General features: G+C 46.9%; 48 protein-coding genes (2 of these 48 cut by a window edge). 5 read left to right on the forward strand and 43 right to left on the reverse strand.

The features are described from left to right. The 10 genes from L6I86_RS22450 to L6I86_RS22495 all read right to left on the reverse strand — a co-directional run. On the reverse strand, positions 1-2664 hold the beginning of the coding sequence (locus L6I86_RS22450; protein WP_236290672.1) for a fibronectin type III domain-containing protein. It extends 3597 nt beyond the left edge of the window; 2664 of the gene's 6261 nt are visible here — the first part of the coding sequence; the start codon lies at positions 2662-2664; the stop codon falls past the left edge of the window. Positions 2665-2782: 118 nt separating this feature from the next. Then, positions 2783-4348 carry an extracellular solute-binding protein gene (locus L6I86_RS22455; RefSeq protein WP_236290673.1) on the reverse strand — a complete coding sequence of 522 codons (1566 nt, stop codon included), beginning with the start codon at positions 4346-4348 and terminating at the stop codon, positions 2783-2785. 124 nt (positions 4349-4472) lie between these two features. Beyond that, positions 4473-5354 (reverse strand): carbohydrate ABC transporter permease, encoded by an 882-nt coding sequence (locus L6I86_RS22460; protein WP_236290674.1) that lies wholly within the window; start codon positions 5352-5354, stop codon positions 4473-4475. An 18-nt stretch (positions 5355-5372) separates the two neighbouring features. After that, on the reverse strand, positions 5373-6332 hold the full coding sequence (locus L6I86_RS22465; RefSeq protein WP_236290675.1) for an ABC transporter permease: 960 nt from the start codon (positions 6330-6332) through the stop codon (positions 5373-5375). 719 nt (positions 6333-7051) lie between these two features. Next, on the reverse strand, positions 7052-8182 hold the full coding sequence (locus tag L6I86_RS22470) for a glycoside hydrolase family 88 protein (protein WP_236290676.1): 1131 nt from the start codon (positions 8180-8182) through the stop codon (positions 7052-7054). A 98-nt stretch (positions 8183-8280) separates the two neighbouring features. Continuing rightward, positions 8281-9780, reverse strand: coding sequence for a glycoside hydrolase family 32 protein (locus tag L6I86_RS22475; protein WP_236290677.1), 1500 nt, complete (start codon positions 9778-9780; stop codon positions 8281-8283). Beyond that, complete coding sequence (locus tag L6I86_RS22480; protein ID WP_236290678.1) at positions 9777-10760, reverse strand: PfkB family carbohydrate kinase; 984 nt, start codon at positions 10758-10760, stop codon at positions 9777-9779. The genes L6I86_RS22475 and L6I86_RS22480 overlap by 4 nt, the downstream gene beginning before the upstream one ends. Before the next feature lie 33 nt (positions 10761-10793). Further along, positions 10794-11630, reverse strand: a complete 837-nt coding sequence (locus tag L6I86_RS22485; protein WP_236290679.1) for a carbohydrate ABC transporter permease — start codon at positions 11628-11630, stop codon at positions 10794-10796. A 19-nt stretch (positions 11631-11649) separates the two neighbouring features. Further along, on the reverse strand, positions 11650-12582 hold the full coding sequence (locus L6I86_RS22490; protein ID WP_236290680.1) for a carbohydrate ABC transporter permease: 933 nt from the start codon (positions 12580-12582) through the stop codon (positions 11650-11652). Between the two features lie 24 nt (positions 12583-12606). Further along, entirely contained in the window at positions 12607-14454 is a 1848-nt protein-coding gene (locus L6I86_RS22495; RefSeq protein ID WP_236290681.1) for a GH32 C-terminal domain-containing protein, read from the reverse strand. A 262-nt stretch (positions 14455-14716) separates the two neighbouring features. Here L6I86_RS22495 and L6I86_RS22500 point away from each other — a divergent pair, with 262 nt between their 5' ends. Both L6I86_RS22500 and L6I86_RS22505 read left to right on the forward strand, forming a co-directional pair. Further along, the gene (locus L6I86_RS22500) at positions 14717-14983 is read left to right on the forward strand and encodes a type II toxin-antitoxin system Phd/YefM family antitoxin (RefSeq protein ID WP_171634570.1); all 267 of its coding nucleotides are present in this window, start codon (positions 14717-14719) and stop codon (positions 14981-14983) included. Continuing rightward, a complete protein-coding gene (locus L6I86_RS22505; RefSeq protein WP_236290682.1) occupies positions 14970-15290 on the forward strand; it encodes a type II toxin-antitoxin system RelE/ParE family toxin in 321 nt (106 codons plus the stop codon). The genes L6I86_RS22500 and L6I86_RS22505 overlap by 14 nt, the downstream gene beginning before the upstream one ends. Here L6I86_RS22505 and L6I86_RS22510 read toward each other — a convergent pair. The 16 genes from L6I86_RS22510 to L6I86_RS22585 all read right to left on the reverse strand — a co-directional run bounded on the left by L6I86_RS22510 (position 15272) and on the right by L6I86_RS22585 (position 33989). Next, positions 15272-16888 (reverse strand): response regulator transcription factor, encoded by a 1617-nt coding sequence (locus L6I86_RS22510; RefSeq protein ID WP_236290683.1) that lies wholly within the window; start codon positions 16886-16888, stop codon positions 15272-15274. The genes L6I86_RS22505 and L6I86_RS22510 overlap by 19 nt on opposite strands. 8 nt (positions 16889-16896) lie before the next feature. Continuing rightward, a complete protein-coding gene (locus tag L6I86_RS22515) occupies positions 16897-18651 on the reverse strand; it encodes a cache domain-containing sensor histidine kinase (protein WP_236290684.1) in 1755 nt (584 codons plus the stop codon). 137 nt (positions 18652-18788) lie between these two features. Then, positions 18789-20153: an ABC transporter substrate-binding protein gene (locus L6I86_RS22520; RefSeq protein WP_236290685.1), complete on the reverse strand. Its 1365-nt coding sequence runs from the start codon at positions 20151-20153 to the stop codon at positions 18789-18791. A gap of 547 nt (positions 20154-20700) precedes the next feature. Then, complete coding sequence (locus tag L6I86_RS22525; RefSeq protein ID WP_236290686.1) at positions 20701-21954, reverse strand: MFS transporter; 1254 nt, start codon at positions 21952-21954, stop codon at positions 20701-20703. A 4-nt stretch (positions 21955-21958) separates the two neighbouring features. Then, positions 21959-22573 carry a nitroreductase family protein gene (locus tag L6I86_RS22530; protein ID WP_236290687.1) on the reverse strand — a complete coding sequence of 205 codons (615 nt, stop codon included), beginning with the start codon at positions 22571-22573 and terminating at the stop codon, positions 21959-21961. Positions 22574-22607: 34 nt separating this feature from the next. Continuing rightward, positions 22608-23660 carry an ABC transporter substrate-binding protein gene (locus tag L6I86_RS22535; RefSeq protein ID WP_236290688.1) on the reverse strand — a complete coding sequence of 351 codons (1053 nt, stop codon included), beginning with the start codon at positions 23658-23660 and terminating at the stop codon, positions 22608-22610. A gap of 45 nt (positions 23661-23705) precedes the next feature. Further along, positions 23706-24041, reverse strand: a complete 336-nt coding sequence (locus L6I86_RS22540) for a 4Fe-4S dicluster domain-containing protein (RefSeq protein ID WP_171634581.1) — start codon at positions 24039-24041, stop codon at positions 23706-23708. Further along, positions 24038-25642: an FAD-dependent oxidoreductase gene (locus tag L6I86_RS22545; RefSeq protein WP_056623326.1), complete on the reverse strand. Its 1605-nt coding sequence runs from the start codon at positions 25640-25642 to the stop codon at positions 24038-24040. The genes L6I86_RS22540 and L6I86_RS22545 overlap by 4 nt, the downstream gene beginning before the upstream one ends. A 178-nt stretch (positions 25643-25820) precedes the next feature. Next, positions 25821-26162, reverse strand: a complete 342-nt coding sequence (locus L6I86_RS22550) for a 4Fe-4S dicluster domain-containing protein (RefSeq protein ID WP_236290689.1) — start codon at positions 26160-26162, stop codon at positions 25821-25823. Next, entirely contained in the window at positions 26159-27754 is a 1596-nt protein-coding gene (locus L6I86_RS22555; protein ID WP_236290690.1) for an FAD-dependent oxidoreductase, read from the reverse strand. The genes L6I86_RS22550 and L6I86_RS22555 overlap by 4 nt, the downstream gene beginning before the upstream one ends. A gap of 22 nt (positions 27755-27776) precedes the next feature. Next, positions 27777-28634, reverse strand: a complete 858-nt coding sequence (locus tag L6I86_RS22560) for an ABC transporter permease (protein WP_056623317.1) — start codon at positions 28632-28634, stop codon at positions 27777-27779. 41 nt (positions 28635-28675) lie between these two features. Further along, positions 28676-29488, reverse strand: coding sequence for an ABC transporter permease (locus tag L6I86_RS22565; protein WP_236290691.1), 813 nt, complete (start codon positions 29486-29488; stop codon positions 28676-28678). A gap of 22 nt (positions 29489-29510) precedes the next feature. Then, complete coding sequence (locus tag L6I86_RS22570; protein WP_056623312.1) at positions 29511-30287, reverse strand: ABC transporter ATP-binding protein; 777 nt, start codon at positions 30285-30287, stop codon at positions 29511-29513. Positions 30288-30591: 304 nt separating this feature from the next. Then, a complete protein-coding gene (locus tag L6I86_RS22575) occupies positions 30592-31260 on the reverse strand; it encodes a hypothetical protein (RefSeq protein WP_056623309.1) in 669 nt (222 codons plus the stop codon). Between the two features lie 152 nt (positions 31261-31412). After that, positions 31413-32756, reverse strand: coding sequence for an ArsB/NhaD family transporter (locus L6I86_RS22580; RefSeq protein ID WP_236290692.1), 1344 nt, complete (start codon positions 32754-32756; stop codon positions 31413-31415). 384 nt (positions 32757-33140) lie between these two features. Further along, the gene (locus L6I86_RS22585) at positions 33141-33989 is read right to left on the reverse strand and encodes a DUF2935 domain-containing protein (RefSeq protein WP_420851915.1); all 849 of its coding nucleotides are present in this window, start codon (positions 33987-33989) and stop codon (positions 33141-33143) included. Positions 33990-34416: 427 nt separating this feature from the next. Between L6I86_RS22585 and L6I86_RS22590 the strand changes: the two genes are divergently transcribed. From L6I86_RS22590 to L6I86_RS22600, 3 genes are all read left to right on the forward strand, one after another. Further along, a complete protein-coding gene (locus tag L6I86_RS22590) occupies positions 34417-34749 on the forward strand; it encodes a PadR family transcriptional regulator (RefSeq protein WP_236290693.1) in 333 nt (110 codons plus the stop codon). Then, on the forward strand, positions 34746-36077 hold the full coding sequence (locus L6I86_RS22595) for an FtsW/RodA/SpoVE family cell cycle protein (protein ID WP_236290694.1): 1332 nt from the start codon (positions 34746-34748) through the stop codon (positions 36075-36077). Before L6I86_RS22590 ends, L6I86_RS22595 begins: the two co-directional genes overlap by 4 nt. Before the next feature lie 108 nt (positions 36078-36185). Next, entirely contained in the window at positions 36186-36716 is a 531-nt protein-coding gene (locus L6I86_RS22600) for a hypothetical protein (RefSeq protein ID WP_236290726.1), read from the forward strand. 260 nt (positions 36717-36976) lie between these two features. On the opposite strand, the gene L6I86_RS22605 is transcribed toward L6I86_RS22600, so the two are convergent. The 17 genes from L6I86_RS22605 to L6I86_RS22685 form a co-directional block, all read right to left on the reverse strand. Further along, positions 36977-38437, reverse strand: a complete 1461-nt coding sequence (locus L6I86_RS22605; protein WP_236290695.1) for a sulfatase family protein — start codon at positions 38435-38437, stop codon at positions 36977-36979. Positions 38438-38456: 19 nt separating this feature from the next. Continuing rightward, positions 38457-39824 carry a glycoside hydrolase family 27 protein gene (locus tag L6I86_RS22610; protein ID WP_236290696.1) on the reverse strand — a complete coding sequence of 456 codons (1368 nt, stop codon included), beginning with the start codon at positions 39822-39824 and terminating at the stop codon, positions 38457-38459. A gap of 78 nt (positions 39825-39902) precedes the next feature. Beyond that, positions 39903-41084 carry a hypothetical protein gene (locus L6I86_RS22615; protein ID WP_236290697.1) on the reverse strand — a complete coding sequence of 394 codons (1182 nt, stop codon included), beginning with the start codon at positions 41082-41084 and terminating at the stop codon, positions 39903-39905. Between the two features lie 152 nt (positions 41085-41236). Next, entirely contained in the window at positions 41237-42106 is an 870-nt protein-coding gene (locus L6I86_RS22620; RefSeq protein ID WP_236290698.1) for a carbohydrate ABC transporter permease, read from the reverse strand. After that, positions 42103-42990, reverse strand: a complete 888-nt coding sequence (locus tag L6I86_RS22625; protein WP_236290699.1) for an ABC transporter permease — start codon at positions 42988-42990, stop codon at positions 42103-42105. The genes L6I86_RS22620 and L6I86_RS22625 overlap by 4 nt, the downstream gene beginning before the upstream one ends. Positions 42991-43024: 34 nt before the next feature. Then, positions 43025-44560, reverse strand: coding sequence for a type 2 periplasmic-binding domain-containing protein (locus tag L6I86_RS22630; RefSeq protein ID WP_236290700.1), 1536 nt, complete (start codon positions 44558-44560; stop codon positions 43025-43027). Positions 44561-44615: 55 nt separating this feature from the next. After that, positions 44616-46082: a sulfatase family protein gene (locus tag L6I86_RS22635; protein ID WP_236290701.1), complete on the reverse strand. Its 1467-nt coding sequence runs from the start codon at positions 46080-46082 to the stop codon at positions 44616-44618. A 44-nt stretch (positions 46083-46126) separates the two neighbouring features. Then, positions 46127-46888, reverse strand: a complete 762-nt coding sequence (locus L6I86_RS22640) for a sugar phosphate isomerase/epimerase family protein (protein ID WP_236290702.1) — start codon at positions 46886-46888, stop codon at positions 46127-46129. 4 nt (positions 46889-46892) lie between these two features. Further along, positions 46893-47972, reverse strand: coding sequence for a Gfo/Idh/MocA family protein (locus tag L6I86_RS22645; protein WP_236290703.1), 1080 nt, complete (start codon positions 47970-47972; stop codon positions 46893-46895). Positions 47973-48101: 129 nt separating this feature from the next. After that, on the reverse strand, positions 48102-48962 hold the full coding sequence (locus L6I86_RS22650) for an AraC family transcriptional regulator (protein ID WP_236290704.1): 861 nt from the start codon (positions 48960-48962) through the stop codon (positions 48102-48104). Positions 48963-48991: 29 nt separating this feature from the next. Further along, complete coding sequence (locus tag L6I86_RS22655; RefSeq protein ID WP_236290705.1) at positions 48992-50344, reverse strand: sulfatase family protein; 1353 nt, start codon at positions 50342-50344, stop codon at positions 48992-48994. A gap of 16 nt (positions 50345-50360) precedes the next feature. Next, positions 50361-51716, reverse strand: a complete 1356-nt coding sequence (locus tag L6I86_RS22660) for a sulfatase family protein (protein WP_236290706.1) — start codon at positions 51714-51716, stop codon at positions 50361-50363. A gap of 49 nt (positions 51717-51765) precedes the next feature. After that, positions 51766-53292 carry a sulfatase family protein gene (locus L6I86_RS22665; protein ID WP_236290707.1) on the reverse strand — a complete coding sequence of 509 codons (1527 nt, stop codon included), beginning with the start codon at positions 53290-53292 and terminating at the stop codon, positions 51766-51768. A 7-nt stretch (positions 53293-53299) separates the two neighbouring features. After that, positions 53300-54817: an ABC transporter substrate-binding protein gene (locus tag L6I86_RS22670; RefSeq protein WP_236290708.1), complete on the reverse strand. Its 1518-nt coding sequence runs from the start codon at positions 54815-54817 to the stop codon at positions 53300-53302. 42 nt (positions 54818-54859) lie between these two features. Continuing rightward, a complete protein-coding gene (locus L6I86_RS22675) occupies positions 54860-55696 on the reverse strand; it encodes a carbohydrate ABC transporter permease (RefSeq protein WP_236290709.1) in 837 nt (278 codons plus the stop codon). Between the two features lie 12 nt (positions 55697-55708). Then, the gene (locus tag L6I86_RS22680) at positions 55709-56665 is read right to left on the reverse strand and encodes a carbohydrate ABC transporter permease (RefSeq protein WP_236290710.1); all 957 of its coding nucleotides are present in this window, start codon (positions 56663-56665) and stop codon (positions 55709-55711) included. A 35-nt stretch (positions 56666-56700) separates the two neighbouring features. After that, positions 56701-57671, reverse strand: the 3' portion of a protein-coding gene (locus L6I86_RS22685) for a formylglycine-generating enzyme family protein (protein ID WP_420851916.1). The gene runs 22 nt beyond the window's last position; only the last 971 of its 993 coding nucleotides appear in the window; its start codon lies off the right edge, out of view — the gene reads right to left on this strand; the stop codon is at positions 56701-56703.

Genomic DNA, 57671 nt, shown 5'->3' on the forward strand with positions numbered 1-57671 from the left:
CCTAAATACATGCGTGGAATTCGGGGTCAAACCGGTGATGGTAAAGTTTTTCACCAAAGCTGGCAGCGTCACAACCTGCTTACCGTCTTGGAACACACGGTATGCGGTCACTCCTCCGCTGTCTTGCGCAGAGTTCCAAGTCAATTGCATGCCCGTCGTCGTCACATCCGAAGCGGTCACGCTCGAAGCAAGGTCCCACGTCGGTGCTGTTGTGTCTTCTACACCCAGCGTACGGAAAGTGACGATCGGCCCGCCGACCGACAAATTACCGTCGCTGTCTTTCGACTCCACGCGAATCGTATACAGCTTGTTCGGGTCTAATCCTACGAGGGCATAGCTCGTTCCGCTCACATCTGCCCAGATTTGTCCGTTCACATAAATACGATAGCCATCCGCCCCGTCATTATCCACGCCATTTGGCCATGAAAGCTGTGCACCGGTTTGACCGAGATCTGCAACCTCAACCGCGGAGCCTTTAGTCCAACCTGGCAGCTCACTGTCTACACCAGAAGTTGTGGTCGTCTCGATGGGCTGACTAAGCACGGACGTGTTGCCCTGTGCGTCCAACGCTTGCACCGTGAACGAGTAGCTGTGACCCGGCGTTAAACCTGTGATGTCATAGCTCGTTACGTTTGCTAGTACCTGTTTGACCAACTCGCCATCCTTGTAAACCCGATACCCACTAACTCCTAAATTGTCATGCGCTCTTGGCCATGTTACGCTGACCGATGTTGGTGATGTATTGGAAGTACCAAAGGTACTGCCATACGGCCACACTGGCGCTGTGATTTCCGCATTTTGAGCAGGTAAGGATAGAGGTACGAAAGTTTCCGTCGTTCCACCTTGCGATGGTGTTCCCCATACGATTGAAACTTTGTTATCTTGCCCCTGTAGTAAGGAAGCTTTTACTGTCTGACTTACGCCACCTTTGGTGACGATAATGTCATAGTCACCATAAAATCCACGCGTTTGATACTGACCATTCGCATTCGTTGTTCCCGTTACGTCCGTCCACCATGTTCCGTAGATCAGATTGCGCCATTGTTCACCTGAGGGCTTCAACGTCCAGTTGCTGCGGAACAGCGGAGCGTTATTCTGCCAGTGAGCACCATCCCAGAACCCCCACATCGTAAACGATTTCACGTTGGGATGGCTAAATGAAGCAAGCAGGATATCTCTTGTAAACTTCCCTTGGATATCTTCTTTAGGTGAGTTTACATCAAATTCCGTTATCGCAATCTCAGTCGCATACTGTGTGAAATGAGTAAGCTGATTGTAGAAAGCCATCGGACTCACCGGCGTACTGCCGAAATGCGCCTGAATTCCGATACCATCTATAGGAGCGCCATTATCTTTCATTGATTGCAAAATACCTGAGAAGTTCGCAATCACCGGCGCATCTACGCCAAGAATTTGCGTCTCATTGACATAAAGTTTAGCCGCAGGGTCAGCTTCTTTGGCCATTTTGAACCAATTCGCCATCAGTGCACCTTGGTCTGCGTACGTGCTGCGAATCATGCTGTTTAGAACAGGCTCGTTCAACACATCCCAGTTATACAATCTCCCCCTGAACAAGCCCGCCAGCTCATGGAAGTGATCTTGGATACGTTTCTCAAGCGCTGTCTTATTGCTCACAAGGCCTGGAATATCTGCTGGTAAACGAGTAGCTCCATCCCATAGCAAGGCATGTCCACGAATGTCAAAACCGTTGGAGCCCAACCAATTGTAGAGATTAACGGTACGGCTTCGATCCTGTTCCCACCATTGCCACTTCATCTCATTTTCCATAACAACAGAATTAAAATTCTCTTTCAGCTTGGTTCGATACGTTTCTGCGTTCGCATCTGTACCATTAATCATCGTGCTGTTGACAGCCGTACCAAACTTGAAGTCATGCTTCGTCATCTTCACTTGAACAGCTGCGTCCTGGATAGGAAGGCCAGAAGCGTCCTTCACTTCAACTTGCAGATCCCCTTTGCGGATCTGCTCAATCCGCTGATTCGCTTCTGCACGCCATGGCGCGTCCTCTTCCATTCCTTCGTAAATAACAGGAGTGCTAGGCAAGCTTTCCAATGTAACCGTTTTCTTATAATTCACTACTTTAAGATTGGCGATTTCGATCTCCTGTGGCTTAAAGCCAAGTCGAAAAGCGATCTGTGGTGTGTTTGCTTCCATCAACAAAGCAGCTTTAATTGGCACAAGGAATTTCTTCCACTGTGAAGGCACGGTTAGCGTCTCCGTTATCGACTTTTCGAAATTGCCTCTTTTCTCCATGACCAATGCCACTGTACCCTCAGCCGTTTCAACCGTAGATTTCAGCGTCCTCGCATAGAACGTTGCCAACATGACATCATCTTTCTCTATACTTGCTTGAATCGGCAGTACATATTGTAAAAGATACGTACTTGCTGGCTGCACATTCGTCGTAAAATGCAATGCTTCCGTAAAAGCTTGCCCATCAACAGTTGAGTTAGCAACCGTTCCGTAAGCTGGAGCCTCTGGATTCAATGCCGCTCCCTGCATTTTAATATCAGAAATAAGAACTTCACTACCAGAGAGTTGACCCAATTCTTCTTCCGTCAATACCTGCGCCAAGGAAATCTTGGGTTGGAACGGTACAACAAGCATCGTGCCAATTAACAGGAGAGAGAGTAATCTGCCCATTTTACCCCTTCTTATCATCACCTATCTCATCCTTCCATCAGTAGCCTACAAACAATAAAAGAGGACCCACCTGAGCAAGTGTCTTACCAGCTTCAGATGGGCGTGTCTAGCAACTACCTTATTTCTTGCGGTTTGCGTTATACCAATCGGTCAATTCCTTGATCGCTTTGTCTCCACCTTGTTTCTTCCAATTAGCCACGTACTCATCGAAGTAATCCACTGGCTTCTCGCCGAGAATAATTTTCGCTGCTGCTTCTTGGAAAGAACCTCTGTACTGCAAATCAGCATTCTTCGTCAACGTATCAATTGGCGGCATACCTGCAGTTGGGTTGGCAATACCTTCTTTACGGGACGTATCGATCGTTTGAAGAAGCTTGTTATAAGCCTCATCGTTGTTAATCAACAACTTCTGAGCTTGCTCATTAAATCCATGCATTTGGAACACAGCAGAACGCCATTTCAAATCTGTATCTTTATCTGCCAAATATTTAATTGTGCTGCCTTCTTTGGTGTAAGATTGCCCCTCAATACCTAGCTCTGAGAACATTTGACCTTCATCTGAGACGAGCCAATCAAACATTTTTACAACCGCTTCTGGATTTTTCGTATCTTTGTGTACAATGAAAGTTTTAAGTACTGGTTTCTCAACACGTCCTAGTTGACCTGTATAGCCATCACCTCTTGGAGTAGCGATGCCGATGACATTAGGCTTCTTGTCTGGCAATAATTTGGTTAGATCCTTTTGCCATGAATCCCAAATACCTAATACAACGTGGTCCCATGAGCCAACAAGGTCGGACTTAATTTTTTGATCCCAAATTGCCCGTGTGTTCGTCAGGAATTCCGTATCAATCAATTTTTCTTTATACATCGTGTTGAGCAGGCCTAATGCTTTTTTCATATTCGGGTTCACATAGCCAGGCATAACTTCACCATTGTAAAGGCTGTTGGAATCCAAGTTAACGCCGTACATACCGAAGACATTATCCGCCCACTCAAATTTCTCACGGGAGGAGAAAGGAATTTCATCTTTTTTGCCATTACCGTTCGGGTCCTTATCTCGAAAGGCTCTTAGCATATCAAGGAATTCTGCCGACGTTTTCGGCTCCTTGATGCCCAATTTATCCATCCAATCCTTACGTACATAAATCACACGTTCAGCTGGCGCATTTCCTGCCGCAGGCTGTGGAATGGCTAGGATTTTACCATTGATCGTCACAGCGTCCCAAGCAGATTGCGGGATATTTTTCTTCAAATTAGGGCCATATTTATCAATTAACGGCTTCAAATCCAGTGCTAATCCATTGGTAACAATATCCGAAGTTTCGATGCCCCAGACCATATGTACATTCGGGATATCACCAGAAGCGAATTTCAGCTTCAGCTGATCTGCGTAGTTTTCATGAGGCAAGAAAGTAATATCCAAATCTGTATTTGTTTTTTGTGCCAAATATTTCACAGTAGCCAGGTCCATCGATTTACCAGAAGGAATTTGCTGTGCGTTATTGGATACGAACATCGTGATTTTCTCAGGCGCAGCAGGCTTTGTACTTGCCGTTGCACTCACTGCTGGTGCTGTTGAAGCTGTCGTCGTGGAACCTTTATCGGATGAACATGCGGCCACCGCCGTGGATAAACATACAACACATGCAAGCGTAACTATTTGTTTAAAATTAACTTTCATTGATTAGACCCTCCCTAGTAAGCTACTTCATTATAATTTAGATCGTTCGTCAACATCATCTGGATATTACTGTCTGGACCTATCCCACCTCCTGATCAGAGTATGAAGCTACCTCGGCAATACCTTATTCTTTAACCGATCCCAGCAAGGCACCTTTGATAAAATGTTTCTGCAGGAACGGATAGACAATAATAATCGGGATGGTCGCGATCACAATCGTCGCCATTTGCAACCCTTGTGGCGTTATCGCACTGGATAACTCCATTACCGACTGACCGCCGGCAGAATCCATATCAAATTGCGAGATCAATTTATACAAATACAACTGCAAGGGCTGTAATTCCCGGTCTGTAATATAGAGCAATGGACCAAGGTAATTATTCCAATGTCCCACGGCATAGAAGAGAATCAGCGTCACATTGATTGGCATCGATAACGGAGCCACAATGCGCCATACAATTCTGTACTCCGACATGCCATCCACCCTCGCCGCTTCAAACATTTCTTCCGGAAGCGACCTCATAAAGGTGATGCACAGCATCATATTGAAAGCGCTAAGCGCACCTGGAATGATTAATGACCAGATTGTGTTGAGCATGCCAAAGCTTTTGACTAAGATATACATTGGAACCAATGGTGCCTGGAAGATCATCGTGAAGATGATAAAAAGGAGAATTACTTTACGGCCGCCTAACCACCCTTTTGAAAGTGGATAGGACGTTAGAATGGTCAGCAGCATATTGATCGCTGTGCCTATCAATACAATTTGGACCGTAACACCGAACGACCTCCAAAAAACGGCATTTTTGATAACAAATTCATAGTTGTGCAGATTGAAACCTACAGGCCAGAGCGCGACTTCGGAATGAATAATGGCTTCATTTGAGCTTAACGAGCCTGCAATGACGTTTAATAACGGAACTGCTACAGCCGCACAAAAGAGCAACAATAACAGAGTATTTGCAGAATCAAAAATTACTTCTCCAATAGATCGTTTAATTTTCATCGTGTATATTTCACCCCTTTAGTAAAGCCCTTCTCCTGTTGTCCATTTGCTCACGCGATTGGCGATGACAAGCAATAGAAAACCTATGACTGATTTAAACAACCCAACAGCTGTCGTTATACTGTATTGTCCTTGTAGAATCCCTGCCCGATACGTGTAAGTATCCAAGACATCCCCCGTCTCCTGCGTCGCTGGATTGAGGAACTGATAAATTTGCTCAAAACCTGAATCCAGAATATGTCCCGTTTTCAACATTAACAGAATCATGATCGCAGGCAGCATGCCTGGCACCGATATATGTAGAAACTGTTTCCAACGATTGGCTCCATCCATTTTGGCCGCTTCATACAAGGAAGGATTAATTCCCGCTAGCGCTGCGATGAAAATGATGGCATTCCAGCCCATTTCCTTCCAGATACCCGAAATAATAATGATGGATCGGAAGTACTCCGACTTCTGGAGATACGCGATGGTATCACCACCGAAGGCAGTGATCAAATGATTCACAAGACCCTGCGTTGGCGAAAGCAACATATACGTAAGTCCGAAAACAATCGTCCATGATAAAAAGTGTGGTAAATACAGCACCGTTTGCGTAATTCGCTTGAAAGCCATCGTGCGCACTTCATTGAGCATAATCGCTAGTAAAATCGGCAACGGGAAGGCGAACACAATTTGATACAAGCTGATTAGCAGCGTATTTCGGAGCAGTCGTCCGAACTTGTCGTACGTGAATAGTTGATGGAACCACTTGAACCCAACCCATTCACTTCCTGTGAAGCCTTTGAAAATGTTGTAATCCTGAAAGGCAATGAAGCTCGCCATAAGGGGTACATACTTGAACACGAGGAAATACAGCAGTCCAGGAATCAGCATGATATAAAATGCCCGATGCTGTAGGACGTATTTCCACCAACCTTTTTTCTTTTTTGCTTGGGTTGACCGCTGAACAACCTCATTCACAGTAGCGGATTTCATCTGCTCTCACCTACACTATCTATTTGTCTTATGTGTTAATTATAGGTTTCAAGGCATGAGACCAACAATGAGGGCGGATGTCGATTTACTGTAGTAAAAGTCTTTTTGTGGGGGATGGGGGAGCAACACCTAAACTTAAATTTCACCAGTACAACATCCACCCACAACACACTGCCATCACATCTTAACTACACATCCTAACTACACAACCTAATTACACAACCTAAACACACACCCTAACTACACAACCTAACTACACACCCTAACTACACAACCTAACTACACAACCTAACTACACAACCTAAACACACACCCTAATTACACAACCTAACTGCACATTTTAACTACACATCCTAAACACACACCCTAAACACACTCCTCCGCTACCAACATGCCACTTTCCCCCATCTCCCCGTCGCCCGTGGAAATTAAATGGAAATTATGCAGCTAATTCTGGCTGATTCATCTGTTTATTGCATATAGATGGAAATTATGTAGCTAATTTCGCTCAAATCGATTATTTCGGACGAATTGGCTCGAATTAACTGGAGGAAATACAGTTATTCGCTTCAGCAACGTGTTTGGCGCGAAATTAGATGTAGGAAATCCAGTTATTGTTACTGGAGTGCTGGAGCGACGCGTGGAAACAACGCAAAAAAGAGTTGTCCTCCAGCAGCTATAGCTGCTGAAAGACAACTCTCTTATCAAATTAACCTAACCTACCAGAACAACTCGCCATGCCCGAGCAATCGGGAAAGACCCTCCACGAAGTAATAGTCGCCATAAATGAGCGGCACGTCGATGTTTTTCCCCTCTGGATAATGGCTTGTACCGTGGGTGACTAACCCTTCTTCGGTTTCGGAATCCCACGCACCGTAGTTCGTGTACAGCGAGTGCAAGATGCGCTCCCCCGCTTCGCGGTAGAGGGATGCCTCTTGGCCGTTCACTTGCTCCGCGATCAGGAGCAAGCCGCAAGCCGCACACGCGCCTGCTGAGGAGTCGCGGTACGCTGGAATGCCATCTGGCAAGCGGAAATCCCAATGCGGCACATGATCTTCCGGCAGGTTCGCCAGGAAGAAATGTGCAGCACGCTTGGCCGCATGCAAATACTTCTCATCGCCAGTGTACTTATAGCTGAGGCTCATACCGTAAATCGCCCACGCGGTTCCCCGCGACCAGGCCGATTCAGGCGCAAAGCCTTGCCCACCGTTTACGGAAAGCTTCTCGCCAGTGGCAGGATCAAAAATCACGATATGATTCACCGATCCATCGGGACGAATAAAGTGCTCGACCGCCATGTCGGCATGCCTTACGGCGATTTCTTTGAAGCGCGGGTCGCCTGTAGTCAGCGTAGCCCAGTGCAGCAACGGCAGATTCATCATGCAGTCGATAATCGCCCAGCCTGCATTATCCTCGCCTTCGCGCCAAGGGTTCCAAGCGCGAATGTAACTGCCCTTCACGTTGAAACGTGCTGCAAGCAGATTCGCCGCGAGCAAAGCGCGGCGCTTGGAATCATCTGCACCAGTTAACTTGTAGCGAGCAACACTCGTCAGCGTCCACATGAAGCCGATATCATGATCCAGACGATAGTAGTCGGTAACAACTTGATCGAGTTGCTGTTCACAGGACTCGGCTAACTGCTTCAGACCCTCATCCTTGGTATCACGATATAATAACCACAACAACCCAGGCCAGAAACCCGCTGTCCACCAATATGCAGGCTCCAGCTTATACTCTCCGCCTACACTTGCATGTGGGAAACCATCACCAATGCGCTTACTTGTTTTGTCTACTTTCGCTACGGTTTGTGCCCATGCTTCTTGAGCCCAAGCCTTCTGAATTGTCGTCATCTATTACACTCCTCGCCAGGTTTATTGAAACGTTTAACCTATTATACCACCTGGCTTCGCGGAATGCTCGCTTGTTTAAAATTGGTTATTTGTTGTATCTACAATGACACTTTCCATGCGTCCAAACTTTCTAAACAAGCTTCACCATGCCTTGCAAAAAGCTTAACACCTAGACTGTCACCATTCGGATAAATCCGATTCGTTATCGTTTTCACACCGTTATTCGCGAACAGCTCTAACGAAGAACGATCCACGAACAGATGAAGCTTGATGCTCCCATCCTCCATCGGTTCCACCTGAGCTTCGCTCACACCGGCTTCACCTGCACCGGCGCGTGTACGATCAACGCGGAGTGTATGCTCCGCTACGGAGTACGAAACTTCCGTGTACTCAGATCCATCCTCTGAGCAACGAATGAGAAGTCCAAACACCGCCTCCTCGCTAGATCCCTTCGTGTTAAACACGGCGATCAGTTCCAGCTGGTCGCCTTGAATAGCGGCCAATGAAACAATCGATTCCGCAGGTATCACCTGTCGATCGACGAACTCCCTGCCCTTCCGCAGCGCCGCCAGTTCCGCCACAGGCTGCATCCGCAACGTGCCATCCTCTGCCAGCGTCAACTCGCGCGGCAAAGTAAACGCCCCCATCCAGCCATCTACTTGCTCCGGCATCTGAGCGCCCCATATGTTCATCCAGCCTAGCAGGATGCGTCGTCCCAGTCCATCCACCAACGTTTGCGGCGCATAGAAATCGAACCCATCATCCAACCGTTCGGCATAACGGTAATCAAATTTGCCTGTCTCATAGTTTAATTTCCCGGTGAGGTACATCGTCTTTGTAGCCCCCATGTTCATCGGGGAAATAACAAGCACATGATCATCCCCATCACCGAGTGGAAATAAATCAGGACACTCCCACATATCTCCCATAGTGCCGTCACTCTCTGCTGCAACACCCAAATAGCGCCATGTGAGCAAATCAGAAGACGTGTACATCAGCACTTTGCCCAAGCCATCCTTTCCATAACCGACGACCATGTACCACTGACCGTCATGCTGCCAAACCTTCGGATCGCGGAAGCCGAACCCACCCTCCTCCGGTGCGGCACCAATAATAGGATTAGCCACTGATTTGTTAAAAGCAACCCCATCCGTGCTGGTCGCGAGACACTGCACCTCCATCGGCGTACGTCCATCTACATGCCCCGTATAGACCAATGTCAGAACGCCGTTATAATCGACTGCACTGCCTGACCAACAGCCATAACCACCTGTTTCCCCGCTATCATAATCTTCCGAAGGAGCCAACGCGATAGGCAAGTGCTCCCAGTGCACCAAATCCTTACTTTTGGCATGCCCCCAATGCATCGGGCCCCATTTCGACTCATAGGGAAAATGCTGATAAAACACATGATACTCTCCATTCCAATAAATAAGCCCATTTGGATCATTCATCCAGCCCGCTGGAGGCATAAGGTGATAACCAAGCCTATATCCATCCTCCGCGATTGACTTGACGGCTTGCTCCAATGCTTGATTCGCTTGTTCCACGCGTTCCATGTGGAGCTGACTCTTTTCACTATCTGTCCGCTGACTCATCCTAGAACATCCTCCCTAGCTCCATCTCGTATCAACGCTTGAATTTCCTCCATTGTTCCAAGCGACGGAATCGCACCTTTCCGAGTGGTCGCCAAAGCTCCCGCCGCATTCGCAAAGCACAATGCCAGCTGAAGCTCCTCTTCTTCCCACAACTGCAACGCCTTTCCCTTCTCCAACACTTCATATAACAATGCACCGAAAAACGCATCCCCAGCACCAGTAGTATCAAGGGTAAGAACAGGGAAACTCTCCACCTTGCCCCACCAATCCTTCATCTGATAAAAAGAACCCGCTCCTCCTGCTGTAGCCAAAAGCAAGGTAATTCCATACTGTTCAACTAGTTTTCTCGCTGCCTTTTCTAAATCCTGCTCAGCCGTCAAGAAGACAAGCTCCTCTTCGGAAACCTTTACCACATCTGCGAGGCTTAGGCCAACGCGAATTACTTCTAGTGCGTGCTCCTCATCTCGCCACAAGGAAGGACGCCAATTCGGGTCATAGGAAATCAGCGCCCCATTATCCTTCGCAAGCTGAACAGCTTTTAGAGTAGCTGTATAAGCAGGCTCCGCCGTCATTGAAATCGAGCCAAAATGAAAAATCCGTGTCTCCCCCAGCATGGCATGATTCAACTCATCTGCTCTCAACAGCTGATCAGCGCCAGGATGCCTTGCAAAATGAAACGATCTATCTCCATCTGCATCCAGCTGGACGAAAGCCATCGTCGTATGCGCCTCACATGTCTCTACCAAACCACAATCTGACACGCCGACCTCGAGTAAAGCTTCGCGTAAATAAGCCCCGAATGGATCGCTGCCCACTTTCCCGATGAACCCCGTTTTCCTGCCGAGCTTCGCCATCGCAGCTGCCACATTTACTGGCGCTCCGCCTGGGTTGCGCTCAAACAACGGCTGTCCCGCTTCGGATCGACCATTTGGTGTAAAATCAATTAAGTACTCCCCAAGCGCAACTACATCGTAGTTCATGCCATCTGCTCCTTTCTTTTTACCCTAAACCATTTAACCCTTAATGCCCGACATCGTAATCCCCTGAATATAGTAACGCTGCAAAAATAGAAAAAGTAGGAGAATTGGCACGGTAGATAGCGTATTCGCCGCCAAAACCTTCGACCAATCTGTCCCCTCATTCGAGGAAAACGTGGAGATCCCGACTTGAATCATCTGCATTTTCTGATCATTGATCACAATAAGCGGCCACAGATAGGAGTCCCAGTTTCCTAGGAAAGTCATCAGTCCGAGCGTAATTAGCGCAGGCACTGCGGCTGGCAGCACGATCGCTACAAAAGTGCGAGGCAATGTCGCTCCGTCAATCCGTGCAGCTTCCATCATTTCGTTCGGAACTTCCGCGAAAAATTGCCGCAGCATAAAGATGCCGAACACGGACAACATCGAAGGGATAATAAGTGCTTTATAAGAATTAAGCCAGCCCAAATCATGCATCAACAAATAGTTAGGTACGAGTGTTACTTCGCCTGGGATGATCATCGCAGACATAAATAAGGCAAATACAACCGTTTTAAATGGAAATCTTAGCTTCGCAAACGCAAATGCCGCCATCGAATTAATGATCAGCACCAGTATCGTTACGATGGAAGCCACGAGCAATGTATTCCAGATATAGCGTAAGAACGGATTTCGCGTATTAAAAATGACATTATGGAAGTTCTTCCATGTCCATTCTACGGGAACTATTAAGTGAATATTCAATGATGTATATTTGAAAAGCTCCTGATAGGGTCGAAAAGCGCCAGTAACCATCCATAGGATAGGAGCGATAGAAATCAGAGCAATTACGATCATGACAATCATCGTTACGACGTTTGTTAGCCTCTTCACAGCGAATCCCTCCTCGTTGTTAGTCTGTGTCTTTGTTAAAAAGCTTCATTTGGATCAGTGAAATGGTCAATACAATCGCGAAAAGCACAAAAGCCGCCGCCGTCGCGTACCCCATCCTCATTTGCGTGAAAGCTTGTTTATAAATATAGAAAACAACCGTTTCCGTTGAGCTATTGGGACCGCCATTGGTCAGTACGAAAACTAAGCCCGAGAGCTTGATCGCATCGATTGTCGTCATGATGACCACGAAGGACATCGTCCGATTCAATAATGGAAGTGTGATTTTGAAAAACTGCCCAATCCGTGATGCCCCATCCACTCTGGCTGCTTCATAGAGATCGGGCGAGATATTGTTCAAGCCGGCTAGAAAAATAATCATGAAAAACCCGGCGCCCTTCCAAATTCCGAGCACAATAATGCCGTTCATCGCTGTTTTCGGATCAGATAGGAAGCTCGTAACCGGCATATGCAGCGCTTTGAGCACACTGTTCAGGAGGCCGAACTCTTTGTTATAAATGAGCTTAAAAACCGTAGCCGCCACCGCTGTCGAGATAATAACCGGGATAAAATAAAGCGTTCGGAACAGCCCGGCTGTCGCGGTTTTCTTCTGAATTAATAGGGCAAGGCCAAGTGCGATGCTCGTCTGAATCGGAATCACAATCAGTGCGAAATAAAACGAATGCTTCAAACTATTAAAGAAGGCTCGATCCTTCATTAGATGCACATAATTGTCCATGCCGACGAACACGTCACCGGCGCCGACTAAGGAATAGTTTTTGAAACTGATTAGAAAAGCTTGCAACATAGGATAGAATACGAACACAAGCAGTAAGGCTATCGCCGGGAAAATAAACCAGAAGGCCGTAGCCTGCTCATGCTTGCGAAAGCTTTGCGATTTTTTATTGCTTGAACTAACCGATTTCACTGTTTTCATCGTTTCAACAGTAGCCATAACTCACCTCTCCATTCACATCTGTCATTTGCCATCGTAAACATACACTTGGACACTCGACATGACAGTCCCATCTTGGCTAGTCGCCTTGATTTCAGCCTGCCCCGTCTTAACACCACGCACCGTTGCCCCTCCGTTATCCGCTGTAACGGACGCGATTCCTTCATCGCTAGATGTCCACTTCAGCTCCTGTGGTGCGCTCAGTGGAATAACGGATGCTGCGATAAGTTGGCTGCTGTTCACTGCTACATCAAACGTAGTATTGTTCAACACTACTCTCTGTGGCGTTGTCCCGTTCACATCTTCCTTACGCCAAACCGTCCCCATCGGATAAAACTGCGCTTTTTCCAGCGTGACATCGCCCTCTGACGCAGTCAGTTCCAGTCGATTGCTCGTGGGATCAGGGAAGATCAGGCTAGAGACAACAGCCTCGCCATCATTCGCGAATACCTCCAAACTAGCCTCATCCACGAAAAATTGAAGTTTGAGCTTGCCGTTCTTCAGCCTCAGTGGTGCCGACACTTGTTCGGCGAAGCCTTTCTCGAATGAGGTGATACCCGAGTGGGTTCTGTCAATGGTCAGCTTTTCCGTATCCGCATCGTAGGTGACTTTCGTTGCTTGATCTGCTCCTTTGCGCAGCTGGAATTCGGCCTTGCTTTTCGGCAGAACTGTAAGCTCCGAGAGTAGCTCATACGATGTTCCTTTTAAATGATCAAACGGATTAACTCCTGCCGCTAACTGTTGCTGCTTCACCATTACTTCTGTGCCCCGCAGCGTCTGCAATTCTTTGATCGGTTCCTGAATTAGGCGTATGCCTTGATCAGGGATATTTCTCAACCGCAGCTCACGCGGGATCGACATATTCCCCTTCCAGGCCCCAGTCGGCATCGCAAACGGATAACGCCAGTTGGACATCCAGCCTAGCCAAATGCGACGTCCATCTTTTGCTGGAATATCCGAATAAGATACTGCTGCATAGAAATCCTTCCCATAATCCGTCCACAAAACATCGGAAGCTGGATTATCGTTCTTGAACGTGCGACCGTCGAACGTGCCAACGAAGTATTGAGCCGTGGAGCCTTTGGTCGTGTTGTTGCTGCCGATGCTGAGGGCTAACACCCATTTTTTCGTTTTGGTACCCTCTATAGGTAGCTCAAACAAATCTGGACATTCCCAAACCGCCGCATGCGAGCCCTGATCGCTTCCAAACTCACTTGCGAGCTTCCATGCTTTCAGGTCAGGTGATGTGTAGAATTGAACGCGATTATCCACAGACACTACCATCACCCAGGATTTCGTCGGCTCGTGCCAGATCACTTTGGGATCTCGGAAATCCTTTAAACCTGGATTCGGAATCACTGGATTACCTTCATATTTGGTCCAGGTACGGCCTTTATCTGTGCTAAATGCAATACTTTGCGATTGCAGGCCGCCTTTGAAATGCGTAAAAATCGCGACTAGACCCGCCTTGCCGCCAAAAAAGCCACTCGTATCCTTCGCATCCACAACCGCGCTGCCTGACCAAATTTCACCGAGCGAATCCCTAGCTAGCGCGACCGGCAAATGCTCCCAATGGATTAAATCGCGACTAACCGCGTGACCCCATTGGCCGCTATTTTGATAGAATTGATGATACTCTCCTTCCAAATAGACCATGCCATTCGGGTCACTTAGATTGCCTGATTCCGGTGATAAGTGATACTGTGGGCGAAACTTTTCCGTATAATAAGTCGGATCCTTCGCATAAGAGAAAGCCGATTCCTCCGCTGAGTCCGTCGATTTGTTATCACCTGCTACCAATGCCGTTGCCCCCCAACCCAGAAGTATGATCACAGCGCTACCCGCTACCCATAATCCAAATTTCTTCCGCATGGTTCCTCCCTCTACTAGCTGTCTATTATGATGTATCGTTATTGTACCGAGTCAGCGAATAGAAAGATTTCAATATCATTGGGAGTTGTGTTTTAAAATGATTTGCAGGTGCGTGCCAGGATTAGCCTCGTCAGCAGATAAAAAAAATACCCTCATCTGTTAGATGAGAGTATTTAAGCCCATTCATGGTAATCGGAATTGAATATTGTACATTATAATGCTACAATAATGTCAGATTGATCATGAGAAGGAAGGTCAGATTATGCCGCATATTAGACCGATAACGGATTTAAGAAATACAACTGAAATCTCTGAGCTTTGTCATAAACAAGACGAACCTATTTTTATTACTAAGAACGGATATGGTGACTTAGTCGTAATGAGTATTGAAACCTATGAACGTCAACTTGCGCTAGTTGAAGTTTATAAAAAGTTAGCTGAAGCTGAAAAGCAAATTGCTGAGGGTCAACCTTTATTAGAAGGTGAGGCAGTTTTTAAAAGGCTGCGAGACAAATATGCAAACAAATGATTATGGTTTGAAATTCACACCATTAGCAAGTGATGATCTTGAGCAGATTTACAGTTATGTATCGCATAAATTATTTGCTCAAGCTGCGGCAGACAACCTTCTAGCAAAGATTGAATCCAGTATTACGAGCCTCACTAGAGTCCCGTATTCAGGAAGTATTTTGTTAGATGAGTCTCTAAAAAGCAGAGGATATCGTAAGTTGATCGTTGATAACTATCTTGTTTTTTATTTGGTCAATGAGTTAGATAAATATGTTGTTATTATGCGTATCATGTATGGTGCACAAAACTATACAGATTTGCTTTGACTCTCCTCCCGATACTCCTTCGGTCCCTTCCCGTAGAACTTCTTGAAAGCCGTGCTAAAATAGCTCGAACTAGAGTACCCCACCAACGTAGCAATATCCGTTAGCTTAAGCTCACTTTCTTGGAGCAAATCCGCAGCCCTCCCCAAACGCAACCTCGTGACATAGTCACTAAAAGTCACACCCACACTCATCTTAAACAACCCAGATAAGTACGTTTCGTTAATATGAAACATCTCGGCCAAGGAGGCCAGCGTAAGCTCATAGGAAAAGTTCTCATTCACATAATTGCGAATGGCTTCCATCATTTGCTGACCACTGGAGAACCTGGTTTTCCTCACCTCTTCCATGACGAGCCGGGCCATGTCGTGCAGCTGGTCGAGCACTTGCTCCCGAGAGGAGTAATCTCTCACGCTCATCTGGCAGTTCCAGAGATAGCTCTGCAGGGACGCGTCCCCTAGCTCAAACTTCTTGGCAATGGCGTTAAACAAGAGAATAATACGCAGCGTTAAAAAGGTGAACACAAACATTGGCGTATCTCGATCTGTGGTGAAAATGGCTTGTAACTGCTTGGTAAAAGCAGGCATATCGAGATTTTCGATGGTTTGCATCAGCTTTCTCTCCACCTCCGGTGAAAAGCTATGCGTCATGGCGAGCACATTTCGATCCGGCTCAGCTTTATCGGAATGAATCGTGCCTTGACTCCAGGCGAGCATACTTGATGCGTAGCCGTCCTTGAGCTGCCTCAAACCATGGATAGGCTCGCCAATACCGAGCACACTGTCTACTTTGAGGTAGCTTTGGATATCCCGCTTCAGCTTGCGTACGAAGTCAGCCAAGAAGCGGTCATGCTCGGCATTTTGAATCCGAATGACAAAATGTATCATCGCAGGGTGACTCATCGCGTAGAACGGATAGATGTGCTCCCATTTCTCGGCGGACTCCCGGCACAACATCTGAAAAGCTAAGTACAGCAAGTCTTTCCGCTCACTCCAATCGTCCAAGCGTCCTGGTGGAATACGCATCTCTACCGTTACAAATTGAGCATGAACATTGTCACCTGCTAACGCTGATAACTGTAACTGCTCCATTCGCTCCTTCATGGTGGACACGCTGAACCATTCATCCTTCACCAGTTGCCAAAGAAGCTGCTCTTGCATCAGCACAAGCTGTTGATGGTTTTTGATTTCCTCTTGATCTTGCTCCCGCAAGCGATTGCGATCCTCTTCCAACTCCGCGGCAAGCTTGCCAAGAAGTGCGGTTAGCTCACTGCGAACCACGGGTTTGAGCAGATAATCCTTCACCCCAAGCTGAATAGCAGCCTTCATATATTCAAAATCCGAGTAGCCGGAGAGCACAATAATACGAAGCGCAGGGTACTTTTCCTTGCATGCGCTAACGAAGGAAATCCCATCCATTTGCGGCATGCGAACATCTGTAATAACAACATCCGGCATCGGATGTGCCTCCAGAAGCTGCAGTGCTTCCAGACCATTAGCCGCTTCCTGCGCAATTTCGTACCCGGCGGATGTCCAATCAATTTTGGCTTTAATGCTATTTCGAACGCCGACCTCATCATCAATCAGCATGATTCTGTACATCTCGGTTGTCAGCTCCTTATCAGCGGCAGGATCAGGTTCAGCTCCGTCCCCTCATTCTGCTTGGAATACAGCTCTAAATGAAATTGCTTCCCATAATTCAATCGACAGCGGGATAACACATTGCGAAGACCAATACTCTGCCCCTCGGTACTGAGAATCGCTACAGGATCACCCGTTTGGATCTCTTCCATAAGATTTTGAACCAATTCCGGAGACATGCCAATGCCATTATCCTTCACGGAGATCAGCAATTTATTCTCTTGCAGCTTCGTCCTTAGGGTAACCCGCGCAACGCCATCCTTCTCTAAACTATACTTCACCGCATTTTCGACCAGAGGTTGAATGATGAATTTGGCGATCAAGAAATGGGCTGCCTCGGGATCTTCTTCGATCACACTTTGCAATCGCTCCTCATGCCTCAAATGAAGGATGAACAAATAATCCCGGATATACGCCATTTCTTCCCCTACTCGAACCAAATCACTACCCAGGTTAAGCGAGTATCTCATCATTTTACCCAAAGCTTCCGTCGCATCCATCACAAGGTCTTCCCGCTTCATCGCCGCCAGACCGCTAATGATTTCAAGCGTATTATTATAAAAATGCGGATTAATCTGCAGCAGCAGTGCTTTATACTCGGCATTTTTCCTGCGCAAGTTTGTCTCGAACTCCGTCTCGATTAAATAGCGCAGCCGATGGGTCATCTGCTCGAACACCCTTGTCACATAGTTCACTTCACTATGGCCCTGGCCAACCTTCGGCATCATATGCAGCGCCTGATGAAACTCCCCGCGCTCTACGTGCTTCATTGCTCTCCCCATCACACTCAGCGGTTTGGTAATGCCTGCTGACAGCCAAAAGGCTGTTAGTATCGCAACGATCAGTAACAAAATGCTAACGACAAGCATCGTTTGGCGAATGTGTGTGATTTTTTCATACAATTCAGCCTCAGGCACACTCCCGATAATGGTCCAATTCTGAGCAGGCAGCTTGCGGAAAAAGAGCAGATTCGTCTCTCCTTTCGCCTCCATCGGGAAAATTCCACTGGCATCCCCGTCAAAACGTGCATCAATCTGCTGAAGCCCCTTCCCCAGCATGTCCTTGTCTTCAGACAGATTCTGATCCAGCACACTGTTGCCGTCATGCGTCAGCAAAACGACCTTCCCCGTCTTCCCTACATGAATCTTTTCAATCGCATTGCGAAGCAGGGTTGTTGGATAATTCACTTTGATGAAGCCCATATTTTTTAGCGATTGCAATTGTACGAGTGGGAAAAGGAAGCTATTAATCGATCGAGCTCTCATAAAATCATCCGACTGATCGACATCCTTGTGTGCAACCGTCCAACGCTTGTTTTCATTAATAAAATCCTGGAACCACGCGCTGTTCTTGTAGGTTCTGTCCTGCGTCCACACACCGCCAGCATCCTCGGCGAACGCACTAATGGAAATACCACTGGAGTTGTTCACCCCATAGGAGGAGAAATACTCCCGCAATCGTTGCTTCGTGAGCACGCGTTCCTGAATGGTGCTATCTGGATTCAAATGAACGGTCAGCCAGTCCTGTGTGACTCGGGAGCTCATTACCTGATTGCCTGTATCCTCCACTTGTGTCAACAGCGTCCCCACATGCGAGGCGAACTGCTCGATTGTTTGAGAGGTTGAAGCTTCGATCGACGACTGGATTGACTTGGTCGCTTCCTCGCTAAGGATATAGGCCAAAGTGGCAAAAGGGAGAAGCAATAGAACCGAGAAAACCGCCATCAAACGGCTCCTCAATGAGAAAAACATGATATCCCCCCGTTATGTCTGATTCTTTATATCATACCTCTGGGCCGTCTGACCAAACAACGACAAAGAGACGATCATCGAAATGATTCGTCTCACTTATCTGGAATTGCTTACTTCTTCTGCTGTGCTAGGACGTCTGCGTACGCTTTATCAATTGTCGTAACGGCTTCTGCGATAGACGCATCAATGTTTCTTTTGCCGATCGTGACATCTTCAAACATTTTGTTCACAGCATCTGACATTTGCGGGAAGATCGGCGTGATTGGACGCGGTCTGCCGTACTTCTGATTTTGAATCACGAAGATATTCTTCGGATACTCATTCAGCTCTGGGAACGCCTTCGCAGAAGAATATCGGGATGGGATATCCTTTGTCATGCCTGCATACGTTTTCTGTCCTTCTTCCCCAGTTACCCAGTTTATAAACTTCCAAGCTTCATCTGAGTGCTTGCTTTTCGCGGAAATACCCAGCGCCCAGCTGCCGTTGGCTACCGCTTGTGTGGTTCCTTTTGGCAATGGTGCAATATCATAGTCTTCGCCCAACTTGAAATTAGGGAATTTCTCCTTCAAATTAGCCAAGGACCACGAGCCGTCAATCGTAATGGCCAACTTACCATTCGGGAACGGATCCGGTGGATACTCCAGCGCAGATACTTTATCTTTGTTATACAGATCGGAGAAGAACTGTACGGCTTTTTTCGTTTGTGGGGAATCTAGGAAGCCTTTGGACGTTTTACCGTCTGGGCTCATGATCTCGCCACCGAGTTGCCAAATGATTGGATACTTGAAATATGCTGTACCGCCTGCGTTACCAAAGCCCTGCGCTGGATCGATACCGAAGATCCCGTTCGCTGGATCGTTCACTTTCTTTGCAGCTTCCAATACTTGATCCCATGTCCACGGCTCATCTGGGTTTTTGGAAGGAAGCGGAATACCTTTCGCTTGGAAAAGTTTCTTGTTATAGAACATCGCAATAGAAGACTCGGTCAGCGGTGCCATGTAGATTTCATTTTGATACGTATAAGTAGCTAATGTTGATTTCGGAATATCCTCCATATTGCCATCTGTCTTGAAGTACGTCGTCAGCGGTTTAAGTGCTCCCGCGTTGGCATACGAACCGACGGTTGGCGCATCTAACGCCATGATGTCCGGCGGACTTCCGGAAGCGATGGATACACGTAATTTTGTGTCATAATCCGAGTATGGAATCGGTGTCATTTCCACGGAAATATTCGGATACTTTTGCATAAAAGAGGCTACTAACTTGTCGTAAGCCGCATTCTCTGTATCATTCCCCGAGTTTCTCCAAAATGTAAGTTTTACTTTTTCTTCTTTTTTCACGGCTGTGTCTGTTTGGTTTGGTACGGATGACGAAGATGTGCTTGCCGTGCTTCCACTATCACTTTGGGAAGAACATCCCGCCAACAAGCCACCAACTACGATAGCGCTTACGACTGTTTGACTGAGCTTTTTCATACGATTGTTGCCCCTCTCAATACTCTATTGTTGTTCTTGTCATCATCTTATCAAAGGGGACGAAACATTAAATTCAAAATGCTCTGCTTCTAACTTATAAAATTATCATGCCTTGAGGGGAAAGTAAAAGGGATGTAGGAGAAGTTTTGTGAAACACAACCATTCTATAGTTCCACAAAACCTTCTATCGAACGGGATTTCAGACGGTGTTGGGGGCGTTTGTAGGCTCGGAGGGACACGTAAGTTACTATTTTATATTAACTGGAAAATATGTAGCTATTTATGATAAATTCCTTCGAAAACCCGATTTAACTGGAAAATATGTATTTAAAATCACCTCTATATGTTCAAATTAGCTAAACTATATTAAATTAACTGCATATTTTCCATTTATTAAGTATTTGATCAGAAAACACCAAGATATAACTGTATAAAATCCATCTATTTGACTGGGGCACCGTATATTTACGATACATATAGCCTCCTTATCATGAACTTCTACATTCTTATGCGGCAAAAAAACGAGCCCCAAAGGGCTCGCTTCGTTTTAATTTGTAGTTGTCGACACGCGCGTCACGGCTTGAGTCACTTCCATCTCTGCCTTCCGCGATTGGTAGCTTCCAATATGAAAAGCTTGCCAGCAGCTAACGGCAAAGACGAGCATAGCGGTAATGAACCAGCCACGAATGCCGAAATGAGCGACGATAACGCCTCCCAGAAGCGGTCCTGTTAGGCAACCTAGGAACATCCATGAGTTCACCATGGCGAAGGTCTGCCCCTCCATCCCCTTGCGGACTAAACCTCGCACCTGGGCTTGAATGTTGGGCATCATACCCGCTACGCACAAGCCGAGTGTAAACCGACAAGCAAGGATGAGCGGATAGAAGTGGGTCACAGCTTGCACGATACAAAGGAGAAACGCAGTGCTGGTCGCTATTTTGAGCAACAACAAAGGTCCTACACGATCGGAGAGCATGCCCAGCAACGGGGAGAAAACGATAACGGCGAGAGAGGTCGCCGATAAGGTGATACCGAGCAGCCACTGATCGTTGAGAAAGGCGAGCGTATGCGTGGATTGCCGCACGTAGTAGGGGATAATTGGATTCGTCCCGACTAGTGCGAAATTAATGCATAGGGCACTAAGCAGCAATGAGGGGAGCGGCTTCATCCGCCAGATTTGCTTCCAGTCCGTTAGCAAGGTGCTCCGTTCCATTTTAGATACAACAGGTGCACGGGGACCTTCTTTGACAAAGCAAAGTACGCTGACGGTCGCAAGTAAAATACACACACTCATTGCTGGATAGGCGCCTCGAACCGAGTAAAATGTAAGCAAAGAGGACGCAATCAATGGTCCGATTAGCGATCCGGTCTCGCCCATCATTTGCATGGTGCCAGCCGAAACGCCAACCTTATTCTTGGCAGCGCCGATCAAGATCAGCACCATGGTGAATGGCAGGATGCCGGTGAAGCACCCCTGTGCCAATCGCAGCAGTGCCAACTGCCAAGGCTCGGTGACAAGTGACATGCAAGCCGTAACGAGGGTCATCCCAAATCCAGACCATAGCATCACTGGCTTACGCCCGTAGCGATCTCCGATGCGCCCAAGGAAAGGCATGAGCAGCATCATGATCATGAAATTGGCCGAGAATATGGCACCTGACCATATGTAAAGCGAATCCCCACTCACATGCCCAACATCCTGAAGGAAGCTGGGCAAGAGGGGAACGAACATGCCGTGCGCGGTTGATACAAGCAATTGCACAGAGAGCAACGCTGCAAATTGCCGATTCCACGAGTCCATCGAACTAGAAAGAGCCTTCGATGATGCTCTCGCTCAATGCGCGTCGTCCATTCGGCAACTCACGCTGCTGAAAGTCCTCGGCCAACGTTTCAGGTGCTCCACGGTAACCCAAAGCAATCACGGCATGAAGCTCATACTCCGCTGGAACTTGAAGGACTTCACGTGCCTTTTCTCTGTCATAGCCGCCAACTGCTCGTGTAGCTAGACCTAACAAGTTCGCTTGAAAAGCAATGGATGCCCAAGCTGCACCTGCATCAAACGCATGTGCGCCACTAGGTTCACCATCCTGACGGAACTTGTTAGACAAGATCAGCAACAGCACTGGAGCATGCTTCGTCCACAATTGATTGTTCGGCTTAATGAACGATTGAAACTTCTGTTTCTGCTCCTCTGTTTGGGCGACTACGAATCGCCACGGCTGTAGATTCGAGCTGGAAGGCGCCCAGCGAGCAGCCTCCAGGATCGTGTACAAGGTCTCATGCGTTACTTCTTTCTCTTCAAAAGCACGCGACGACCAACGGTTCAGAAACAGCGGATGAACAGGATAATCCGCCTTACGATTGGCCTCCACTTCAGGGGTTAAAACAGCTTGATTATCGACTTGTGCTGATACAGTCATCTTATCATTTCCTTTCCGAATAGGCGTGTTGCCTTTATTTAAGTAACCACTGATTCAGATCAAAATCCTTCTCTGCCAGCTTCTCGTCAACCAAGAATTTCTTCGTTCCATCAAGCAGCTTCACACCATCATCCTTAAAATTAACATCTTTAATCGTCTCAATCGGTGTAACCTTCTTGTTCAATTCCGGCGTGAACCCATTTAACTGAGATAAGAATTGGTAATATTCATCTGGCTTGGATTGTAAATCCTTGAGCGCTTTCTCCCTAGCTGCATTCCACACCTTCGGGAAATCAGGGAACTTCTTTAGATAGTCCTCGGACACAACTGTAAGGCTGCCTCCGATTAAATTCGGATGCTTGGTGGCATCATCAATCAATGGGAACCCATTCTCAATTTGTTTCAGAGCAAAGATCGCACTATTCGTCATCGCGTCCACTTCGCCACGTGACAATGCTGCTTCACCATCAGGGCGCAGCATATGGATGAACTTCACGTCGGGTACATTTTGTTCTTTCACAAGGCCGGCAATATAGCGGTGCATGAAGGAGCCTTTTTGAATTGCGATCGTTTTACCTTTCAAATCGGCAATCGTCGTCGGTCCACCTTTTTTACCAATCAAGTAACCTATATTGTCTGTTGTGTTCTGGGTTATCGCTCTCGTCTTCGCTCCCGTCGAACGAGCAAGCATCGCTGGCGTATCGCCCAAACTGCCGAAATCCAGTCTGCCGCTGATTAACGACTCGCTTTGATCAGGTCCGTTCGGGAAAGCTACCGGCTTAATTTCGGTGATGCCGTATTTTTTGAGCTCCTCTTGGATAATGCCTTTGTACAAGCCCCAACCCTCAGCTCCACCCGGGAAATTCAACTTGTTCGTCCCAATGTATCCGTAATTGATCACTGCTGGTGGTTGTACCTTGGCTGCTCCGCCACTTGTCGCTGCTGCACTAGCACCTGCCGTCTTGGCACCTCCATCGGAATTGCCACAAGCCGCTAACAAAGCGACCATAGCTGCTAACATCATAACCAAATGTGTGGTACGGAAAAGTCCGAATCCCCTTTTACTCATTTTCTGTCTCTCTATCATCTTTCATTCTCCTTTCAAATTGACCACAAGAGGGTATCCACTGTCTTACCCGATAGAAGTTAGTTTCGCTAATTCATACATATAAGGATGTTCGGCAACTGGTTTACGCCCTTTCCCCCAGCCTACTTTCTCCCGATAACCACCAAAGAATCCTTGTTCATCTAAGCTCTCTTCGCTGACATGCATCGGTCCTTCTGCATCTGGCGCTACATAGAGAGCATCCGCTGGGCAGTACAGTTCGCACATGAAGCAGGTCTGGCAGTCACTTTGCCGAGCAATGACCGGAATCCCATTTTCCACACGATCAAATACATTCGTCGGGCATACCGACACGCAGAGGTTGCATTCTACACATTTGGACTCGCTGACTAACTCAATCATGGGGTAACAGCCTCCTTGTTCACTTCAGCCTTTTTCGTCCATACCTGATCCAAACCTCCGCTAATTAAGCGGTACCCTTGCGCAGCATCAGTCTCTGGGAAATCCTCACGCTTATGCATCCCTCTTGTTTCAGTACGCTCGCGTGCCGTGTTATACATAAGACGGGCTGTAGCTGTCATAGCTGCCGCTTCACGATGACGAACACCTGCAATATCTAGCGTCGTCACACGTTCACGCAAGTCGTTCCAAAGTCCATCCAGACGATTGATGGAGCCTTCCAACCCTTTCTGCGTACGGAACAAATTGCGGTCATATGGCATGACTTCCTCTTGTACCGCTTGAATGGCTTCGCCTGTTTTGCTTAAAATCTGACCCGATCCCGACTTCGTGAACGTTGTCGTTGAGACGCTTTTAAGTGTACGATTATCCGCTTTATCTCCAAGATCCTTGGCAAATTTCGCAGCACCTTCCCCTGCAAATGAACCGGAAGACATCGCCCAAGCCGCATTATGGCTGCCACCTCCTGTGAAACCTCCACAGATCAGCTCACGCGTTGCAGCATCGCCAGCTGCATATAAACCTGGAACAATGGTTGAACATTGCTCATCCACAATGCGAATACCGCCAGTTCCACGCACCGTGCCTTCTAAGCGAAGGGTAACAGGGAATTTATCTTTGAACGGATCAATGCCAAGTCGGTCGAAAGGCAAGAAGAAATTCGTTTGATTCACACGCAGTAAAGGACGAATCTCTTCCGGCGCTTGATCCAAGCTGGCGTATACCTGACGGCCTTGCAGCAAATTCCGCGCAATGATCGAGCGGCCACGTTGTGACCCTGCGCCTTCTACAATAGAGCCATCTTCGTGGTAGAAGGAGGCGTAGCGGTAATAGGCTGTTTTAGTTACGGAAGAGAACGTCGGGCAGATCGCATAGGCATTCGAGAATTCCATCCCAGAGAAATCAGCGCCGGCCTCAGCAGCCAATAGATAGCCATCCCCGGTTAACACGTTCGTACCTAATGCTTTGCTCAAAAATGCACAACCGCCTGTCGCAATCACTACCGCTCCTGCTCGCACCGTCCAGGTCTGCCCGCTCTGCGTTCTCACGCCAGTCGCACCGCCAACGCCATGCTCATCGGCAAGCAATTCGAGCACAGGACTGTGATCGAGGATGCGCACGCCAGCTTTTTGAACCAGTTTGCGCATTAGCTTCATATATTCAGGCCCTTGCAAACCGCGCTTATACGGATCGCCGATATCATCCTTCGGAAACGGATACCCCAGGGAGCCTAGCTTGTTCATGTTCTCATAGGTTCGATCGAGCACGCGATTCATCCAAGGAACCTCCGCCAGCTTACCGCCCAACAGATAGCGACTCGCTCTGGCTTCTTCTCGCAGCTTCTCGTCCGGCTTGACATACCAAACCCCTGTACCCGATGGTGCCGTTGCTCCACTCGTTCCACAATAGCCTTTATCCACCAAGATTACCTTGGAGCCATTCGTTGCAGCCGTTAAGGCCGCCCACGTTCCCGCAGGACCTCCGCCAATTACCAACACATCCGCAATAAGCCCCAAATCATTATCTTCCAAAACCTTTGCCATCTACATGACCTCCTCTAATATGAAAATAAAAAGAGGCATCCCTTATGTAGGAACGCCTCCGTGTGTACGGTTGGACAGGGTATGCAATTGTATGTCGACAAAACCAAGTTGTTTACTAAGATTAAACACATAGTAGCACCGTATTTCAAACCCGTCAATACTATTTATTACGAATAGCTTATCGTCTTGAAGGTAAAATGCGATCTATAAAAGGTGTTGTGTCCAACTCCGCCAACGTTGTTCGCCCCTTACCCCAGCCGAGTGTTTCTCGCCAGCTGCCCAGCAGATTGGCCTCTACCAACTCCGCTTCTGTCGGCACTTCCTCCAAAGGAGATTCAAACGGAGATACATACAACGCATCAACGGGGCAATACGCTTCACAAATAAAACAAGTCTGGCAATCTTCCTGCCTTGCAATGCTCGGAATGCCATCAATCCCTTTATCAAATACGTTGGTCGGACACACCTTCACGCAAAGCGTGCATCCCACACACCGTTCCGTACTTACGAATTCAATCATCGTGCCACAACCTCCTGATCCGCCGCCAGCTCTGTGCGCAGCTCAATCTCATCAATGCCAGAGACAATCAGGCGGTACTGCTGCGCAGGATCTGTTTCCGGATACTCCTCAAGCGAATGCAAGCCCCGCGTCTCCTTGCGTGCGAGAGCAGCGGTGTACATCCACCTCGCCGTCGCAATCATCCCTGCGACTTCACGTGCGCGAACCCGCCCCTGCACCGACAGGGGCACGGCTGTCCCCCGCAAGCTCGCCCACAGATCGTCCAATCGCGCCAGCGATTGACGGATCACGGGCTCACTGCGGAAATAATTGATGTCCAGCGGGAAGACCTCCCGCTGGACTGCCTCTACCAAGCCCCCCGCATCGAGGATGCGATCGGGGGCTGCATCAGGATCGACCAGGCCGTAACGGCCTGCTGGTCGCAAATCCCTAGCGCTGCGCCCCAGCGTCAGCGCATGCTTCGCAGCTCCGGCACCGGCCCATGTGCCGGAGGAGATCGCCCAGGAGGCGTTGAATGCGCCTCCGCCTGACTTGGCACCCGTGACACGTTCACGGGTGGCCGCATCGCCGGCGGCATAAAGGCCCGGCACCGTTGAGGCGCAGCTCTCATCGGTAAGGCGGATGCCGCCTGTCCCGCGAACGGTTCCCTCATAGCGAAGCGTGAGCGGGAACCGCTCTGTGAAGGGATCGATGCCTGCGCGATCCAGCGGCACGAAGAAAATCGCATGCGATTTACGCAGGATTTGCTGCTTTTCTTCCGTATCCGCGTGGTTTAGCACTGCGTACACGGGGCCTTTGCTCAGCATTTTCGGCAGAAAATCGCCCGCTCTCGGGCCTCCGCCTTGCAGTACCGTGCCATCCTCTGAGGTATAGGTAGCCCAGTTCAGCAAGCGGCCACGAGTCACCGTACCGAAAGCCGCACTTGGCGCATACTGGCGCGTAAACTCCATGCCAGATAGCTCGGCACCGAGCTCCGTCGCCATCAGAACACCCTCTCCAGTTAGGACGTTACAACCCAACCCCTTGCTTAGAAAAGCACATCCACCTGTTGCAATCACGACAGCATTCGCTCGGATTTCCCATTCGGAATCATCTAAGCGTGAAATGCCTCGAGCTCCTCCAACTCCATGCTCATCGACGAGCAGTTCTAAAGCTGGCGATTGATCAAGGATCTTCACACCTGCCCGACTGACCTGACGACGCATTAGCTTCATGTACTCTGGTCCCTGCAAGTGATCACGCAAAGGAACACCCTGCTCATCACGGCGAAACGGATAGCCCCACTTCTCCACTAACAGTAAGCTTTCATACACTTGATCAAGCACACGGTGGATCCACGCAGGCTCTGCCAAGTACCCACTTTCTTTGTAGCGCTGCTGGACTGCCTTCTCTCTCCGTTCAGAATCTGGCGGCAGGTACAACAAATTCGTGCCTCCAGGTGCCGTAGCTCCGCTCGATCCTAGGAATCCTTTGTCTACGAGGATGACCTTCGCATGCTGCTGGGCTGCGCTCCAAGCTGCCCATGCCCCGGCAGGACCTCCACCGATGACTAAGACATCGGCGTCTAATTTCGTAATTTTGCCCGAGCTCATCGCAATCCCTCCTTGATGTTTCCTAGCCTTGGAAGCTGTCACGCCAGCTCAGCCATCTTCTTTCTAGCCACCGTACAAGTGAATCCACAAGTTTCCCGATCACTGCAAAAATGATGACCCCAACGAATATAAGCTCAGCGCTTGAATTTTGTTTACCATAGTTAATGAGGAAACCAATTCCTTCCTGTGACCCGATCAATTCAGCTACAACGAGGCCCAGCCAAGAAATCGCTACAGATAGGCGTAAACCTAACAGAATGCCAGGCAAAGCGGCCGGGAGGATCAAGCGAAAAATTTGCTTCGACTTGCTGAAATTCAGCACTTTAGCGACCTCGAATAATTTGTGATCCACATTCCGAATGCCGAGAAAGGTATAAATATACATAGGGAAAAAAGCCCCATTCGCAATGATCACGATTTTCGAAACCTCGCCGAAACCGAACCAAAGTATGATTAACGGGGCAATCGCGAGATGTGGAATCATGCGCAGCATTTGAAAGGAAGGATCCAGCATGAACTCCAGCTTTTGAACAAAACCAACTAAAAAGCCAAAGAGCAGCCCGATGGATCCTCCAATTAGAAAACCTATGACAGCTCGTTGCAAAGAAATCGACAGATGCTGGGTCAGCTCACCAGAAGCGATTAATGAACGAAACTCAGCGGCAATTTGCAACGGAGTTGGTAAATAGGATGGTGAAAACAGCCCCAAATCCCCTGATACTTGCCAAATGACAAGGAGTAATAATGGCACGACCGCACCGATGACGAAATCGTTCACTCTCTCCCACAACCATTTGATCCGAACAAACTCTAGCTTCTGTATTTTCGATTTCTCCATGCCTTGCGTAGCTTGGCTTAGTGCCTCGACACGATTGCTCATCCCTTCTCCCCCTTAGCTTTGTGCGTATATCCCTTTAATGATCAGTGCCCTTTATAGCTGTCTTGCCAGCTAAGCCATTTGCGTTCAAGCAGCCTCACAGCGGAGTCTGCAACAATACCGAAAACGGCAAATATGAGAATACCAACGAACACAACAGGTGTTTTGGAAAATTGGCGCGCATCCGACATCATATACCCGATCCCTGCGGTCGATCCCATTAATTCAGCTACAACAAGTCCAAGCCATGACACACCTAATGAGATCCGAACGCCTAGTAAAATATGAGGCATTGCTCCGGGAATCGTTAACCGGATGATTTGCTTCCATTTACTAAACCCTAACACACGTGTCACATCGAAAAGTTTGTTATCCACGCCTCGAATACCCAAGAAAGCATTGATATAAAGTGGAAAAAAAGCCCCTTTGGCAATAAGCAGAACCTTTGCCGTTTCACCAATTCCAAACCATAAAATAAACAAGGGGGCGATCGCCAAGTGAGGCACCATGCGAAGCATTTGGACCGTGGGATCTAGCGCTTTCTCCGTTCTACGGAATAAACCAACGAGAATGCCGAAGGCAAGGCCCAAAGAACCACCAAGCAGGAAACCTGAAAGTGCGCGGAGGACACTAATTTTAATATTGTCATAGAGCTCACCCGTTTGAATGAGTCGAATGCCCGCGTTCATAATGCGAAGCGGTGTTGGGAATAGCAACGATGAAATAATACCCAAATGGCCTAGAAGCTGCCAAGTAAGCAGTACGAGTATAGGTACCAAAGCGCCAAGAAGCACGCGATTAACTCGTTGCTTGTATCTCTGTTGATCAACACCTACCAATTGTCCTTGTTGGCTCATTGAGATCTCTCCCCCCTTCTCCTTAAATGCCGGAACTATCTATTAATTCTAGCTCTTCAATTTTCTCGAATTCACTAAGTACCTTAAGCCGCAACTCCTGAAAAGACGTCGTCGTCTTCTTTCTCGGAATCGGCAGATCGATGGGTACAATGTTCCTTATGGCGCCAGGCCGCGGTTTGAGGATCACGACCCGATTGGCTAAATAGATTGCTTCATCAATATCATGCGTGACGAAAATCATCGTCGTTTTATTTTTTTGCCAAATATCAATCAACACTTCCTGCATGTGCGTTCGTGTAAAAGCATCTAGAGCACCGAACGGCTCATCAAGCAGCAGCACTTTCGGATTACGAAGCAAGGCTCTCGCTATGGCAACACGTTGAGCCATTCCACCAGAAAGCTCTTTCGGGAACGACTTCTGAAAGCCTTCCAGGCGGACGAGTTTAATTAGTTCATCCACTTTCTTGCGCACTTCAGGGTCTCTGAGCGAAAGGTCAGCGGCGATATTCTTCTCGACATTCAACCACGGAAACAGCCTTGGCTCTTGGAAAATGAAGCCCTTGTCAATGCCAGGTCCCTGTATCACCTGACCGCCCAGTTGAACCTCGCCGGTATGCGTAACATCCAGTCCAGCAATGATTTTGAGCAGCGTGCTTTTGCCGCAGCCGCTGGGTCCTATGACTGTAATAAATTCCCCTTCTTTCACTTGCAATTGAATATTGTGCAAGGCTTGAACAGACCCTTTACTGGACTGAAAAGTTTTGTTCACATGCTCGAGTTTCAACAACGGTTGGCTCATCAGGTTCAACTCCTCTTTTAAATGAAAAAAAGACACTTTTCTCCCTAAAGAGAATAGCGTCTCCGTTCATACGGTGGTCACATTTCTAGAGTACCACTCTGGATGAAACTTAGTCAACCATAATTTATTATATTCCTATAAGTTTTATCGGATATAAAAGTTTATTCGTCTAGTTACTCCCCCAAACGATCCAGCCCTTACTGTCATAAGATAAGGTGTGCGAATGCATTATTCAACCTTTTTTTTCGATCGACCTTCTCCCAGAAGGTCGTTTTTTTATACCCGCAGCAATACACTTCTTCAATCAAGGTGTGTACACCGTTTTTAAATGCTGCAGATTCCAAATGACTTTATCTCCATTGGCATTAATCAATTCTACGGAACCATTCTCCACTTTGTGAAGTAAGCCTATTTTTTTCGTGTTATCTCCAAAATCAAAAACGACTAGGTTTCCTTTCAGTTTTTCACATTGTCCTTCAAAGGTTCTTGATAAGGATACGTTGATAGGATTCAAAGGTAGTGATTGATTATTTAGCGAGTACGGCGTGAGGTGAGCATGATAAGGAATTAACCATTTCAAGTGGTTCATAGACACAAATATGGCTTTATAGACAGGGGAGTAAAAGACAAAATAGTCATTCATAATACTAGTTAAATAGCCATGTATCGTTTTGTTGCCCGTTACATAAATCTCGACAAATCGACCCTTTGCATTATTTAATATCTTTCGAAATGAGAGGCTATCCTCTTGATAATCAATTGGCATTTCATCAGATATGAGCTCAGTTTCCATTCTGGACTCTGAATTCAATCTAACATTCTGTACGTTTACTAAGGGGATATAATAGAACTGTTGTTTATTAACCACAACCATAATATCAAGCCCTAAATCAATTATTTTACCCATACAGTTATTATTCCCAGAAATTTCAACAATCACTTGTTGACCAACAAATTGTTGAAGCACACGCATACGAATAACCTCCAGTTATCATCATATCTGCCGAATGAGAAAAACTTCTATCGAAGTACTTCGAGGATGAGCGACCGCGTTTCAAAGGTGGTTTTTATCGCCAATAAGAATTTGTTCTTCCGAGCCTCGGAAACTAATAAATTCTTATGTGGTTAAAAAATCCAGGATACCCAGAATGCTAGAATAACTAACGTAAAAATAAGAGTAATTGGAATGACTGTAATTGTCACCTTTAGGTACTCGGCCCAGCTCAATTTTACTTTCCCTTTCTTGATAATGTGCATCCACATGATAGTTGCAAGCGTCCCAATCGGTAAAATAAGGGAACCCATATCACTGCCGATAACACCAGCTAGATAAGAAATTTTTAAGGTAAGCGGGTCAAGACCCATGTTCGTCAAAGTTAACGTTCCTACCATTAATGCAGGATGATTGTTAAATAAATTCGATAATATGGTAAGTAGAACTCCCATCATTAGGCTTGCATCAAGTAAACTGCCCGAAACAAGTGGTTGCATAAGCTGGATAAGCATTTGGGTTAATCCGATATTATGCAAACCATATATAATCACATACATACTGAAGGCAAAAACCAGTATATACCAAGGCATTTTTCTAATCATATCTGTAGGCGCAATTTTCAAATAATACCAACGCCAGCCCAGCAGGAAGGTAGAACCGATAACAGCCATTAATGGAACTGGAAAATGAATGAAAGAGGCAACAAATAGGCTTATTCGAACGCTGAATACGAAGATTAAGATATTCCGCATGAATTTAGTTCGATTCTCTATCGGAATCGGTGACGAAATATCTTGCAGTGGATGTGTTTGGTGTAAGGCTCCTACTTTAATTGGTGCTAGTTTGCGAGGTAATACGCGATAAAAACTGAAAAATAGAAGGAGTGTAAGGAGTACAAGACCAAGTGAAGCAGGGACAAACATCATCGCTGTTTGCATATAGAGGTCCATATGAACAATTTTTAGCGCAATTAAATTGACAATATTACTTACACCAATTGGTGCGCTAGAAGCTGTTGCAACTAAAGCGCCGGAGAGTAAATAAGGAATTTTTTGATGGTTTTTAAGGCCTAATTGATGTAGCAGCATAAGTAAGATCGGTGTTGTAATTAATATACTACCGTCGTTGTTTACAAAAAGGGTCATCAGAAAACAAAATAAATTCGTGTACCAGAAAAGACGTATTCCTGATCCTTTCGCTCGTTCTAGGAGCTTCTCTGCAGCCCAATTAAAAAAACCAAAGCTCTCCAAAACAATCGCCATAACAATCGTTGCCATAATGGTTACTGCTGCTCCACCTATGGTTTCAGTTATTTTACCCACGTCATGTATAGTAACACTACCGCTTAGAAGGACAAATATGGCGCCGACGGTTGCGGGAATAGATTCATTTACATTTGGACGAAAGATAATAAAAGCAATGGTGCATATAAACGACAATATGGTGATAGGAATCATGAAATCTTGCAGCATCATAATTCAACCTCTTTTCGATAAGGTAAAATAAGGTCTTAACGAAGATCTTATTTATCCACTTTTAACAGATCTCTCTAGTGAACAAAAATCGCTTATAAGTTACGGTTTTCTAGTTATTCCTCCCTCCATGATAGATGTCTTATCGTTTCATTAGCATAATATGTTCCTAAAACATAGTGGGGACTAGTTGTTTATACTATTTCTATAATAATTCCACTAATAGCACTGTATATTGACCTAGTAGTAGAAACTGGAGACAACTGCTTGCTAAAGCCATTGTCGCGAATCTATCACATCCTTGTCCCTTCTGAAGGAGTGCCTACGCAAAGTAAAAAGCCACTTGCTTCAGCAAGTGACTTTTTGACCTAGGATGTCCCCATAGATTTAATGACCCAGATGCTCCTCCCGCATCCCCATGACTGGATTGCCCGTTAAGCACTGCTCGAACATATCAATGATCGCTAAGAAGCGTTCCGCCTCCCGGAACACGTGATCCGCCAACAAGGGATGGATAATGCTCTTGATTTTGCAAGCCTCAATTAAATCGCGGGCTGTCTTTTTGAAATCACGCAGGGCAACGACGGAGACACGATTCTGGTCAAGGAACTGATCCAATAGCGGTTCGGTTTGGGATTGAGGCCTCATCCCGCTTAAATCAATAGCTTGAAAGAGAAGTTGGTCAAAATCATGACTAAAATTCCTTGCTTGTTCTACTAACTGACGTTCGGATGGGTCCAGTAGATGACCAATAAATTTGGCGTGATCCGCCATGATGCGCAAGAAGAATATATTTTCATCAATAATCGCGTCGGGTAACGGTTCTAATCGTCCTGTGTTTAATTCGTGTAATCGGTTGCGAAAATAGTTAGCTTCACGGCTCGTATGGTCGACTAGTAAGGGGAAGTTGTTACCACCAGGCAGCTTGCATTGAATGATGAGCCCGAGAACTTTTCGTTTGAACGCCCAAATATGTGCAGCTGCCGAAGACACTTCCGTATTGAATCGTCGAATTTGTTCTGGGTCTGTCAACTCGTTATACGCGTGGGCTCGACCCTCGATATGCTCAAAAATATGATAATAATGATTCGCTTCTTGAATCAACGTCGTATCCTCACATCGAAAACCCAGTTTGAGAAACAAGGAATGTTCCTTCATAATTCGCGACCAGAACCGTACCTCATCTAATGAACGCATCACGAACTCATTTGACAATTTAGGCACTCTCCTCACCATGATGTTCTCCTATTCCAAGTATAGTGAGCAGATGTCGTACATATGCTACTTCAACCTCAATTAGGACAACTCGATGAATTCAGACTCCAACATCACTTCAATTGGTTTGCTTCCACAGTTATTTCTGTAGGGATGTGAGGGAAATAAAAAAAAGTGACCCACAGCAACGGGCTGAGGGTCTAAGTTTATATATTTAAAAAGGGGGTCGAGGTTTATTATAGGCTACTTATATTAATGCCAGATGAAGATAAGATTTCAATTATATTACAATTACTAACTAGCATTTAAGACAACGCGGTCGGTCTAACCATAATTTCACTGATGAGTGTGTCATCGGTAGCGATATATTGCCAATGCCTTCCTTTTGTTTTATATTATACATAGATAACCGATGCATCGTAATCCGATAGTAAATAAGGAGCCAACAATGAAAATCAATAAAGAGCTCATGAAAGGAAGCACCGTCATTCTGATTCTTACCCTTTTGGAACGGAAAGACATGTACGGCTATGAGATGACCAAAGAGATGGAGAAGCATTCCGATGGCGTATTTACATTAAAGGAGGGTACGCTCTATCCCATTTTGCATACGCTTGAATCTGAGGGCTATGTTGAAGCTTATTGGGATGAGAAAGAGGGACGGAAACGTAAAAATTATCGCATAACGAAGGCAGGCAAAGGCGAACTCAAAGTGAAGAAACAAGAATGGTCGCTTTTTCGCAATACGGTGGATCGTGTTCTTGGGGAGGGCGGCGTATGAGTAGCTTTCGCCAGCATGAGGAGATCACTACGTTCTTGAAACAGGTTTGTCGCGAAATTAAAGCAAAAGAAGTCCATTCAGAAGTTCGTCTGGAGCTTGAGAGTCATTTGCAGGAATTAATTGAGGAAAAACTAAGTAGTGGGTTCGATTTGGATGCAGCCGTTAAGGAATCTATTTCTCAAATGGGGACGCCTGATGTGATCGGGCAGCAGTTTCATCTTGCCCATCGTCCTCGTTTTAACTGGGGGCTGCTTGCTGTCGTCGTAACTCTTATGGGGATCGGATTGGTAGCGATATTCTCTGCTCAAGCCGCCAACTATCGTCAAAATTTCACTTCACTTGCTATGAAACAAGTTATGTTTTTTAGCATAGGCTCATGCTTAATGCTGTTGATCGGCTTCAGTAACTATCGTAAATTAGCTGGGTACTCATGGGGGCTCTATATCGGCACAATAACGCTACTCAGCTATGTCCTACTATCTGGAGAGATGATGAATGGCATTAGAGGTTACGTTAGGTTTGGACTTATCCAACTGAATATCCCTGCGCTCTCCCCCTACTTGCTACTCATCGCTTTAGCTGGAATTTGGAGTAAACCACAGAGAACCATGTCGAACGAATCCTCTCTACGAGCGTTCATTCGAAAGTGTTGGATCAACGTAGGAACTGTCTGGCTTCCAAGTACACTCCTTTTATTTACACATGCTATCAATAATTTCGTACTATTTTTTATCGGATGCTTGACCCTGCTACTGGTTTTGCGAAAAAAGCGAGCCATTCTCGCTGTGCATTGTGGTCTAGTTGCTGCTGCATTTGGCTTATTCGTACTCCAATTAAGCTATCAAGCCGATCGTCTTTACGCATTTTTACACCCTAATCAAGATCCGCTAGGTATGAATTACGTGCTGACTCAATCCAAATTAGCTATACAATCTGCTGGTTGGTGGGGATATGGCTTTGGTGCTCCGCTAAGTAGACTGCCTGCGCTTCAATCCGAGATGATGTTCCCTTTCCTCATCTATTGTTTCGGCTGGGGGGCTGGAATTGCCCTAGTCATGATGATAGCCCTGTTCGTCCAGCAGACCGTTAACGTTTCTCGGAAGGTGAAAGACCCATATGGAAAAGCCATCGTATCTGCCCTATTGGCTGTGTTTACAACGCAGTTTACGTGGAGCATGCTCATGTCAATCGGTCTAGCGCCATATAGTACATTTCAACTCCCATTCATTAGCTATAGTGGATTACTTGCTATTCTTCAATTTGTATCCATCGGTCTCATGCTTAGTGTATATCGACGTAAAGACCTCGGCACTTACCAGATGACATAGAGGTGTAGCTCGCACCTCTTTTTCACCCACTCAGCAACTATCCCTTACCAATTTGTCCTACAGACATATACATAAGAGAAAAGACCTATGGGGAGGTTCTGTGTGACTATGAAGTCAGACCGTCTCACGATCATTATTGAAAAAGGGAAAAAACGTATCATTACGCAATCGCCGATTCATGGCATCGATAGACTGGTATTCGTTATCAACCATCAATTTACGAATGCCCCGAACACGACGCAACTCGCAAGTGGTGCAGGCCGCAGCAGCGCTGCTGGCAGTAACGCCGCTATTAAATCACCGCACAGTCAGCAACAGCAAAGCGTTGGAGCAGGAGGCAAAGCGAAGAACAGAATAGCGAAAGGCGCTAAAGGCAAGTTATCTGGTGTTGGCAGTAAACAATTAGCCAAGACCCGTCGTAAAGGCAAAGAAATCATCGTCGTCATTAACGATCAAATCGTGAGGCTCCCCAAACATGCAGCGAATGCTTCGGCTACCCAGGTGGCAAGCGGCGCTGGCAAGTACAGCACGAGTGGGACCAACTCCGCCATCGAAAGTCCGGGTACGAAGCAGCAGGATGCCGTCGGAGGGAATGGGAAGGCTTCTAACACATTGGCTAGCAAGCGAAGGAAGAAATAGTAGCGTGCTTTTGAGGCACCGTTGTTGGATGAACTGAGTGCTTGTCGTTATCCACCTCGAAGAAAATAATAACACAGACCGCGATAAGGATAGGACTAGTAAAGGATAGGACTAGTTGACCGTTTCAATCCCACTGTTCCCTTGCCTCGGTTTCTTCTGTAAGTCTTACTAGGCATTCTTTTTCTTCCTTATTATGCCATTTTACAGCAAAAAAAAGAGCCGCCGCGCACCGCAAGGCAAGCTCCATATGTGTTTGTTAGCTAGTGTCCAGATTGCAGAAAAGCATCCTTTTTGAGCTTCACCTCATAACGCGGTTTTCGTAATCTGTAAAGAAATTCATCGATTGCTTTTATATGATCCTGAACGACTGATTGTAACGAAACTTCATAGGCCAAATTCTCCGTTTCATCCGGATCATTATTCATATCATACAAAACATAGCGCTGCTCGGGTTCTTCTAGGTTGTACTGAATGAACTTCCAGCGAGCCGAACGTGCCATAACCTGCATAGGTATGCTATCTACACTTTTTAACCCCTGAACACTAAATGTAAATTGTTTTCCTGTTTGATCTTCATTTTTGTTATCGCTATAAGTTACGTAACTGGATAAATCATCACCGGATATGTGGTTCGATAAGTGATCTTGAGTGCCCGTCAGGCCTGCCAGCGTCGGAAACAAATCTACATGATTAATCAGCTTGTCGTTTACTTCACCGGCAGGAACAATTCCTGGCATCCGGATAATGAGTGGAATACGAGCGGAGGAATCGTACATCTGATTTTTGAGCCACAGTCCTTTTTCACCCGCCATATCTCCATGATCGGAGAAGTACACAACCAAGGTGTTCTCCGTTAGTTCAAGTTCGTCAAGTGTATTAAGCAGCTGATTAACGTTATGGTCCATCCAGCTAATACTGCTGTAATATCTCGCTCGCGCCAATCGGTTCATCTTCTCCGTATTTTGAAACCACCCGGCCTGCTCCGCCATTTTATAAACAACTGCATTTCGCTCCAATTCACTAGGAACGCTCTCCGGCAGGTCAATCTTTGCAGGGTCGTACATGTAATAATATTCTTTTGGTGTATTCCAATACCAATGCGGCTGAACGAACGAAACGTGCAAGAAGAACTTGTCTGATTGATGCGCCTTCAAGTATTGAACCGCCTCTTTCAGCATAATGGCATCCGTCTCTAACGACTCATCGTTAACTACTTTACCATGCAGCCGTGAAGATTGTTTCTCGCCAGAACGCTTATCCGTCATGGAATCAAAAATAAGTTTGTCGTCAGGATCGAATTGTGGCGGATTGGCTGCTCTTTGCGCTTTTATTTCCTCTGAAATATCCTCTGTACTGTATCTGTAATCATAGCCGTAATCGTAAGACTCATGATTGGTGTGCATTTTCCCAATACTAGCTGTCGTATAACCATGCTCCTTAAAATGATGCGCCCATGTTTGGTTACGTTTATCAAAAACATGTGCGTTGCTGAGTTGGCCATGCTCCATGGGGTATTGCCCTGTGATAAAGCTTTGCCGTGTAGGGGCACAGATGGGATAAGCACAATAAGCTTTCGAAAAAAGCGTCCCCTCGCTAGCTAGCCGGTCCAGACCTGGGGTACGAATGATGGGGTGGTTCGCGCAACCCATGATTTTGGCATTATGCTCATCCGACGTTATAACTAGAATATTCCATTTCTCTCGTTCTGCTGTATCGGACATTCTTATCCATTCCTTTCCTTTACAAGGTACTAGCTACCTCATTCCATCCAATAAATTGCAAAAACAATACCCCATTGGCATCGATCTGCGTTTCTATTTTCGTTCCATCGTAGTACATAGTAGGTTCTTTCCAAATATTCCGTAAATGATAAGCAGGCGAATGCCACAATGAGAGCTCTTGCAGCGATATCTCAACAGATTTCGGCTCTTCGGATCGGTTAAACACCCCTAGCCATCCTTCAGTGAGACTATCCCTTTTCTGAGTAGACCAAACCTCGATATCTTCTTTTTGATAAACTCTATGTCCCATGACGCCGTTTTGATTGCATGCAATCATATCCGGGTTCGTAAGCAATTCAAACGAAAACTCATCGGTTGTGGGAAGTGCTCCTCCCATGAACAAAGGAGAGGCAGCAAGAGCTCTCATGGTGATAAATGTCAGCATTTGGCTGCGGTTTAATCCGCTCATTCGTTCGCTTCCTTTACCACTAAAAAGTTCTTCCTGATGAGAAACAATAGATTCCGTGTGTTGTTGGTCGTTAGGTCTCCAAACAGTAAGGTGCCCGAAAGGAATCATATCCATATCCAGCCAAAAGCCATCTTTACGAACATCGTTAAATTCCAGCCACTTGTCGAATGCTTTGTCGATATCATGTTGATTGTCCCATACATCTTTGGTCGTCCTCAGCATATTAGCCATGCTATACGTATCCATCCGTTCACCAGTCGTCTGGCCACCAGGTGAAAGGCTCAGTACGATATCGCGGTCGCATTGCTCAATCGCTTTCACGATCGCTTCTATTTCGCGAGGAAATCCGGTAATATCATCCGCTTTTATGAAATCTACGCCCCAATCAGCGAGCTGTCCAATCCAAGAATTATAAAATTCTTGTGCACCGGGTCTATCCATATCGACACCGTAGTTATAGTGGCACCATTTACAGATATCCGAAGTATTAGCAATATCGGCTGCGCGATACGGTGTACCGTAAATCGGCAGGTTCATCTCGACAGATTTACGTGAAATTCCTCGCATGATATGTATACCGAATTTGAGACCAAGTTCATGTGTGCGGTCAATCAGTGGCTGCAACCCGTTGGGAAAGTAACAATGCGACGGCAAATACCTTCCGTATTCGTCTACCCTTACATCAAGAGCATGCTTAACTGTTGGGAAGCTTTGACCTGGTGCAATCTCATACTCTGCAAACCAGCCGTTGTCGACGACGAAATACTCATAACCAGCGTCCTTCAATCGTTCGGCCATAACTTCCAGGTTTTCGAGCAGCACCTTCTCGGATGCCGCGCATCCGTAACAATCAAAGCTATTCCAACCCATAGGAGGGACAGGTGTTAAGGCGTGCTGGTTCTTTCGTAATGTTTCCAAGTGAAATAGCTCCTTTGCTCTTACAGGTTAGATTTATAAAAAACTCTCCCCCTGACGCATAGAGGAAGAGTGCAAGCTTTATTGATAAGCTGTGGGAAGCGTCTGGTACAATCCGCCTGCCTTGTCTGTCAAGGTTACTTTCGTTTTCAAAAAGTTAACCACATCGTTGATTCGTTTCGCGTTATATAACCAGTAAATGTAATTCAAATTCAATTTGTCGTGACCAAAGGTATACAAATCGCTGATATTCGCAGGGATCGTTTTGGCATCGTCTTGAAAATAATCCGCAGATTGTACGGCCGTACCGAGAGGTACGATGCCTGCTAGTGTCTGTCCTTGAACGCTGCTGTAATTCCATGCATTCGCATAATAGGAATAGGCTCCAGGTGCGGTATTGGTTCCGATTAAAGAGCTATTGATGGCAGAGTAGGCTTTGATATCCGGTCCTCCCGAGCCAACCCCGTTCGTACGTTCTGCTGCAATAATTCCGCTCAAACTCTGTTGGGGAAAGTTGGTGAATTGGATCGTTACCGTATTCGGGAATGCGGCTTTGAGCGCGACAATTTCGTCGCTGATCGCACTGGCATACACGGTGTAACTAAAGGCAGGCGATATACTTTGGCTGTTAATATTATCTGGTTGCTGGGACTGCGCCGTTTCGGATAAAATGACCGATTCCAAGTGGTTATTCCCGTTAAAACTCGTCCCAAGTGCTGCATACAGCGCTTTGATCCGATCGCGTACATGGTCGTTCCAACGTATAGGGTTATAGGACCCCGTTGCTGTCTCATACACCCCACCGCCATAATAGCTGCCTTGAATATACGCGGGAGTGGCTGATTCCCCTTCACCAAATGCTTTGGTTTGAAGCTGGATCACCAGCTTGGAAGGAACCGCAACGCCATTCGTGTCGGTCAAATTGGCTAAGTGATCTAGATCATCTTCAATTTCGGAAAAATCATAGATGAATTGTCCGGGTTGAGAAGGATTAGGAATCTCAAGCTCATTCCAACTGTATTTTTTTTGAATACCTCTGAAAATCGGTGTGCCGTCAGGGCTTCTCTGAGTTAGCCAAGTATCATATTCCCCATTACTGATCGACAACTTATCGTTAGTTAGTAGATAATGCCCTGGATTCCAGTTGGTTAGATTGACTGTGGCGTGGGCGGTATTTGTTTGAACTAGCGAAATCCCTCCTAAAGTTAACGTAATGGCAGTAAGGCTAGCAAATACAGTCGACAACATCCTTTTCTTGTTCATTCCCTTCACCTCTTCAGTTTATTACCAGTATTACAACTATTCATAGTCGCTTACTTGGTTTTAAACATCATAACTTTTTTTATGCAAAGAGTGGATAGCAAAACTGCGGGTCCAGCTTTAGCATTTTGTCTAATAAAATGATTTGGGAAGTTTCACTCCTTTATCGATCCAATCAACGCACCTTTGGCAAAGTATTTTTGCAGAAAAGGATAAACCGCCACAATAGGTAACATAGCCACCAGAATCGCCGCCATTTTTACATTGTTCCCAATCGACGTTGCCATTTCCCCTTCGAGGGAAGCTTGAGATCCTACATCAGCCGTTCCTCCCACCACCATTTGGCGCAACAACACCTGGATCGGCCATTTGTTCGCATCGCTAAGATAAATCACCGCAGCAAAAAATTCATTCCAGTGATGAACCATAAAGAACAATGAGAAGGTCGCTACAATCGGTTTGGACAGCGGCAAGACGATCGAAAATAAAATACGTATCTCTCCAGCCCCGTCGATTCGTGCGGCTTCATCCAAGCTTGCCGGTAAATTTTGAAAGAAGGTCTTCATCACGAGAACTGTAAACGCATTAGTGGCTCCCGGCAGCAATAAAGCCCAATACGTATTAATCAATCCAAGCGACTTGATCAATAAATAGTGTGGGATCAGCCCTCCACCGAACAGCATCGTTATGAAAACAAACATCAGCATAACTTGGCGTCCTGGCAGATTTTTCTTGGACAACGCATATGAGAGTGTTATGGAAACGAACAAATTAATGAGCGTGCCAACTACAGAGATATATACCGAGTTGCTTAACGACCGCACGAAGCGGTTCGTAGAAAACAAGTAGCGGTATGCGTCCAGCATGACATGTTTGGGTATGATATAAAAATGACCGCCAGCTGATTCCATAGCCGAACTGAAAGATACCGCCAACATATACAGAAATGGAATCACAACTACCAAACTGAGCAAGAGGAACATGCCGGCATTGCACACATCAAAGAGGGAGGTTTGTCTTCTCAAAATATCCCCTCCTCCCCCATCGATTTGGCAGCTTTGTTAGCCAATAAAACTAGAATTAAACCAACGATTGATTTAAACAGACCTGCTGCGGTTGCAAAGCTGTAATTCCCGCCCAGCAGTCCGACACGATAGACATACAGATCGAATACATCGGATACATCCAGATTCATAGCGTTTGACATTAGAAGAATTTGCATGAAGTTCGAATCCAGCGAATGTCCGAGTCGAAGCAGAAGCAGTACCACGATCGTGCTGCGAATACCCGGCAGTGTAATATGCCATATGCGACGCCATCGTCCCGCTCCATCTACTTTAGCAGCTTCGAATAATTCAGGATTTACCCCTGCCATCGCCGCAAGAAAGATGATCGTCCCCCAACCTAGATCCTTCCATATATGCTGCAGCACCATCATGGAACGAAACCACTCATTGCTGACGAGAAAAGGAATGGGTTCTCCTCCACTTACATAATGGTTGATTACACCGGAAGGCCCGAAGAACACCAGCGTTATTCCCGCAATAATAACCCAGGAGATGAAATGCGGCAGGTACAAAATCGTTTGTATAAGCCGCTTATATAACATCCAATGAAGCTCATATAGCATAAGGGCGACAAATAATACGAACGGAAAATAAAAGAATAAATTATATAAACTGAGGAAGAGCGTATTTTTCAGCAAAAGAGGAAAATCCTCATGGGTCAGAAAGTTACGAAAGTGTTCGAAACCGACCCACTCACTTTTGAATATTCCCAAGAAAGGGCTGTAATCCTGAAAGGCAATCCATACCCCCCACATAGGAAAGTAATGAAATACTAAGAAATAGATGATGCCCGGAGCGGCCAACAAATAGAGCCATGCATTGCTTCTCCACTTTACTGCCATTCGCCTATACCTCTCTTTGTCTGTGTTGGCATAGCTATTGTTGGTAAAGCTCCAGTAGTTCCTTGCCAATCTGATTACCATTCGTCTGCTGCCAAGCGGTTATTTCTTTCTGCACAGCATCCCATCCAGCTTGCCCTGTCACATATTTCAAGCCGAGCGCATCGACTTTCTTCTCATGATCGGGATTCTTCTGCTCGGTAGGCGAGATTAACCCAGAGAACGTATCCAGCACGCCGATGTTTTTAAAGCTGTCCAGAATACTACGTTGCAGCTTGTTTACCTGCGGGTCAGTTGAGTTGGCATAGTTATAAGGGTCTAACGGCCATTCCAGCAAGAAGGTCGAAGGCTTCTCCTTCTCACCAAGCTTCTCTTGTTCAGATGTCCTACTAACAATCCCATCTTTAATATCAGTGGAATGAACGCCTTGAATCCCACCATTGCGATAATACTCGTATTCCGGTGAAGCCTGAGCATTCAGAAATTCTACGATGCGCTCCGCTTTCTCCTTGGCTACAGTAGAAGGAATCACCCAAGATCCGAAAAAGCCCAAACTTTGATTCACGCCTTTTTTCCCAGTGGCGCCTTCAATAGCAGGCAGAACAACCATTTCAGCCTTCGGATCTACCTTCTTGAGCTTGTCGTAGTTGCTGCTGCCTAGCAAACCTACATGGTAGACAAGTGCCCCTGCTTCGCCAGCAAGAAACTTATCTTTATTTTGTTGATTCTTGAGCAGAGCAGCGTCTTTATTGAACAGCTTCTCGTTCCATGCTAGTTTCAACCAGTCCAAATAATCTTTATATTCCTGAGTCTCTATAGCGTATACAGCTTTACCGTTTTCAACCTTGTAGTTATTGGGCATACCAAATGCAAATTTAATCGGTGCCATTCCGCCAAAAATAGACTTAGCATCATCGTTTTGAGCAGCAAAAGTGACGAAGGGAATCGTTTTCCCTCCACCTACCGGATCTTTATCGCGGAATACTCTTAGGGCATTCGTCAGCTCATCTATGGTTTTCGGTACGCTTAGGCCATAGCGATCAAGCCAATCCTTACGCATAATCACGTTAGCTGATCCGTTGCCATAAGCGTATTGGGGTCTAGGAATGGCATAAATTTTTTGATTAACACTGGAAGCTTTCCATGCCGTTTCGGGAATGTTTTGCTCCAAATTCTTTTTCCCTTTGACCAAGGATGTCAGATCGTAGAAGGCTCCTTGTCTTGCCAACTTCTCAAACTTAGGATCCTTAATACCTGATTTCAAAAGAATCAAGTCATACTGGTCCAAGCTCGCCATCGTGACATTCAGTTTCTCGTCATAGGTCGCAGCCGGCACCAATTCCATGGAAAGCTTCACATTGCTTTTCTTCTCAATATAGTCCTTAGCCTGGTTGCCTTCCATCGGAGGCTGGTCCTCATAATGGATGGTCATCACCTTGATCGCTAAAGGTTCTTGTGCACTTGTAATTGCTGTAGCGGCTGGCTTCTCCTTGCTTCCACTGCTGCACCCCGTCAAAGCTCCTATCCCTACTGCGAAGGTTAATCCCAACTTCAACCATGTGTTCGTTCTCATCTTGATACTCCTCTCGCATCTCTATTCATTCCGTACGTGACGTTGCAGGCTGCCCTTATACTGTTTTTCCTATAGCGCACGCTGGTCCCCATTCTGCTAAAGCCACCGTAGGGTACTGGTTAAAAATAACATCCCCTGCGTCAGCGGCTTCTCTCCACATTGCCATAAACAATGATCGTTTGATTTTCTCCATCTCTGGTACATCCGCCAAATTACAAAGCTCGTAAGGATCCTCCTGAAGATCGTACAACTCATCGACATCCGTGGGATTATATACCAGCTTATACCGTTCCGTCCGAACGATCCGCTGCATGTAGTAAACTTCTACACCGTTACACTGCGTAAATAAAGCTTTTCTCCACGTTCCTGGCTCTGGCTCCTCGCCTGCAAACCATTTCGTCAGACTGAATCCCTTCATATCTAAGGGAATATCCTTGTTCGCCTCTGCTACCTCTAGAAAGGTCGGAGCAAAATCCATAATGCTTGTCAATGCATCAACCTCTCTCCCCGGCTGTGCTATTCCGTTTGGCCAGCGAAGTACGCAAGGCAGTCTGTACGTTTCCTCAAACGGACTGATACCTTTTAAATACAAGCCGTGAGCTCCAGCATTGTCACCATGATCCGATAGGAAAACTACCAGTGTATCATTCGCTTGACCGGTTCGCTCCAAAGCCCCGAGCACTTCGCCAAGCAGATCGTCGATCATGGTGCAGTAGCCCCAGTAATAAGCAATGGACTCCTTGACCTCTTCCTCCGATAGTTGATCCCAAACCTTGCGCATCCTCTTGTATATCCCTGGCTTGTTTTGAAGGGAATCATAGTAATTCGGCGGGAGCGGAATAAGTGATGAATCGTACAACCGCGCATACTTTTCGGGGATTTGAAAAGGATCATGAGGCCCAGTAACCCCCACATACATGCACCAGGGTGTTTCGTCTTTTGTTAATTTCTCCAACTGTTCCACCGCACTTTGTACCACCCGGTAGTCTCTCGTATTCTCGTATTCCACTTTCGAAGTGCCATACAGCTTGTAATTGCCCCAACCTGGCCGTACAATTTCTCCTGGCTGCCTCGGTTCGATCTGGACATTACGATTTATTTCCTGCCAGCCTTCTATGGTGATGCCCATCACCGCATCCTGTCCCGCTGTGACGAGAAGTTCTTCCCAACCTCGATCTACAGGATTTTCTTCCGCAGAAACATGCCATTTCCCAGAAAAATAGAGCTGGTATCCTGCGGACTTAAGCCCCTCTGAGAATGTGGTGACACCTGGGTAAAGTCCACGGCGCAATGCTGCAGCATTACTCACATTGTTGTAGACGCCATGCTGCGAAGGATATTTGCCTGTCATGAAAGAGGCTCGGGAAGGACAGCAGTGTGTCATCGTCGTATAGACCTGCGTGAACGTAATGCCATTATCCGCCAGCGCTCTAACATTCGGCATCTGACAAGGATGATCTCTGGCAATAACCCCCGCCTGCTGTTGGTCCGTCATAAAGATCAAAATATTCGGTTTGCTCACAAGTGCCCCCCCTTTCCACTAAATGCACATGAGAATAGTCGGATTTATGATTTCAATTCTGAAAGGTACATCAGCTGGGTATAGCTAATAGCTACGCTGTCCATTGCCGATCCCTCGCATTGATCCTGCTCGACTACATACCATTCTATACCGTGCTGCTCGCCCCATAAGAGAATAGTCTTGAAATCAATAATACCTGTTCCAATTTCTGTGAATGTTGGATTGTCTCCCTGAGTCATATCTTTTAGATGAATGTAGGGCATGCGATAGGGGTACATCTTGATTAATGAATAAGGGTCAATCCCACTCTTCTTCACCCAATACACATCCGGTTCTGCATAAATATCGCTGCCGTCCGTCGTATCATACATAAAAGAAAGAGCAGAGTTGCCATTTATTCTCGTCTCAAACTCATAAGCGTGGTTATGGTAATGGATACGAATCCCTTGTTCCTTTACTTTACGAGCAATTTCATTTAAGACTCCTTTAGCCTCCCTAAATCCCTGTTCATTACGCAATCTTGGAGGCAGCGCCGGGCAAATGAGGTCGCGTGTCTTGAAAATCTCAGCCTCACGTAAAACGTTGTCCAGCTGATTGTTAAGCCGCTCGTAACCGACATGCATACCAGCTGTACGAAGACCTGTCTCCGTTATAACAGCAGCAATTTCATGCGGATCATGATTGTACAACTGTGCGATCTGGACACCTGCCCAACCCATAGCCGCCAATTCCCGTAGCACACCTGCAAAATCATGCTCAAACTCTTTCCGTACTGTGTGTAGTTGAATGGCAAATTTCTGTTTCAAGGAATTATTCCCTCTCCTCGTCCAACCTGACTTCTCTGCCTGTTCGGGCTGATTCATACAAGGCGCATAATATACGGATCATATCGACGCCGTGCTCAGGCCGTATTATAGGCTCTGCTCTATCTTGGAGCACATCGATAAAATGATGGAGATGCTTTGCATGATTCCCGCCTGTCTTAGCCTTGGATAAATCAGGAGTCGTTGTACACATGGTGTCCGCTATTTCTGAGAATAACTTCACTTCTCCTTTGCGCAGTGAAAACCCCGCCTTAGTTCCGCGCAGCTCGACAAAGGATTCCTCCTGCTCTACATTTGAAGCCCAGCTGAATTCGAGCTGCAGCGTCGCTCCACTATCAAAGCGAATATACCCAGACGACAAATCTTCCACATCATAGACGCCATCCTCCAGCTTTTCGCCATAACCGCTATGAATGGAATCCGACAAGGAAGATTCCGCAAACTTGGCATAAGTTGCACCTACAACGCTGACTGGCTTCGGATTACCCATTAACCAAATAGCGACATCGATGAAATGTACGCCTAAATCGATGAGTGGCCCACCGCCGGATATCTCTCGTGTCGTGAACCATCCTCCTTTGCCGGGTATTCCGCGCCTTCGCAGCCACCCGCAACGCCCTGTGTATGCTTCGCCCAACAGCCCTTGATCAATGAACCGTTTAAGGAACTGTACGCCTGGAGCAAAGCGATTATTACGCATAGCCATGAGATGCTTGCCTGAATGGCTGGCAGCCTCCGCCATTCGCAGTGCTCCTTCCACATCAATGGCATCCGGCTTCTCTGTAAACACATGTTTACCCTTATTTAAAGCGTCAACCGCAATGATTGCGTGAAACGCATTCGGTGTGCAGATATCGATAAAGTCTAGATCCTCCTGTTTGAGAAGCTCCCGATAGTCGGTATAGACACTGGGTACATGAAACTCTAATGCCGAGTGTTTTGCTTTTTCATAGACAATATCACAAAGAGCGGCAATTTCCACTTCAGGATGATTACGGTAGGCCTCCAGATGAATAGCAGCTATATTGCCGATTCCAATCACGCCAACTTTCAATTTCTTCCTCATACCGAATCCCCCAATCCCTACAAAATGTTAAAAACAAAGTAAATTACTTGGTATTTCAAATACCAGTGTAACGGAACTATGTTCGAATGGTAAATGTCATTTTGATTGCCACGTTTATCAATTTGTCTCCTACAAATTCGTTGCGCCTGTTTGATATTGTGTGGGCGACATCCCGAAATATTTACTGAACGCCCGGGAAAAAGAGTATACGTCCGGATACCCAATTGATAACGCGATATCCGTAACCTTGAACTCTCTGTCTTTTAGTAGTTCTATACTTTTCTCCATCCGCAGCTTAATTAAATACTGCATGGGGCTGAAACCGAGCAGGCGGATGCACTCCTGATACAAATGGGAGCGATGTACGCCAGCAACGTTTGCAACATGGGTAACAGCGATGCCTTCCATGTAGTGGGTGTCCATGTATTGTTTGCACCGCTCCAGCCAGTCGATATTCTCTAGGTTTCTCGTCTGCTCCTCTGTCTTACCCATTAACGACTCGAACAGCTGATACAGCTTCAGTTGCAACAATACCTCGTCATACGCGATACGATCCCGCAGCATGCTGTGAATGCGGTTCATGATCTGCGAATGCTCCGGCATCCATCGATGGTTGACATACGGCTTCTCCCTGCTTAAGCCGATTCGATTAAGAAAGAGCTCCGCTTGATTGCCTTGGAAAGCCAGCCAATACATCCGAAGCTGTTGCACATCCTTGGCGTCGGCCAGTTGGTAGCTATACCGAAGCCCGGGGTACAGACAGAAAAGATCGCCTTTACGCAGGTGAACGGTTTCGTTGCCATGCACAAGCGAAACCGTACCACAAATCACAGCATGCAATGAATAGCACTCGATTACTTTAGGGCCAATTTGGTAATTTGATTTGGCCCTGTTTTGCCCAGCTCTTATGATCCATAAACCTCCGTTTTTCTCGAATTCGGAAGGCGTATGGTACAGGTATTCGGCATATTCGTGGCCATATTCTTTCATCTGCTCCCCTCCTTCGTTCTGAATGATCTCTATGTTAGATAGCTTGCTAGCAGCTCAATCTGTTTCTCTTGGAACCGATGCGCTCTCTCATCTTCCGCTTCCGGCGAGCATATTCGCCGGAGCTCCGCATCAAGCTCTGCCGCCTTTTCTGGATATTGCTCATACACATTACATAGTTCATCTGGGTCAGTATCTAGACGGAACAGCTGATTCGGCGCTTCTATGTAATAGATAAGCTTCCAGTATCCTTTGCGTATCATGTAGGCGCCCGCACGAGTTCCATGACCATGGTATTCGGAAAATACGACACGTTCGGGGTCCTCCAGAGCGATTTGCTGCAGCGGGCTTCCTGCCCACTCCATAGGTCTTGTTACACCTGCAGCGTGGAACATGGATGCCTGCACGTCGTGCAAATCGACGGGTGTCGTTACCCGCACGCCCTGCGCAAACCCCGGCCCTGCCCCTATGCATGGAATACGTACGGAGTCTTCGTATAAGGAGCATTTCCACCACATCCCGAATTTGCCCAGCATTTCGCCATGATCTGAGGTATAGATGACCTGCGTGCTTTCTGCTAACGCACCTGCATCCACTGCATCTAGCAACCTTCCAAGCTGATCATCTATAAACGCGACGTTACCTGCATAACCGCGTCGCAGTCCGCGTGTTTGCTCCTCTGTAAACAAGTCTGCTTCGAAATGATCGCGCAGATCCTTCGCATACGGATGATTGGCACTCTCCTCATTGACGCCGTACCGAGGTAGATCAGCAGCTTCCGGATACAGATCCCAATAAGCTTGTGTATTCCATTGAGGGAAATGCGGATTAATTAAATTAATCGTCAAATTCCATGGTTTGGTAAGGGAAGGAGCGACATTCGTCAACCACTCCAGTGCCGCGTCCATAATCTTTACATCAGAGTAAAAAGCTTCATCTTTAACACCATAGCCGTTCGCCCTTTGGGCTGCCCCTTTACGGATGGCAAGCGGTCTGCGATGAAAATTGACATCTCCCGGCTGTTGCCGCTCCTTCGTATAATGAAGCTCCGAAAAACCCAAGCGCTCAATATCGTCATAAACATCCGATTTACCGAAATAGACCGTGTGAACGCCTTGCTCTCCCAGCACTTGGCCATAGGAATGAGCATCCGTTGGCAAAGCAAGATTGCAATTGCTATAGTTTTGGAGCTCATGTACTCTCTTGCCCGTAAAAAAAGCGCTGCGGCTTGGGCTGCAAAGAGGGGAGGGGCAATACGCATTCTCATAAACCGTGCCTCTGCTTGCAAGCCGTTCCATATTCGGTGTACGAAGAAACGGATGTCCGTATACGGAAGAGTAAAAAGGGTTATGTTCATCTGACAAGATAAGGATGGAATTGCTCATATCTGTTCTCCTTTCTCTACACACGTGATTCGGATTCTGACACGCGTCGCTGTCCACTCCGTTTGCTTTGCGCTTCTACAATTTCAGCTTTCGGTTCGCCCGTCGCTTCCATTCTTCGGAGTAGTCGCTCTCTCAGAATAGCTGTGACATCGCGATGTGATTCAAACCCGATCAGGTTCGTCAGTTCATAAGGATCTGCTTGAAGATCGTATAAGAATTCTTCACTGTAGGAATCGGCGGTTGGTACATCACCAATCGGATCTTTGGCCGATACAGAGTATTTCCATCGGGAAGTTCGAATCGCTCTTCCAATCTGCGCCTCGCTAATCTGCACATAAACATCATCGGGCCAACTCGCTGTCTCCCGACGTAATACAGGGAGAATTGATCTTCCCTGCATCGCCTCCGGCACCGATATGCCCGCTGCATCAAGCAGCGTAGGAGGCAGATCGATCAAGCTGACAAGCTCTCGAATTTGCCCCCTACTGTCAAAGCCCGGGCCAATCACCGCTGTCGGCACACGGATGGAGCTTTCATGGCACGACCTCTTGTACTCGCTGTTACGTGTTTTGAAATGGCAGGCGTGATCGGAAGTAAACAAGATGATCGTATTTTCAGCAATTCCCAAGCTTTTGACGGCATCGAACAATCGTCCAAGCGCTTCATCAAGCCGCTTCACCATCCCGTAATAGCCGCCCAAATGCTGCGCGCTTGTTCCGCCTAGCGCAGCTAGATCAGGAGGAGTCCATCTCCCCGTATAAGCTTCTTGGTAAATGTCAGGCGACGGATAGTCGTCCCGATGATTTTGATGATGTGGCTCCAGGAATGAAAGGAACAAAAAGAAGGGATTCTCCTTTTCCTGATCGATGTACCGAATCGCTGCGTCTGTCAATGCATCAACTCGGTAACCAGGCAGCTTTACTCGTTCATTCTCATTATTGAACAGAACCGCATCATAGGAATCCGATGTCATTTCCAAGGCGTTCGCCGCTAGCCAATACTCGTAACCGCCCCGTCCCCGCTCCGTAACTGGATTCTCGCCGGCGAGATGCCACTTTCCTATATATCCGGTTTTGTATCCAGCGTCTCGGAAATAATGCGCCATGGTCTGGGTTCCTTCCGGCAGCGGAATTGAATTGCGGTGACAGCCCGTCGTCGTCGGATACAAGCCCGTCTGAAACACCGATCGCGCCGGGCCGCAAACTGGCTGACAAGTAAACGAGTTGTACAAATGCGTGCCCCGTGCAGCCATTCGGTCGAAATTGGGCGTAAGTCCAAGCGGATTACCGTGAACCCCAGTCGTATCCCAACGCTGTTGATCAGTAAAGAATACGATAACATTCGGTTGTGAAGCTTTTTGTCCGTTTGCCATATACATTCATCTCCTTCTTTTTCACTGCCAAATAGAAAATATTCTCTCGTCAAGCATTGGCGATTCTAGGCATCCAAGTCGGTTCTTTCCCCAGCTCCGCCCATGCATACCGCAGCAGCAGCTTAGACTTCAAAGCTTCGTGCTCCGACTCATCCCATAGGTTCCGCACTTCCTCCGGATCCTCCTCAAGATCAAATAGCTCGCCATATGAATGATTGTAGTAAATCGTGAGTTTGTAACGTTCATTAACGTATGTTTTCAAATGAATGGTCGTCGGTTCATGGTGATTCTCACACAGGATATGGTCACGCGCTGCCTCTTGTCTCCCGTTCCAAACCTCCCGTTGGTCTTTCCCCGTCATGGAGGAAGGAATTGGCAAGCCTGCATAGCTTAGCAGGGTCGGTGCATAGTCAACGAGTGATTGCATGGAAGCCGACACGCGTCCTTCCGGGACATGACCGGGGTAACGAACGATCATCGGAACACGAATGAGATCCTCATAATGAAATGGCCCTTTGGCGATGAGACCATGATGCCCGAATAAATGGCCGTGATCGGACGTGAATACGACCAACGTATCTTTGGCAAGACCAAGCTGATCCAGCTTATCGAGAATACGTCCAATATATTTATCCATTAAGCTCGTCATCGCGTAGTATACTGCAATGTCCTTACGAAGTTCTTCCTCATTATGGAGGTGAGAACGGAAGCCATGCATTCCGAAACCAGACTCTCGATACGAGGAGAAATCCGGCTTTTCCTCCTGTGCCAAACGGAAATGTGGCGGATTGGCAGCATGCTCTCCTTGCTGCAGCTTCGGAAGCGTTAACTGATTCGGATTGTACATCGTATCCCATGGTTCCGGCACAAGGTAAGGCGGGTGTGGATCGAAGAAGCTAGCCCATATGAAAAATGGCTGATCCGTAGACTGGTACTGTTCAAGTAGTGCATTTGTGCGTTCAGCAATCCAAGTATCATAATGATACTCTTCAGGAATCGCCCATTTGTGAACTTGTTGGGGATCCATCGTGCCTGTCGGCGGCAGAAAATAGTTACGCCAGTCCGTACAGCCTTTTTCCTCCAGCCATAGTGCGTAGTGCTGTCCGGCGTGGGCCTCATTCGTATGATTCCGGGTAAGCTCTACATGCTTAAAGCCGTAATACGATTCGTCGAACTGCCTCCAAAAATCCAAATCCTGAAGCAGCGGATAAGCCTCCAGAGATGGATATTTCTCCGTCGAAGCCAACGGCTGGAAATGCGCCTTCCCAATTAACGCAGTTTCATAGCCCGCTTTCTGAAAATCTTCACCAACCGTATGCACCTTCTCGGAAAGCTTAGTTCCTAGTGTCCATGCGCCATGTTGACTTGGGTATTGCCCTGTAATTAAGGAGCTGCGGGTCGGCGTACACGTGGGATTCGGGCAATAGGCTCTTGTAAACGTTGTTCCTTCCTTGACTAGGCGGTCCAGATTCGGTGTCTTGATTTCCGGTTGAAAAGCTCCGATCGTATTCCAATGCTGTTGGTCACTTGTAATAAGCAATATGTTAGGCTTGCGGCTCACAGAAAGTAGCTCCATTCCGAAATTATTTTTTTATTAGTTGCTTATAATCTTCCGATGAATAATCTTTAACCGCACTCCAATTAGGGAAAGTGAAATCATCTCTGCTCACCTGTACACCTGACGCTTTCACTTTATTCACAGCTTCATCAAGGCCTTTGTTTAATTTTTCATCATAAGCCTTAAGCAATGGTGCCACATCTTTCTCAGCGCCTGTTAGCACAGCTTGCAAGATATCACTGAATGCCGGCTTAATTTTCGGCTGTGAGAGACTTCCGAGGCCCACGATTACCTTAGCGGTTTGCGGGTTTTGAATCGCATAATCCGGCCGAAGCTTCAACTCTTCTTTATGCAGTTTCAGGAACGTTTCGAATTCCGGATACGGATACAGATCCTTATTCTCATTGATCCGGTCAATTGGCGTCAATGCAACGCCACTGTTTAAGTACTTTTCATAAAATAACGGAGAGGCAAAACCTTTCTCAATAAATTCCGCTGCGGCTTTCGCATTTTTCGATTTTGCTGAAATAAGATAGCCGGTTGGGGCCGCCTGCACATAGTAATAGGTTGGCTTGCTGCCGGTAGGCGTCGGTACGGCTGCGAGTCCCAATTTAACATCCGGCGTATCCCTCTTAGCAATCCACATGCGTGCTCGACCATCTATCAGGAAGGCTGCCTTGCCCTGACCGAATAGCACACTCGCTTCTGTGCTTTTTAGAGTAAAGGAAGAGGGCAGTATACTACCGTCTGCTTTAAGCTTTAGCAAGAAATCGAAAGCGTCGAGCGTTGCTTTGGAGCTATATGCGTACTGACCCGTTTTATAATTAAAGCCCTCAGCAGCCTGTGGATCGATGCCTGCGCTCAGTGCGTTCACGAATTTGCCAATGCCCGAGGCGTCACCGCTCTCTCCACCGCCGAATACGATGCCGAATACATCGCCCTTGCCCTTGGCCGTTATCGTGTTTGACATACTGCGCAGCTCATCCCATGTTGTCGGCGGCTTCTGCGGGTCAAGCCCCGCCTTCTCCAGCACATCCTTGTTATAGTACAGGATCGAATTCAACTGCGGGCCCGTGAGCGGCCAAGCGTAGGTTTTTCCATCAATTACGTTGACACCTTCGGCAAAGGATCCGGCAATAAATTGTTTCTTCCACTCCTCAGAAACAAGTCCATCATAGGGAAGCGCCCAACCATTTGCTACAATGGTACGTATATCCGTATTTTGCGGAGCTTGAAAAATATCGGGTAGTTCGTTTGAAGTGGCAGCCGCTTGAACGGCTGAATTGTATTCAGCCCAAGGCATATAGCGGGCTTCCACACGAATGTGCCCTTTGTTTTTCTCATTAAACTCCTTAACCATACGCTGACCTGGACTGTCATCCCCCTTCAAAAAATCACTTCCTCCCCACACCGTGACGACCGCTTCCTGCCCACTTTCCTTCGTTTGTTCCTGACTCCCGACATTATTTCCTGAGCAGCCCGAGAGAGCCACAACACTCCCTAACGCCAACACGCCTAACCCATTCATCCATTTCTTCTTCATGGTAATCCTCCTCTTAATTAAAAGCCGTTTTCTTGGTTATGCTCATCCCTTGATTGCGCCTGAAACCCCTTCGATAAAATAACGCTGCAGCAAAATAAATACAGCCAGGATGGGTAACAAAGATATGCTTGCCGCCGCAGCCATTCCCGTCCAGTCCATCGTATTTTCACCTACGAATTGAAACATGCCTACGCCGAGCGTCCGTAAACCGGGCTTGCTGAGCGTGAAAATGAGTGGCATAAGGAAAGCGTTCCATGTCCACATAAATTGCATGATCGCTGTCGTTGCAATGATAGGCTTTGCCATAGGCAGCATAATGCTCGCAAACGTCCTGATGAAACCGCTGCCGTCGATCTCCGCCGATTCCTCTAACTCCTTGGGAAGTCCACGGAAATAAGCAACGAATAACAAAACAAACAAAATATGTCCGCTGCCGGCCTCGGCCAAAATAACGCCCCAAAGGGAATTGTTCAGTCCGAGAGAATTAACGAGCGAATAAACCGGGATTATTGTATATCCCTTGGGCATGAACATCGTTGCCGTGACAGCCGTTATGAACAATAAGCGTCCCCTGAAACGATAACGCCCAATTGCGTAACCGGTTAGCGCGCACACAGCGAGCACAATGAGCACAACTGAAACCGTAACGATCAGTGTATTCCAGAAATAAACGGAGAAATGTGCCGTCTCCCATGCTCGTTTATAATTTGCAAATTGAAACTTATGCGGCAATAGCGTGATGCCTGAAGTGATATATTCATTATTTGTTTTAAAAGATGCGGCGATCATCCAAATGAACGGATAAATCCAGATGATGCCAATGCCGATCAACAACGTATGCAAAGCGAATAAGGGTACGCGTAGCAGCTTTCTTTTCAAAGTGAGACCCTCCTATAACCGCCCGGACGCTTTACGTCCGCCAGTCCATTTGACAAACAACCCGAGTATGATGGAAATAAGCATGACCACAATACCGTACAACACGCCTGCTGCCGAGGCGAAGCCAACACGGGCTTCCCCATTGCCGGAGAACGCATACCGGTAGATGTACACATCGACCATATCCGTTTTGAAGGCTGGACCGCCGTTCGTCATCGTCTTAACCAGATCAAATACATGGAGCGCATTGACAGCAGACATCAGCACGATAACACTTCCGACCGGCAGCAACAGAGGTATCGTCAAATATCGGAACAATTGCCAAGCAGAAGCTCCATCGATACGGGCCGCTTCGAACAATTCCTTGGGCAGTGCTTGAATCCCCGCTAACCAATACACCAGCTTCATCCCGAAGGTTTTCCAAATCCCGACCAATATGACAATCCCTAGTGCTGTATCAATGGATCCGAGCCAATCCACAGGTCGATCAATCCATCCGAGCCGCAGCAGTACCTCGTTCACCAGACCTTTATAAGCACCGAATGCAAATCGCATCACTAAGCCGACAACCGCTGTGGTCGTTACTACAGGTAAGAAATAAATCGTGCGGTAGAATACCTTCCCTTTGAGCCAGTTTGCATTCAGCAAGAGCGCCATGAGCAGCGCAAGCGGCACTTGAATGACTACCAAACAAACCATAAACACAATACTGTTGCGAAACGCATTCCAAAATATGGGATCAAGAAGGGTCTCCTTGAAATTATCGAAACCCACAAAATCCTGAAGAGGACCGTATCCGTTCCAATGAAAAAAAGCATACACATAGCTCATTACGATAGGGTACACCGTAAATAGCAGAAACAAAGCCAACTGCGGTGCGATAAAAGTCCAGCACCACAGCTCTTTGTGCAATCGATAATGCAGCCATTTCTGCTTCCTTTTTGTCTCTGTTTGAATAACAATTTGCATACCGCTAAACACCTCCTTTGATTTCATTAGTTGCGTTAGGCATCCGCAGCGCAGCGAAACCCCATGTGCCCTGTTGAGCTGTCCGGTGTATTAGAGCTGCGCGCAGCAACTCTGTAACGGTTGCAGTACGACTTATGACACAAATACGAACCTCCACGCATCACTCGGCTACCCCCGGAAGAAGGCCCGCGCGGGTTTCTCCGGATTCTGTCATCAGCTGGCGCTGCTGTGAACCAATCAGAGCACCATTCCCAGACATTACCAACCGTATTGTACAAGCCGAAACCATTCGGTGGGAACGAACGGGCAGGTGCTGTGCCGACATAGCCGTCGGAGGCATGATTTTTATCGGGGAATTTCCCCTGCCACACGTTGCATAGATGCTCTGTACCCGGCTTTAGAAGATCGCCCCAAGGGTAGCGCTTCTGAATTAAGCCTCCGCGAGCCGCATATTCCCACTCCGATTCCGTCGGAAGTCGTTTGCCGGCCCATTTCGCATACTGCGTAGCATCGTGCCATGAGACATGAACGACAGGGTGATCCAACCGTTCTTCTATGGAAGAGCCGTTGCCATCTGGTCGGAACCAGCAAGCCCCGTTCACAGCGAGCCACCATGGTACGTTTGGCACGGGCTTGGCGTCCGTTTCCCTCACCTTGTCGGGGACGAACAAATGAAAGACAAACGACCAGCCAAACCTTTCCGCCTCCGTCACATAGCCGGTTTGCCGGACGAAGTTGGCGAACTGCTCATTCGTGACTGTGCAGGCATCGATATAGTAAGGCGAAAGCTCGATCTTTCGAACGGGTCCTTCCCCGTCATTCGGGAAGCCTTCTGCATCATCGGTGCCCATCAGGAATTCGCCTCCCGGCAAATAAATCAAGCCATCTGCTTGAAACTGTTCCTTCTTGTTACTCCGTGCTAACGATTCCATATGTATGAAATTGATTGTATTTTGCTGAGCAACGGTTGCTTGTTGTTCCTCTGTTCGAGCAGCGGAGCAACAAG

Origin of the sequence: Paenibacillus allorhizoplanae (genome assembly GCF_927798215.1) — a bacterium.
Lineage (GTDB): Bacteria > Bacillota > Bacilli > Paenibacillales > NBRC-103111 > Paenibacillus_E > Paenibacillus_E allorhizoplanae.

Excerpts from the sequence above, each read along its gene's own strand:
- L6I86_RS22455 (WP_236290673.1), bottom strand. The coding sequence starts at position 4,348 with ATGAAAGTTAATTTTAAACAAATAGTTACGCTTGCATGTGTTGTATGT.
- L6I86_RS22460 (WP_236290674.1), bottom strand. The coding sequence starts at position 5,354 with ATGAAAATTAAACGATCTATTGGAGAAGTAATTTTTGATTCTGCAAAT.
- L6I86_RS22465 (WP_236290675.1), bottom strand. The coding sequence starts at position 6,332 with ATGAAATCCGCTACTGTGAATGAGGTTGTTCAGCGGTCAACCCAAGCA.
- L6I86_RS22470 (WP_236290676.1), bottom strand. The coding sequence starts at position 8,182 with ATGACGACAATTCAGAAGGCTTGGGCTCAAGAAGCATGGGCACAAACC.
- L6I86_RS22475 (WP_236290677.1), bottom strand. The coding sequence starts at position 9,780 with ATGAGTCAGCGGACAGATAGTGAAAAGAGTCAGCTCCACATGGAACGC.
- L6I86_RS22480 (WP_236290678.1), bottom strand. The coding sequence starts at position 10,760 with ATGAACTACGATGTAGTTGCGCTTGGGGAGTACTTAATTGATTTTACA.
- L6I86_RS22490 (WP_236290680.1), bottom strand. The coding sequence starts at position 12,582 with ATGGCTACTGTTGAAACGATGAAAACAGTGAAATCGGTTAGTTCAAGC.
- L6I86_RS22495 (WP_236290681.1), bottom strand. The coding sequence starts at position 14,454 with ATGCGGAAGAAATTTGGATTATGGGTAGCGGGTAGCGCTGTGATCATA.
- L6I86_RS22500 (WP_171634570.1), top strand. The coding sequence starts at position 14,717 with ATGCCGCATATTAGACCGATAACGGATTTAAGAAATACAACTGAAATC.
- L6I86_RS22505 (WP_236290682.1), top strand. The coding sequence starts at position 14,970 with ATGCAAACAAATGATTATGGTTTGAAATTCACACCATTAGCAAGTGAT.
- L6I86_RS22510 (WP_236290683.1), bottom strand. The coding sequence starts at position 16,888 with ATGTACAGAATCATGCTGATTGATGATGAGGTCGGCGTTCGAAATAGC.
- L6I86_RS22515 (WP_236290684.1), bottom strand. The coding sequence starts at position 18,651 with ATGGCGGTTTTCTCGGTTCTATTGCTTCTCCCTTTTGCCACTTTGGCC.
- L6I86_RS22520 (WP_236290685.1), bottom strand. The coding sequence starts at position 20,153 with ATGAAAAAGCTCAGTCAAACAGTCGTAAGCGCTATCGTAGTTGGTGGC.
- L6I86_RS22525 (WP_236290686.1), bottom strand. The coding sequence starts at position 21,954 with ATGGACTCGTGGAATCGGCAATTTGCAGCGTTGCTCTCTGTGCAATTG.
- L6I86_RS22530 (WP_236290687.1), bottom strand. The coding sequence starts at position 22,573 with ATGACTGTATCAGCACAAGTCGATAATCAAGCTGTTTTAACCCCTGAA.
- L6I86_RS22535 (WP_236290688.1), bottom strand. The coding sequence starts at position 23,660 with ATGATAGAGAGACAGAAAATGAGTAAAAGGGGATTCGGACTTTTCCGT.
- L6I86_RS22540 (WP_171634581.1), bottom strand. The coding sequence starts at position 24,041 with ATGATTGAGTTAGTCAGCGAGTCCAAATGTGTAGAATGCAACCTCTGC.
- L6I86_RS22545 (WP_056623326.1), bottom strand. The coding sequence starts at position 25,642 with ATGGCAAAGGTTTTGGAAGATAATGATTTGGGGCTTATTGCGGATGTG.
- L6I86_RS22550 (WP_236290689.1), bottom strand. The coding sequence starts at position 26,162 with ATGATTGAATTCGTAAGTACGGAACGGTGTGTGGGATGCACGCTTTGC.
- L6I86_RS22555 (WP_236290690.1), bottom strand. The coding sequence starts at position 27,754 with ATGAGCTCGGGCAAAATTACGAAATTAGACGCCGATGTCTTAGTCATC.
- L6I86_RS22560 (WP_056623317.1), bottom strand. The coding sequence starts at position 28,634 with ATGAGCAATCGTGTCGAGGCACTAAGCCAAGCTACGCAAGGCATGGAG.
- L6I86_RS22565 (WP_236290691.1), bottom strand. The coding sequence starts at position 29,488 with ATGAGCCAACAAGGACAATTGGTAGGTGTTGATCAACAGAGATACAAG.
- L6I86_RS22570 (WP_056623312.1), bottom strand. The coding sequence starts at position 30,287 with ATGAGCCAACCGTTGTTGAAACTCGAGCATGTGAACAAAACTTTTCAG.
- L6I86_RS22575 (WP_056623309.1), bottom strand. The coding sequence starts at position 31,260 with ATGCGTGTGCTTCAACAATTTGTTGGTCAACAAGTGATTGTTGAAATT.
- L6I86_RS22580 (WP_236290692.1), bottom strand. The coding sequence starts at position 32,756 with ATGATGCTGCAAGATTTCATGATTCCTATCACCATATTGTCGTTTATA.
- L6I86_RS22585 (WP_420851915.1), bottom strand. The coding sequence starts at position 33,989 with ATGGTGAGGAGAGTGCCTAAATTGTCAAATGAGTTCGTGATGCGTTCA.
- L6I86_RS22590 (WP_236290693.1), top strand. The coding sequence starts at position 34,417 with ATGAAAATCAATAAAGAGCTCATGAAAGGAAGCACCGTCATTCTGATT.
- L6I86_RS22595 (WP_236290694.1), top strand. The coding sequence starts at position 34,746 with ATGAGTAGCTTTCGCCAGCATGAGGAGATCACTACGTTCTTGAAACAG.
- L6I86_RS22600 (WP_236290726.1), top strand. The coding sequence starts at position 36,186 with ATGAAGTCAGACCGTCTCACGATCATTATTGAAAAAGGGAAAAAACGT.
- L6I86_RS22605 (WP_236290695.1), bottom strand. The coding sequence starts at position 38,437 with ATGTCCGATACAGCAGAACGAGAGAAATGGAATATTCTAGTTATAACG.
- L6I86_RS22615 (WP_236290697.1), bottom strand. The coding sequence starts at position 41,084 with ATGAACAAGAAAAGGATGTTGTCGACTGTATTTGCTAGCCTTACTGCC.
- L6I86_RS22625 (WP_236290699.1), bottom strand. The coding sequence starts at position 42,990 with ATGGCAGTAAAGTGGAGAAGCAATGCATGGCTCTATTTGTTGGCCGCT.
- L6I86_RS22630 (WP_236290700.1), bottom strand. The coding sequence starts at position 44,560 with ATGAGAACGAACACATGGTTGAAGTTGGGATTAACCTTCGCAGTAGGG.
- L6I86_RS22645 (WP_236290703.1), bottom strand. The coding sequence starts at position 47,972 with ATGAGGAAGAAATTGAAAGTTGGCGTGATTGGAATCGGCAATATAGCT.
- L6I86_RS22650 (WP_236290704.1), bottom strand. The coding sequence starts at position 48,962 with ATGAAAGAATATGGCCACGAATATGCCGAATACCTGTACCATACGCCT.
- L6I86_RS22655 (WP_236290705.1), bottom strand. The coding sequence starts at position 50,344 with ATGAGCAATTCCATCCTTATCTTGTCAGATGAACATAACCCTTTTTAC.
- L6I86_RS22660 (WP_236290706.1), bottom strand. The coding sequence starts at position 51,716 with ATGGCAAACGGACAAAAAGCTTCACAACCGAATGTTATCGTATTCTTT.
- L6I86_RS22665 (WP_236290707.1), bottom strand. The coding sequence starts at position 53,292 with ATGGAGCTACTTTCTGTGAGCCGCAAGCCTAACATATTGCTTATTACA.
- L6I86_RS22670 (WP_236290708.1), bottom strand. The coding sequence starts at position 54,817 with ATGAAGAAGAAATGGATGAATGGGTTAGGCGTGTTGGCGTTAGGGAGT.
- L6I86_RS22680 (WP_236290710.1), bottom strand. The coding sequence starts at position 56,665 with ATGCAAATTGTTATTCAAACAGAGACAAAAAGGAAGCAGAAATGGCTG.